Below are 57,671 nucleotides of genomic sequence, written 5' to 3'. Positions count from 1 at the left end.
ATGGCATGGTTGCCGTCGAGGGGGGGAAAAGTGCCGCCGATGGCCCGTTCTGGAACGAATTTCCCGATCGCATATCGGATATATTCATCTTTGCCGGGGCGGGTTTGGCAGTTGGCAGCCCGGCAATCGGCTGGGCGGCGGCAAGCCTTGCAGTGCTTGCTGCCTATACCCGCGAACTGGGTGCCAACATTGGCCTGCCACCGGACTTTTCCGGCCCGATGGCAAAACAGCACCGCATGGCGCTGATGACACTCGCCGCAATCATCGCCACGACAGAACCCCTTTGGATCGAACAGGGCACGGTTCTGACAATTGCCCTGTGGCTGATCATTGCTGGCGGGATCGTGACGGTTATCAGGCGCGCCCGCAACATCCGGAAAAGCCTGATCGAAAAGGCAAACGCATCAGACGCCTGACCGTTTTTACCCATCCCCCTGGTCGGTTCGGGTTTTCTCGGGGGCGCGGTCGGGGTCCGGCTCGACCGGCCCGGTAATCAGGCGTGCGCCCTTTTTGCAGAAAATATAGCTCCAGGCCCACTGCACCAACACCAGTGCCGGGGCGCGAATGCCAATCAGAAAATAGATATGCGCCAGCCCCCAGACCCACCAGGCGATAAAACCTTTCAGCTTGAAACCGTTAAAATCGATCACCGCGCGATGACGGCCAATCGTGGCAAGGTTTCCGGCATGTTTATAGACAAACGGCTTGGTATCCCTGCCGCCGAGATGATCCAGAATGCGCCGCCCGGCATATTTGCCCATCTGTTTGGCCGCCGGGGCGATACCGGGCACGGCAAGGCCATCCTGCCAGGGCACATGGGCAGCATCGCCAATCACAAATGTATCCGGGTGATCCGGCAGGCTCAAATCACTGGCAACTTCAACACGGCCGCCCCGGTCGGTTTTGGCATGGGTCCAATCGGCCATATGATCCACCTTCACCCCGGCGGCCCATATGGCATTGGCACTTTCGATAAAATCATCGCCAATCTGCACGCCTTCGGGGGTAATGTCGCTAACTGGCTGGTTCAACACCACCTCCACCCCCAGCCGTTCCAACGACTGACGGGTGTAAGCGGACAAATCCTCGGGAAAGGCACCTAACAGTCTGGGCGCGGCCTCGACCAGGATAATGCGGGCATCGCGCGGGTCGATGCGGCGAAAGTCGTTTGATAATGCCTGTTTTGCCAGTTCGGCAATCGCACCGGCCATTTCCACCCCGGTCGGCCCACCGCCAACCACAACGAAATTCATGAATTTGCGGCGTGTTTCATCATCTTCGGCATTCTCGGCCAGTTCAAAGGCTAGCAACAGCCTTTTGCGAATTTCGGTGGCCTCGCCAATATTCTTAAGCCCCGGTGCCACCTTTGCCCAGTCGTCATGCCCGAAATAGGATGTCGCCGCCCCGGTTGCCAAAACAAGGTAATCATATTCCACCCGATAATCACGGGCGATCACGCTTTTTGTTGCCAGATCAATGCCCGTGACCTCGCCCAGAAACACCGAAACATTCGAGGCATGGCTAAAAATACCCCGGATCGGCCAGGCAATATCCGCCGGTGACAGATCCGCCGTTGCCACCTGATATAACAGGGGCTGGAACAAATGATGGTTACTCCGGTCGATCAGGATGACTTCCACATCCTTGCCCGCCAGTTCACGGGTTGCGGCAAGGCCACCAAACCCCGCGCCCACAACAATCACGCGCGGTTTATCGCCCGTTAAGGCAATTGTCTTTTCAGCCATTTTCAAAATCCTTCATCACGGACCCGACCCCATGATGCTGCGCAATGCTTAAAGGCATTGCGACCTGGTATTTTACAAACGTTATATCGCACTGCCCTGTTCCATTCAGAAAAAACAAGAGTGAAACCGATAACATCATCGCGATCCCGCGCCGCAAACACGACATTGTTCGTTTTTATTGCTATAAGCAGCGTAAACTTGTTTCACCAATACAAGGGCCCTGCCATGAATGACGCCTTTCGCCTGCATCCCCAACTGGCCGCCGATACCGACCTTGTGACCGAAGGCCCGCTGTCGCGCATTTTGTTGATGAATGATGCCCGTTATCCCTGGCTGATTTTGGTGCCGCGTCGCAATGATCTGGTTGATTATGATGATTTGACCCCACAGGAACGCGAAACACTGGGGTTTGAATGTGCTGAAACCTCCAAAATCCTCAAACGCCTGTTTAACGCGACCAAAACCAATGTCGCGATGCTGGGCAATATGGTGCCGCAACTGCATTGCCATGTGGTGGCGCGCTTCCCCGATGATGCCGCCTGGCCCGGCCCGATCTGGGGCGTGGGACAAGCGGTTTCCTATAGCGAGGACGAAGCAAATGAACGCCTGGCGGCCCTGCGTGCAGCATTGATTTCCGCCTTTCGCCACGCATAAACACCAGCTTGACGCATATCAAGGCGGTGGATTTTGAATAATGCCAAAAAGGCCCCATCACATTGATGAGGCCAGATTTGCCATGATTTCCACCGCCCTGCATCAGAAATACGATTTGCGCCTGCCGCGCTATACCAGCTACCCGACCGCGCCGCATTTCAGCCCGGCGGTAAATGGCGTTGTTTATCGCCGCTGGCTGTCGGAACTGGACCCCAAACAGCCTTTGTCGCTGTATTTCCATGTCCCCTATTGCGAGGAAATGTGCTGGTTTTGCGGCTGCAACACCAAAATCACCAAGCATTACAGCCCGGTTGGCAGCTATGTCGATGTGCTGCGTGCGGAAATCAAAAATGTGCTATCCGCCCTGCCCGGCACCTATCCGGTCGCGCATATCCATTTTGGCGGCGGCAGCCCGACCATTCTTAAGGCCGATGACCTGCGCCTTGTCATGAACGACATCCGGCAGGGCTTTAACATCCTGCCCGATGCCGAAATTGCCATTGAAATGGACCCGCGCACCGCAAAACCCGATTTTATGGATGCGATGCGCGATTGCGGCTTTACCCGGTCCAGCATTGGCGTACAGGATTTTAACGACACCGTGCAACGCGCGGTCAACCGCGTGCAATCGTTTGACCTGGTGGCCGATGTTGTTGCCAATCTGCGCGAACGCGGCATGAATGGCATCAATGTCGATTTGATGTATGGCCTGCCGTTTCAGACTCTGCAAGGTGTTATGGATACGGTTGATAAAACCGTTACCCTAAACCCCGACCGTTTATCGGTATTTGGCTATGCCCATGTGCCGTGGATGAAAAAACACCAAAACCTGATCCCGACCGAGGCCCTGCCCGACACCGCCCAACGCTGGGCCCAATATGAAGCCATACAGAACCGCCTGGCCGAACATGGCTATGTCGCCATCGGCCTGGACCATTTTGCCCGCACCGATGATGAAATGGCGCTTTCCATGCTGGCCGGGGATTTGCACCGCAATTTCCAGGGTTACACCACGGATCGCGCCGAAGCCCTGATTGGCATGGGCCCCTCGGCCATTTCATCGCTGCCACAGGGCTATGCACAAAACGACCCGGCCCTGGGCCGCTGGAAACGCAATGTCGAAGATGGCCTGATGGCAATTGAAAAAGGCATCGCCGTGACCGACGAGGACCGCATCCGGCGTGACATCATCAATGAATTGATGTGCCATCTTTCGGTCGATCTCGATGAAATCTGCCGCGACCATGACGTCCCCGTCAGCCGCTTTGCCAGCCAGCTGGACACCATTCGCCAAATGACGGCCGATGGCATTGTTACAGTCTGCTGCAACACCATCACCGTAACCGATATGGGCCGCCCGCTGGTCCGTGCCGTTTGCGCCGTGTTTGATTCCTTCCTTGATCATTCGCAAAAACGGCATTCACAGGCGGTTTAACAGTTAATCATATAAACTGATGTTTGGCCGCAAAGGGGCTGGCAATTTCGCCAGCCCCTTTTGCGTGATCCTGCTCGGCAGGGATATCCGCGATCTTTCCCTGCCTTACAAAACCTGGCCGCTGGCCTGTTTCATTTCCGCCATCAGCGTTTTTACCAATTCCGCCGCTGGCATCGCGCGGGATAATGGCGCGCCCTGCCCGGCCCATTGCGCGCCAAAGCCAAATTCGCCCTTTGCTTTGGCCGAACCATGCAGGGCTTTGCCCGCATCATAGGCAATGGGATAATCGGGCAATACCTGCCCTTTGGCGGCATCTTCCAGCGCGGTAAAGCGGTTTGCCAGAGCCCGGGCCGGTCGGCCCGATATTAACGTTGTTAACCGGGTATGAAAGGCCGCCTCCCCCGTCAGGGCGGCACGGTAAGCATCATCCGCCGCACTTTCCGGGCAGGAAACAAAGGCCGTGCCCAGTTGTGCCGCCATCGCCCCCAGTTTCAGGGCCGCCGCAATGCCCGCGCCATCCATGATGCCTCCGGCGGCAATCACCGGTATTTTACACTGGCGCACCAGCAACCGAACCAGGGCAAAGGTCCCCAATTGATCATCGGGCTGGGTGGGATCAAACATGCCGCGATGGCCCCCCGCCTCGATCCCCTGGGCAATAACGGCATCAATGCCGGCACGTTCGACCTCTTGTGCCTCGGCAGGGCTGGTTGCAGTGGCAAATAACGTGATTCCCGCCTGCTTTAACGCCAAAATCACGTCCTGATCTGGCAGACCAAAATGAAAACTGACCACCGCCGGGCGCTCCGCCACAAGCAGGCGCACCATGTCATCGTCTTCAAGAATGCTTTTGTAAATAACACCCAGCGACTTTGGCGGGCTTGCGCCAAAATCGGCGAAATACGGCGCCAGAAAATCAAGCCACGCTTTATCCCGCGCCGGATCTGGCGTTGGGGCAGCATGGGCAAAGACATTCACGTTAAAGGCCCGGTCGGTTTGCCCTTTTAAATCCGCCATCATTTTTGCCGCCCCGCTGGCGTCGGTGGCCCCGACACCGATGGACCCCAGCGCCCCGGCATTGCATACCGCTGCCGCCAAAGCAGGGGTTGAAATGCCCGCCATCGGTGCCTGAATGATCGGCGTGTCCATTTCCAACTGGCTTAACATCACAACTCTCCTGCCTTTTTACCGTACCAGCATGTCCGTCTGATATTTTAATTCTCAAATAATGAATTAAAACTTATTTACATTCCTATATAGGGAATATATGAGTTTCAGCAAGACGGCAATGGAGAAGTTTGAATGGATATCACGACACTGTCGGTGTTTCGCACGGTGGCAAAGGAACAGGGCATCACCCGTGCGGCGGAATTGCTGGGGCGCGTGCCATCAAATGTCACCACCCGCATTCAGCAGCTTGAAGCGGAAATTGGTGCATCGCTGTTTTTGCGCGAAAAGAAGCGGATGATCCTGACGCCCGAGGGACACACCTTTCTTGATTATGCCGAACGCATTCTCAACCTTGCCGAGGAAGCCCAACAACGCGTGAACCCCACAACACCTGTCGGCACACTGCGGATCGGCGCAATGGAAAGCACGGTGGCAAGTCGCCTGCCCGGCCCGCTTGCCGCCTATAGCAGGGCGTGGCCCCGGGTAAAACTGGAACTGACAACCTCGCCCACCCGGCAGCTTGTTTCCGCGCTGGAAGAACACCGCCTTGATGCGGCCCTGATCGCCGTGCCTTCGGACGAATGGTGGCTGGGTGATCGTGAAATTGATAAAATCCCGGTTTATCGCGAAGAACTGGTTGTGCTGCTGCCCAAAACCCACCGCGACATCGACCACGCCCAAGATATTGACATCAACGCGCTGGCCGCCTTTGCACCGGGCTGTACCTATCGTATGCTGGCCGAGGAATGGTTGACAGGCTTTGGCACCCGCAAGGCACAGCTTGCCATTCAGGAGGTCGGGTCCTATCACGCCATGTATGCCTGCAGTGCGGCGGGGGCTGCCATCAGCATCATGCCGCGCAGCGTGCTTGATCTTATGGGCCATACGGGGGATGTCAAAATTCATCCGCTGATGGCGGTGGATACCCACCTTGCCAGCCGCCCGGGATACAACACCCCCGCCTTTCGCGAATTTCGCGATATTCTGCTCGAATCAGGCAATATCCCGACATCGTAAAAACGGACCTGACGGCCCCGCAACCGCAGAGAACGCCACGCTTGCGGGGGCCATCCGGCATCATATCGGCTTAATCATCCCATTCCGGGGCAAGGCCATCCGGGCTGACAATACGGCCATCTTTTTGGGTCAGGGCGGAAATCGCCTGCATGTCGTTCGCCGAAATCTCGAAATCGAAAATGTCGAAATTCTCCAGCGCCCGCTTTTCACCAACAGTTTTGGAAAGCGCGATCACACCGTCATGCTGGATCACCCAGCGCAACACAAGCTGCGCAACCGATTTGCCATATTTGCTGGCAAGATCCTGTAAAACCGCATCCTCGAACACTTTACCATCCGCCATTGCATAATAGGCGGTAATGGACATGCCGTTTTTGCGCGCAGCCTCAAGCACCTTTGTCTGATCAATATAGGGATGCACTTCGATCTGGTTGGTCACAATCGGCGCATCGCTTAATTCAACTGCTTCGGCCATCAGGGCGGTGCTGTAATTGCTCACCCCGATATGGCGTACCTTACCGGCCTTGTGCACCTCATTCAGGGCCCCGATCTGCTCGGCCAGCGGCACGTCCAGTTTCGGCCAATGCAACAGCAACAGGTCGACATAATCGGTTTTAAGCTTCTTCAGGCTTTCATCGACCGAGGCAATAAAATCATCATGGCGAAATTTATCCACCCAGACCTTGGTGGTCAGGAAAATGTCTTCGCGCGCCACTGGTGACTGGTCAATCGCCGTGCCGACCTCGGCCTCGTTGCCATAAACCTGTGCGGTGTCAATGTGGCGAAAACCAATATCAAGGGCATGCGGTACAATGCGCAACACATCCTCGCCGGGCATCCGAAAGGTTCCGAAACCCAGAGCCGGAATTTCCGCGCCATTCGCCTTTACATTGTACATTCATCATCTCCTTGCTGGTTGATATGCGGGTTCAAGCCCGCCTCTTTCAACCCGTAAACCTATGCCGGTTCGGAAATGATGCAATGTCAAAGCCCGCGAATTTAATTCCAGACTGTTGGTCATTCAAGACCCGGTTACTCGCCAATCAGCGCCAAGCACCGCTGTGCAACCAGGCGTGCCGGTTGCAGGGAGGGATGGGCAAAAGCCTCGATCTGGTCGGGCATTTGTGCCTTCCCCGCCGCCTCGCCATAGGCAAGAAGCCGGGCATATCCCCGGTCCAGCAGGGTTTGATGCAACCGGCGATGGCGCGGGGCGGCAATGCCGTCGGGGGCATAAATATAAACACCGCCCGGCGCGGCACAGGCCTCGCAACACATGGAAACGGAATCGCCCGTCACAATTAAAATATCGGCCAGTGCCAGATACCCGAAATAGGGATTTTCCCCGGTACTGTTCCAGCCATGCAAATGAAACGGCACATCAGCCTGTTCCAGATAATCGGCAATCAGGCTTTCATTTTCCTGCCCGGTCCGGCGGCTGGTTGTCACCAGCAGGGACCCGCCGCTTTGCCCGGCGGCATGAAGGGCCATTTGTGTGACCTCGCGGGCCATCTCGGCAGTAAAGCGCGTTTTTTTCGTGCTGCCGCCAATAATCAGGGCAATGCGGGGTGCGGGCATGTCCTTGAACCGCTGCCGCCAGGCCTTGCCCTCCAGCACCAGTCGCGCCTCGCTAATGCGGTGCGGCGCACCGGGAATGGTCAGCACATTATTTGCCGGGGCAACACCATCATGGGCGGGCACGGCAATCAGATCAAAATCACCCTCGCCGCCATCGGGCCGCATGATCTGGCAAAGCCGGGTTTTGCCGCCACTTTGTTTTTTGATCCAGCGCGCCACCGGTGCGGTACGTCGCCCCGCCGCAATCACCAAATCCGGCCAGGGGGCATGCAGCCTGCCACGCGATCGCGGCGCAACCCCCATCAGCGAGGCGCGGCGCACAAAATTTGGCAAACGTGCAGCCATGCCATAGGCGATATCAATCCGCTCAAACGGGCAGGCCATTGCCTCGGCAATGCCGATGGCCTGGTTGACATTCCCCGCCCGATCATCGGCCAGCACCCAGATCCGGTTTTTGCCGGTGTCAGTCATTGTGGTGTCCGTCATCATCACCCGCATGCTTGCCAGGCCGCCGAAACAGGGCCGCTTCCCCTGTTATAAAACAGACGCAAACAATTACCAGCCCCTGCACAAAATCTTTCTGCCCGTTCCATGCCCCCGCCATCAAACAGGGATGAAAAAACGCGCCTGGCGTCGTATAAGGACAATAAAACAATAGCCTCCATCGGTGATGGCATCACCTCAGCAAACCGGGAAACGTCTGACAGCATGTTAACAACGTCACGATCCGTCCGCCGTACTGCACGATTTGTGCTGGTGGGCATGCTGTTACTATTGCCGGTTACGGTTTTCATCAGCATGCAGGGCTGGCGCGAAAGCCGCCTCGTCACGTTAGAAGAGGAAGGCCGCAATAAACTGGAACTTTACCGGTCCAATCTGCAAGGGGCGATCAAGGAACATGAATATCTTCCGATCACCCTGGCATCAGACCGCCGCATCATCGCCCTTGCGGAAATGGATCACCCGACCGCAGCCGATACCAGCGAGGTCAATCGTTATCTTGAAAAGCTGGCGGCGGACAGCGGCGCATCCGACATTTATTTCATGAATAATAACGGCGATACGATTGCCGCAAGCAACTGGAACAGCAAGGCCTCGTTTATCGGGCGCAATTTTGGTTTTCGGCCCTATTTCAAGCAGGCCATGGCTGGCAATACCGGGCATTATTTTGCTTTTGGCATCACATCAAACGTGCCGGGTTATTATATTTCCCACCCGGTCCTGATCAATGGCCGGGACATTGCCGGAGTGATGGTGGTCAAAACCCACCTTGAAACCCTGGTCAAACGCTGGGCGCGCGGCGGGGAAAGTGTGCTGGTCGAGGATGAAAACGGCATTGTCATTATTTCGTCCCACCCCGAATGGCGGTTTCGCGATTTGCGCGGCCTGCCTGATGGTCAGCGTAGCGATGTGATGAAATCGCTGAAATATGGTGATTACCCCTTAACCCCGATGCCGGTGACAAAAGGCGACTGGCCGCAGGACGGCGTCATGTCCACCATCGAACTTGCCGCCATCGCGCCCGAGAATCCAGCCAATATTGAGACCATCCCCGAAGATGATCGCCCGGCGGATGACGGCACGACAGCCCCGCCCGCACAACGCGGCACGGAAAATATCCGCCCTTCGGTTGCCGGTTTCCCCGAGCCATCAGCCGAAACCCGACAAAAAACCGACCCGGTTTCCCCCTCCATCACGCGTTATTTGACCATCGGCAGCACATTGCCCCGCCAGGGCTGGCGCATTTTCCTGCTTACGGACAAAACCGTTCTCGATCAGTCGATTTTGGCGGTCGCCTTTATTGCCGGGGCCATTCACATCATCATCATGGGGTCCATCTTCACCATGTTGCAGCGTCGCCGGGCCATGCTCGAACAGCTTGAAATTCGCGACTGGTCGCAACGGGAACTGGAACACCAGGTCAAGCTGCGCACCGCCGATTTGATGGATACCAATGTGCGCCTGGCCGAAGAAATTGCCGAACGCCAGCGCACCGAAGATGCCCTGCGCACCGCCCAGGCCGAATTGATCCAGGCGGGGAAACTGGCCGCATTGGGGCAAATGTCCGCCGGGATTGCGCATGAAATTAACCAGCCCCTGACCGCCATTCGCAGCTATGCCGACAATGCCCGCCAGTTTTTTGCCCGCGGCCAGACCGAACCGGTGGAACGCAATCTGGGCCGTATTGCCGAACTGACCGAACGCATGGGCCGCATTACCAACCACCTTAAAACCTTTGCCCGACGCCCCGAATATGACAGCGGCCCGGTTGAGCTGGCCCATGCCATGCAAAAGGCCATCGATCTGGTGCGCGAAACCGGGCGCATCGGCAATGCCGTTATTCATTTTGTCCGCCCCGATGCCACATTGCGTGTCATTGCCGAAGAAACCCAGCTTGAACAGGTTTTTGTCAATCTGCTGACCAATGCCGCCGATGCCAGCCGTGATCAGGATGATGCCCGCATTGACCTTGGCGTCACCAGCCAGAATGACCGTGTTCTGGTAACAGTGCGCGATAACGGCTCCGGCATTTCCGACCAAACCATGCACCAGTTGTTTGACCCGTTTTTTACCACCAAACCGTTTGGTGACGGGTTGGGGCTGGGGCTTTCGATCTGTTATGGCATTTTACGCAGTTTTGGCGGCACCATTCGCGCCGAAAACCAGCCGGGGCCAGACGGTGGGGCGTGTTTTACGGTCGAACTGCGCAACGCCGATAAAACCGCCAGCAGTCCTTTGGGGCGCAATGGCTCGACGCAGCAGGCAGCCGGTGCTAAAACACCTGACGATACAAACGGTTTTCAAAAGGCTGATGCCCAACTTTCCCGCGACAGGACAGACGGCCCGCCCGATGAATAACCAGATGCGATCATCCGATCCCCTTTCCGTGCCGCGACCAGAGGATAAGCAGTGACCCACCCCTGCGAACATGTGCTGTTTGTCGATGATGATGCCGATGTGCGGGAAGCCGCACAGCAAACGCTGGAACTGGCGGACATCCCGGTTGAATGTTTTGACAAACCGGAAAAGGCACTGGAACGTATTGCCAATGGCTGGCCGGGTATTCTGGTCACAGACATTCGCATGCCGAAAATGACCGGTATGGAGCTTTTGCACCGCACCGTCGAAATGGATGCGGAAATGCCGGTGATCCTTGTGACCGGGCATGGCGATGTGGCAACCGCCGTCAAGGCCATGCGCAGCGGGGCCTTTGACTTTATCGAAAAGCCGTTTGCGCCGGATTATTTCGTCGATATTGTGCGCCGCGCCTGTGCGCATCGTCGCCTGCAAAGCGAAAACCGCGCCCTTAAGGCCGAACTGGCCCGTCACCTGCCCGCCAGCAATGGCCTGATTGGCCGCACCCCGGCGATGGAACGGCTGCGCAGCCTGATTGGCAATATCGCGCCGACCAATGCCCATGTGCTGATTAACGGGGAAACCGGCGCTGGCAAGGAAGTTGTTGCCCGCACCCTGCACGATATGTCGGGCCGGACCGGGCCGTTTGTTGCCATCAATTGCGGTGCTGTACCCGAAAACCTGATTGAATCCGAGCTTTTCGGCCATGAAGCCGGGGCCTTTACCGGGGCGGACCGCAAACGCATTGGCAAATTTGAATTTGCCGACAAAGGCACCGTTTTCCTTGATGAAATCGAAAGCATGCCGCTTTCGCTGCAAATCCGGCTTTTGCGCGTGTTGCAGGAACGCGCGCTGGAACGTCTTGGCTCCAACACGGTGCAGCCGATTGATTTGCGTGTTGTTGCCGCCACCAAAGTGGACCTGCGCGAGGCGGCCACGCGCGGGGAATTTCGCGAAGACCTTTATTACAGGCTTAATGTTGTGCAACTGCACATCCCGCCGCTGCGCGAACGCAAGGACGACATCCCGCTTTTGTTTCAGCATTTCCTCAAACAGGCCGAAGACCGCTTTGGCCGCAGTTTCGCGCCGCTAAACGCAGACGAACTGGCAAAATTCACCAGTTATGACTGGCCGGGCAATGTGCGCGAATTGCGCAACGCCGCCGAAAGGCGTGTTCTGGGCCTCGAGAGCCTGGCAGGGGACACGGCCGGCACCACCGACCCCACATTGCCCCTGCCCCGCCAGGTTGAAGCATTCGAGAAAAACCTGATCTGCGAGGCCCTGCGCAAACATGGGGGCAATGTGACCGCCACGGTGGCAACACTGGCAGTGCCGCGCAAAACCTTTTACGACAAACTGGCGAAATACGAAATTTCCCCGGCCGATTTCCGCAATCGCACCGACGCCGATTGACCCGGCTTTCGCCCCGCCCCACAACGCACACAAAACTTTAACGCGAATAATGCGTGCGATTTTTCGTGGCATTTCACTGCAAATTGCCACATGCTGTTTCAGAACCAGATCAGACACGCGAAATTATGTGCGAAAATCCACACATATGCACTTTTTCGTGTGCGGGAATCATAACAAAAATAACGACTTACGCTGCATTGCACCATTGCCCAAAAGCAGGCCAAATAGCTGATATGCTTTGAGGTTATAGCGTGCGCAACAAACTGGCCCGATAATTGCTTTATCAGGGCAGCGCCTGTTACGGCGGGACAGAATGACGCCTTATCAATGGCGCACAATTGGGAAAACGCATTAAGCTTTTAGGGAGAATATGTATGCGTCCGGTTACCAAAAAAATCTTGATCGCAAGCACCGCACTGCTGGCTGGCCTGGGCATGGCCTACAGCGCATCGGCGCAAGAAATCATCAAGTTTTCGCACGTTGTTGCCCCCAACACCCCGAAGGGTAAAGCTGCCGATTATTTCAAAAAACGGGCAGAAGAAATCCTGGGCGACAAGGTGAAAGTCGAAATTTACCCCAACTCCCAGCTTTTTAACGACGACAAGGTTCTGCCGGCCATTTTGCGTGGTGACGTGCAGTTCGGTGCACCGTCGCTGGCCAAATTCGGCAAATGGACCAAAAAACTCGGCATTTATGACCTTCCGTTCCTGTTCAAGGACATGAACGCCGTAACCTGCTTCCAGGACAGCGACGATGGCAAAAGCCTGTTTAACGCCATGTCCGACAAGGGCCTGACCGGCGTTGGCTACTGGCATAATGGTCTCAAGCAGCTTTCGGCCAACAAGCCGCTGCGCGAACCGTCCGATGCCAAGGGTTTGAAATTCCGTATTCAAAGCTCGGACGTTCTGGCCGCCCAGTTTGAGGCTGTTGGTGCGGTTCCGCAGAAAATGGCATTCTCCGAAACCTATTCGGCCCTTCAGACCGGCGTTGTTGATGGTCAGGAAAACACCTGGTCGAACATCTATTCGCAGAAATTCTACGAAGTGCAGGATTACATCACCGAATCCAACCACGGCCTGCTGGATTACATGGTCGTCACCTCGACCAAATGGTGGGATGGTCTGGACCCGGAAATCCGTGATGGTCTGGCCCAGGCCATGAGCGAAGCCACCAAATATGGCAACGATCTGGCTGCCGAACTGACCGCACAGCAGCGCCAGGAAGTGATCGATTCCGGTGAAACCAACCTGATCGAACTGACCGACGCGCAGTTCAAGGACTGGCAGACGGCGATGAAGCCGGTCTGGAACCAGTTCTCGGGCGAAATCGGTCAGGACCTGATCGATGCCGCGGCTGCCTGCAACAAGTAATTCCCTGTAAATCTCTCTGGACAAGGGACCGTTTACGATGATCTCGACGGTCGTTAACCGGCTGGAGGAGGGCTTCATAGCCCTCCTGCTTGCCGCTATGACTACGCTTACCTTCGCCAATGTCATTGCCCGGTATGTCTTTAATTCCGGCATCACATGGGCCTTGGAAACAACCCAGTTTCTGTTTGCCTGGCTGATCCTGTTTGGCATGTCCTACGGGGTTAAAATTGGCAGTCATATTGGTGTTGATGCGCTGGTAAAACTGTTTCCGGCAACCTTGCAGCGCGTTATCGGCCTGGTCATTGTCGCGGCAGGCCTGCTTTACTGCTTCTGGATCACCAAAGGCGGCTGGGAGCTGGTGGCCTTTAACCACATGCTGGAAATGGAAGCCGAGGATTCGCCTGTCATGCTGTGGGTGGTCTATCTGATCATGCCGGTTGGCGGCGCCCTTCTGGCGTTTCGCCTGGCCCAGGTGGGATGGCGGATCATTGCCGGCAAACAAACCGGCTTTACCCTGGCGGACGAAGCCCGCGAAGCCATCGACCAGCTTGGCAACAAGGCTGATGTCCATGACGATACGACGGGCGGTTCACACCGTTCGGCATCCTAGGCAGCAAAGAGGAATCGCCTCCCATGACCATCGCATTCCTGTTTGTTCTGCTTTTCGTGATGATGGCGCTTGGCGCACCCATCGCGCTGTCGCTGGGTGTGTCCTCGCTGGCCACCATCCTGCTTTTTGGCAGTGACAGCCTGGCGACCCTGGCAGAAAAACTTTTCAGCGGGATGGAGCATTACACCCTTCTCGCCATTCCCTATTTCATTCTCGCCTCCACCTTTCTTTCGACCGGCGGTGTTGCCCGCCGCCTGATCAATTTTGCCATCAATTCCGTGGGCTGGTTCCCCGGTGGTCTGGCGATGGCCTCGGTTCTGGCCTGTATGCTGTTTGCCGCTGTTTCCGGCTCCTCCCCGGCAACGGTTGTCGCCATTGGTTCCATCGTCATTGCCGGTATGGTGCGCTCGGGCTATCCGCAAAACTTTGCCGCCGGTGTGATTTGTAACGCCGGGACACTGGGCATTCTGATCCCGCCCTCCATCGTGATGGTGGTGTATGCGGCGGCAACGCAGGTTTCGGTTGGCCGCATGTTCCTGGGTGGCGTTATTCCGGGCCTGATGGTTGGCATCATGCTGATGCTGGCAATTTATGTGGTGGCAAAAGTCAAAAAACTGCCCAAACAGGACCGACCCAGCCTTGGCAAATGGGGCGGCAGCCTGCTGTCGGCATCAGGCGGCCTGTTTCTGGTCATTCTGATCATGGGCGGCATTTATGGCGGGGCCTTCACCCCGACCGAAGCCGCCGCCGTGGCGTCGTTTTATGCCATGCTGGTCGCCGTGCTGTTTTATCGCGACATGGGCCCGATCAAGGATCAACCCTGGATCCCGAAAGGCGGCAATACCGGCTTTGGGGCCATTGCCACGCGCAATATCGGCCTGATGGGCAAGGCCATTGTTCTGCTGCCCTTTGACAAGGACATTCGCCACGTCCTGCTGGAAGCGGGCAAAGTGACCATCATGCTGATGTTCATCATTGCCAATGCCATGCTGTTTGCCCATGTGCTGACCACCGAACGCATTCCGCACACCATTGCCGAAACCATCATCGGCTGGGGGCTTCCGGCCTGGGGTTTCCTGATTGTGGTTAATATCGTCCTGCTGATTGCCGGGAACTTCATGGAACCGTCCGCCATCCTGATGATCATGGCGCCGATCCTGTTCCCGATCGCCATGAAGCTGGGCATTGATCCGATCCATCTTGGCATCATCATGGTGGTTAATATGGAAATCGGCATGATCACACCACCCGTGGGGCTCAACCTGTTTGTCACATCGGGCATAACGGGGATGCCGTTGCTCAAGGTGGTCAAGGCGGCCTTCCCGTGGCTGATGATCCTGCTGGTCTTCCTGATCATCATCACCTATATCCCCGCCATTTCCACATGGCTTCCGACCCTGCTGATGGGTCCGGAAAAGGTGATGAATTACTAGGGTTTCCATCAACCAAACATATGCAGGGGGCATTCTGGCAACGGAATGCCCCTTTTTATTTGTAAAATTGCATGGCAGCCATTCAGGGCTGTATCATCATGCCTGTTTGAATTACGCCGGTTTTTATGGATAATAAAAACCATTGAATCGTTTCATGTTATATCAGGCAGGCAAAGCGTTCGTATCGGGAAAAGCCGACGGACGTAAATCATTTTGTGCGGAAAACCACGCGCAAAAATCCGTCCGCCCGAGCACGATTTTAGCCACAATACGTTATTTACAGTGACGCCAACCCGGGATCGGACTGCCCCATGAACAGCAAGACAGCTGCGCTCAATACCAAACGGCTTGCCATTTTGCTGGCCGCGCTCACGGCGATCGCGCCTTTCGCGATTGATACCTATCTGCCTGCCATTCCGGCGATGGCAAAGGATTTTGGCGCGCCCATTCATGATGTCGAAGTTTCCATCAGCTGCTTTCTGATCGGCTTTGCCCTGGGGCAGCTTACCGGCGGGCCGATGTCGGACCGTATTGGTCGCCGCCCCGTCGCGCTGACCGGCCTTGCCATTTACGTGTTTGCCAGCGCCATTATCCTGACGGTGCAAAGCCCGCTTGCGCTTAATATCATGCGCTTTGTCCAGGCCATTGGCGGCGGTTTTGCCCTGGTGATTGTCGGGGCATCGGTACGCGATTTGTTTGATGGCAAGGAAGCCGCGCGGATGTTCGCCCTGATTGCGGTGATCATGATGATTGCGCCGCTGGTCGCCCCCACGGTGGGCGCGGGCCTGCTGGCCTTTTCAAGCTGGCGGTCAATTTTTGTCCTGCTGGTGATTTATGGCAGCATCATGCTGGTGATTATCTGGATGAAACTGCCCGAAACCACCCGGCTGCGCCCGCGTTATGCGGGTCCGGCGCGGCGTGTCTGGTGGACCTATCTGGAAGTTTTGCGTACCCGCAATGCCGTGGGTTTCATGATGGCCCATACCGGGGCCAGTGCGGTGATGTTCAGCTTCCTGACCGACTCGCCTTTTATGTATATCGACTATTTCGGCGTTGATGCCGCGCATTTCCCCTATCTGTTCGGGGCCAATGTGCTGACCATCGTGTTTTGCAACCGCATCAACAACCCGCTGCTTAAACGCATGGAATGCCATCAAATCCTGGCGATTGGCGTTGTGGTGCAACTTGTTGCGGCAGCAGCCCTGTTTGTCGCCTGCAACTTCTTTACCCCGTCGCTTTATGTGGTCGTGCCGCTGGTGATGATCTCGGTCGGGGCGATTGGCCTGACCGCGCCGAATGCCACCGCATCCTTCATGCAGTATTTTCCGCATATTGGCGGCACCGCCACCGCCCTTATGGGCACCATGCAGTTTTCCTGCGGCGCGCTGGCCGGGGTTTTTCTGGGCTGGTTGCACAATTTTGAAAGCGGGTTATGGCCGGTCACAACCTGTATGCTGGGCTTTGGCATTTTCGCCAACCTGATGACGCATCTGGTTGCCAAACCCAAACAGGTCACGGAAAACACGGCAATGGCCGCCTGAAAACAGGCCATTGCCCCCTTAATCCCAGGCAGCACGACACGCGCCCTGCCATCCCCAACAGGGAAAGATACAGCACATGGCATTACTGGACTTTGACGGCAGCGGTCGCATCATGGCGCAGTATAATGGCTGGCAAAATCAGGTGCTGTTTGATTTATGCCACCAGATCACTGATGAAGCCCGCCATATGGACCGGAGCCTGTTTTGGGGCTCCATTCATGCCACGCTCAATCATATTCTTTATATTGATCAGCGCATCTTATCCCTGCTTCAGGGTCATGAGCCCGGTCCATGCACGCCAAACACCATCCTGACGGATGATTTCAGGACCCTGTGCCACCTGCGCAAGGAAACCGACACCGCCATCATCCAATTTGCCCATGAGGACAGCCCAAAGCACTGGCAGGAAAAAACCCGCCGTCTGCATGGCCTGGATGGGACAAAACACGACATTCCCCTACAGATCTTTTTCCTGCACATGTTTAACCACCAAACCCATCATCGTTCGCAAGTCACCAGCGAACTTTACCGACTGGGTCTGGATTACGGGGTGACGGGCATGCCCTTCACACCCGAAATGCCCCTTTCGCCTAGAAAAAACAGGAACAATAACATGCCACTAATGGATTTTAACGCCTGCGGGCGCGAAATGGCCCGCTATAACCGCTGGCAAAACCGCGTCCTGTTTGATTTGTGTGACCAGATCGGCGATGAGGCCCGCCGGGGGGATCGCGGCATGTTTTTTGGCTCCATCCATGCCACACTTAATCATATTCTGTATATTGATCAGCGCATTACCACCCTGCTGAAGGGCGGCAATCCGGGGGCTTTTACGCCAACCATCACCCTTGCCGATGATTTTGCCGAGCTGCGTAAAATGCGCGAAGACATGGATGCCTATCTGGAAACCCTGACCGATCCTGAAAATAGCGGCTGGCAGGACAATATCCGCACCCTTGCCGATGTGAACGGCGTTGTGCGGGATGTGCCCTTGCAGGTGCTTTATATGCAGATATTCAATCACCAGACCCATCACCGTTCACAAATCACCAGCGAATTGCACAAAATGGGCGTGGATTACGGCATTACCGACGTTCCGTTAACACCGGGCATGCCATTCTGAGCTGATTTACGCCGCGATATTCCTAGCGTCCCTGGAAGACCGGTTTGCGTTTTTCCAGGAACGCGGAATAGCCTTCCTCGAAATCGTCGCTGTCAAAGGCGAGATAGCCATCGTCAAATTCGCGCGGCGAAATGGTGCCGCCCTCAATCAGGCGATTGATCATTTTTTTGTGCATCCGCTGACTGATCGGTGCCCCCCGGGCAATCCGGCCCGCAACATTTTCGATTTCGCCATCAAAATTTTCCAGCGGCACGACCTGGCTGACAAAACCGATTTGAAGGGCGCGGGCCGCATCAAACATCTGCCCTTCAAACAGGATTTCCATCAGGGTGGCCCGCCCCAGCACATCGAGCAGAATTTGCAATTCCGGGTATCCCAGGGTTGCGCCCAGCTTCATCGGCGGCATCATGAAACGGGCATCATCGGCGGCAATGCGAAAATCACACGCGGCCGCCAGCACCATTGATGCCCCCACACAAACCCCTTCAATCGCCGCAATCACCGGATGCTGGCAGGACTGGATATTTTGCAGGGCCTCGGCATGGAGCAGGCCATATTCCCGCGCCTTGTTAAAACCGCGCCGTTCGCGCACAAATTCATGAATATCGGCCCCGGCGCCAAACCCGGCCCCTTCGCCGCCACGAATAACCACACAGCGCAAATCATCCATTGCCCCCAAATCGGCAATCATGCGCGAAAGTTCCGCCCACATCGGCTTGGTCAGCGCGTTTTTACGCTCCGGCTGACAAATGGTGACAGTGGCAATCCCCCCATCAATATCCGTGACCAGTCCGGCATCATTTGTCATGGGGGCACCCTCTTTCACAATGGGATCAAAACACTTATCGATACCGCGAATTGCCTGTTTTGCCAATCGGCGACTCATCGGTTGATCGAACAGACTGCTATTATAACCTGTATTTGTATCATCCCGCCACACGGGCCATGACGGGCTCCCGGAAACAACTATTCTTCAATCCTGACCAATTAGACAGCGGCTTTTCTTTGCGCTTTTGCGCAGAAACGGCTAAGACGGGCCGTTATCCGAGCCCAGAGGAACTTCAGCCATGTCAGATCAGTCAAAAACAGCATCGCATTGTTCATATGCCGCCAAAACTGTCGCCCGTATCCTGCTGGATATCAATGCGGTCAATTTTCGCCCGGAAGAACCCTATATCCTGACATCCGGCTGGGCCAGCCCCACCTATATTGACTGCCGCAAGCTGATTTCGTTTCCGCGTGCGCGCCGCAAAGTTATTGACCTTGCCGCGCGCCAGATTTCGGATCACGCCGGGTATGAACGCTTTGACGCGGTTGCCGGGGGCGAAACCGCAGGCATCCCCTATTCTGCCTGGCTGGCAGAGGCGCTCGACCTGCCGATGCAGTATGTTCGTAAAAAACCCAAGGGTTTTGGCCGCAAGGCCCGCATTGAAGGCGATATTCATGAAAACCAGCGTGTTTTGCTGGTTGAAGACCTGGCAACGGACGGCGCATCGAAGGTCAATTTCGTCAATGCCATCCGCGAAGCCGGGGCCGAATGCAAACATGCCTTTGTCGTGTTTTTCTATGGCGTGTTCCCCAATGCGCTGGAGGAACTGAAAAAGGATGACATCGAACTGCATTATCTGTGCACCTGGCACGATGTGCTCGCCGTTGCCGAAGAAGGCGCATATTTCAGCAAGGACGCCATTGACGGCGTGCGCGATTTCCTGGCCGATCCGATCGGCTGGTCCAAGGCACATGGCGGCAAGCACGACTAAGCTGCGAATTGCATGAACCCAGTTTCAAGGTCGCCCAAACCGGGCGGCCTTTTTTCGTGGCAACATCCAGGCATTGCACCGCACTTCAAATTCAATCACATTGAAGAACAATGAAAATTCAGCGGGCCCGCCCGCTTAACGGAGGCATGAATGCGCAAGTTTTTCGGGATATTGCTGCTGGCATGGGCCACGATCATTACCTCAACCAGCCTTGCCAAGGCCGAAGAAACCCTTAAAATCGGCATTAGTGGCTATCCCGAAACACTGCATCCCGCCTTTTCATCCTCGGCCGTGCAATCCTATATCCTGGGCTTCGTGCGCCGCCAGATCATGGTTTATAATCATGACTGGAAAATCGCCTGCATGATGTGCGATACCGTGCCATCCTTTGAAAATGGCCTGGCAAAGCGCGTGCCCTTAAAGGACGGCAAGGAAGGCGTACAACTTAGCCTGTCGCTGCCGGAAAATGCCAAATGGGGCGATGGCGAACCGCTGACCACACAGGATGTCGCCTTTAGCATCGAGGTGGGTAAAAACGAAAAGGTCGCGGTTGCCAACAAGGAAGTTTTTAACCGCATCGTTGATTTCAACATCATTGATGACCATCACTTCACCGTCACGATGGACCGCATCGATTACAGCTATAATGCCTTTCTGGGTGTCGAAATTCTGCCTGCCCATCTTGAAAAACCGGTTTATGACCAGGACCCGGCGACCTATCAGAAACGCAGCCTTTATGTCACCGCCCCCGATACGCCGGGCCTGTGGTTTGGCCCCTATCTGGTCAAAAAGGTGATTACCGCGAGCGCGGTGATGCTGGAGGCCAACCCCTATTGGTGGGGCGAAAAGCCGCAAATCACAGCCATTCAATTGCGCAATTTTGAAAATACCGCCGCGCTGGAGGCATCCCTGCGATCGGGCGAGATTGATTACACGCCCGGCGAAATCGGCCTGTCGATTGACAAGGTTATCGCCTTTCAAAAGCGGTTTGGTGACAAATACGACATCATCTATAAAAAGGGCCTGTTCTATTCTCATCTTGACGTAAACAGCGCCTTTGCCCCGCTGGGCGACCGTCGGGTGCGCCAGGCCCTGCTTTATGCCATTGACCGCGATGAAATCAGCCAAAAGCTGTTTGCCGGCAAAAACACCCCGGCGCTGGATTTCATTCATCCCGATGATCCGGTCTTTACCGATGATGTCGCGCATTATCCGTTTGATCCGGCAAAGGCCGATGCCCTGCTCAACGAAGCCGGATGGACCCGCACCGGCACTGCCATGCGCAAAAATGCCAAGGGCGAAACCCTGCATTTCACCCTGTATGGTGCGACAGAAAGCAGCACCGGGCAGTTGATCCAGCAGGTATTACAGAACCGCTGGAAACAGGCGGGCATTGATGTGGATATCCTGAACCAGCCTGCCCGGGTTTTGTTTGGCGAAACCCTGCCGGAACGCAAATTTGACGGGCTGGCGATGTTTGGCTGGCTGTCCGCCCCCGAACATCTGCCGCTGACCATTTTAAAATCCGACCAGATCCCGACCGCCGAAAACCATTTCGAGGGACAAAATTATACCGGCTATGACAACCCGAAGGTTGATGCCCTGATTGACCAGATCGAACTGGAACTGGATTTCAACAAGCGCGTACCGCTATGGCATGAATTGCAAAAAATCTATGCCACCGACCTGCCCGCCCTGCCGCTTTATCATGGGGAACAGGGGTTCATTTTCCCCAAATGGCTCAAGGGCATTCGCCCGACGGGGCATATGTATCCCAGCTCGCTATGGGCCGAACAATGGTACCGGACGGATCAGTAAACCATCATGCGGCGTTTTATCTTTACCCGGCTGTGGCAAACCGCCCTTGTGATGCTGCTGGTTTCCTTCGGGGCCTATGTACTGATCGGGCTTATGCCCGGCGATCCGATTGACCTGATGATCACAGCCAACCCGGCCATTACATCGGCCGATGTGGCACGCCTTAAGGCGCTTTACGGGCTGGATCAACCGCTGGTGCTGCGCTGGTTTCACTGGTTATGGTCCGCCCTGAACGGTGATTTTGGCTATTCGCGCCTGTTTACCCAGCCCGTCACCGCCCTGATTGGCCCGGCATTGATCAACAGCCTGGAATTGATGTTGGCAAGCTGGGCGCTGTCGCTGGCGATTGCCCTGCCTGCCGGGATTTATGCCGCCTTGAAACCCCATTCCTTTCGCGATTATGGCATTAACCTCGCGGCCTTTGCCGGTGTTTCCATTCCGCCCTTTTGGCTGGGTCTGGTCGCCATTCTGGTGTTTGCCGTTTCCCTGCACTGGCTTCCGGCAGGCGGCACCGGGCAACTGGACGATGCACAAGGCTGGCAAAGCCTGCGTTACCTTGTTTTGCCTGTCGCGACCCTGACGATTGCCAGTGTCGGGTCGCATATCCGCTTTGTCCGCGGTTCCATGATCGAGGTGATGCGCCAGGATTTTATTCGCACCGCCCGGGCAAAGGGCCTGTCGGAACGGGGTGTTGTGGTGCGCCATGCCCTGCGGAATGGCATGATGCCGGTTGTCACCCTGCTGGGGCTGGAATTTGGCAGTCTTTTTTCTGGCGCGCTGATCACCGAAACCCTGTTTTCCTGGCCCGGCATGGGACGGCTGATTTACAATGCCGTGATCGGGTCGGATTATAATCTGGCGATGGCGGGCCTGATGCTGGCAACGCTGGTCACGCTAATTGGCAATCTTTTGGCCGATATTGGCTATAAGCTGCTGGACCCAAGGGTGAAACTGTCATGACCCGACAAAACACCCGCACCGGCAAACCCATCCCTGCCTCGCGCTCTGCCAGCCCGTGGCGGCTGGCGGCCCGCCGTTTTTCCCGGCACAAACTGGCCTGGATCAGCCTGCTTGTTTTGCTGCTATTTGCCGTGGCATCGGCCTGTGCCCCGCTGGTTGCCCATTGGCTGGGTACCGATGCCCAGGCGGTAGACCTGTTTTCACGTTATGGCCCGCCCAGTTGGGACCATCCGCTCGGTACGGACGAGCTGGGCCGTGATGTGTTATTGCGCTTGCTGTATGGCGGACAGGTATCATTGATGGTCGGCGTCAGTTCGGCCCTGTGTGCCGCCGTGATTGGCACCTTTATTGGCGTGATCGCTGGGTTTCGTGGCGGCTGGCTGGATGGCTTTTTGATGCGCTTTACCGATGGCGTTATTTCCCTGCCGCTTTTGCCGCTGCTGATTGTGCTTGCCGCCATTGACCCTGGCAAGCTGGGTATTCCGCGTGATGTGATCAATGGCGAAAGTTTCAGCCTGTATCGCATTATTCTGATTATCGCCCTGTTTGGCTGGACGACCGTGGCCCGCCTGGTGCGCGCGGCCACCCTTGCGCTGCGCGAACGGGAATTTGTCCTGTCCGCCCGCGCGTTGGGGGCCGGGCCGGGGCGCATTATCTTGCGGCATATCCTGCCCAATGTTGTCACGCCCATCATCATTGCCACCACGCTGGCGGTGGGTAATGTCATTTTAATGGAAAGCGTGCTGAGTTTTCTGGGCCTGGGGATTCAGCCCCCGGTGCCAAGCTGGGGCAATATGTTAACTCATGCCCAGGAATTCATCTGGGATGCGCCTTTGCTGGCATTGTGGCCGGGTTTGCTGATTTTTATCACGGTAATCGCCGTGAACTTTTTGGGCGATGGCCTTCAGGATGCGCTCGATCCGCGCGCCAATACCGACCATGCCCCCGCGACTGGACAGGACGATCCACAAACGGCACAATAAATTCGCAGTCTACACTTCGTAATAGAAACAGCATCATGGCGGCAATGTCCCGGCTTGGGGCGATGCAACCGATGGGCAAAGGAACCCTGCATGACATATCGTGTCAGTTTGCGATACGCCGTTCCGCTGGCAGGTTTGCTGGCCGTTTCTGCCTGTGCGCCAATGAGCCAGACAACAGAATCAGCCCCGCCCGCATCCGGGATTGTGACGCCCTGGAGCTGGAATGGTCCAACGCCAGCGACAGCAGGCACAACGCCCTCCAATAGCGCGGACATAAAGGAGTCGCCCTCCCTGTCATCCGCGCAACACATGCGCACGACACCCGGCATGGAACAAAAAAACAATATTCCCGCGCCGCAACAGAATGCCGGCCTTAGCCCGGCGCAACAAACCGAACTGGACGAAGCGCGCATCGCCCTGGGCATTCTGGACCGCATGGCGAACCGCTGCCTGACCGAGGCCGACGCCGCCGCCTGCACGACATTTCAGGTCAACTGGCCCAATCTGTCGCGCCAGCTGCGCCAAAGCCTGAGCGTCATTTCCGGCACCGATTTTAGCGATCCGGTCGTGCCGCAAACGACAAACGATTTTTCGCAACCCTCCTCGCCCGTCGAAAATGTGCCGCGCCGGACACCTTCGTCCGAACCGTCGATGGAAAAGGAAATTCCGTTAACCCCCGGCAACTGACCACCCCCGGGATCCCCCTGTGCGAAAACATTGAATTTGCGAGAACATCATCTTAAAGTTGCGTCACCACCGCTATAAAACGATGCTAAAGGCAGGTTTTTGCAAACTGTTTTGAGATAGAACAAAGTGAACGTCAAATCGCTGGTTTATCCTGCCTTCATCATTATCGCCCGGCTGTTCCTGATATGCCGGGCCGCAGAAGAAGGAGCTTCTGGCAGATGTTTCGCGATATGCTTGTCCATATTGACAATACCAAACCCTGCGCCGAACGGCTTTCGGTAGCGTTAAATGTTGCAAAGGCACACAAGGCCCATCTGACCGGCCTGTATGTTCTGCCCCGTGCAGAAATCCCGCGTTTCATGGAAGTCCAGATTTCCGCCGACATCATGGAAGCCCAGCGCCGCACCATCCGCGAAGGTGCCGCCCAGGCCAAGGCCGCCTTTACCGAAGCCTGCGAACAGGCCGGTGTGCCGTTCAACTGGCAGGAAGTAAACTGCCTGGCCACCGAAATAGCCGATACCGTTGCCATGTATGCCCGCCATCATGACCTGACGGTTCTGGGCCAGTATGACCCGGAAAGCTCCGATCCGTCTTCGACCTCGGAACTGCCCGACAAGGTGATACTGACCGCTGGTGCCCCCATTCTGGTCGTGCCGCGTTATGGCAAATATGAAACCATTGGCACCCGCATCATGGTGGCCTGGAAACCCTATCGCGAGGCCGTGCGCGCGGTAAATGACGGCATGGCTTTCCTGGAAAACGCCAAATCCGCCCTGGTGTTGTGTGCCGACCCCAACAAGGCTGCGCGCGATTCCCTGCCCGTTCCCGGCGTGGATATTGCCGACCGCCTGGCACGCCACGGTGTGAATGTACGCAAGGAAACCATGAATGCCGAAGGCATTAGTGTCGGCGACCTGTTGTTGTCGCGTGCTGCCGATGAAAGCATCGATCTGATGCTGTGCGGGGCCTATGGCCGCCCGCGCCTGCGCGAATTGATGCTGGGCGGTGTTACCCAGCACCTGCTTAAACACATGACCGTGCCGGTGCTGTTCTCGCACTAATCTTTTTCATCTGCTTTCGCAAAACGGCCAGTCTTATGATTGGCCGTTTTGTTTTTAAATAACGCTGTCTGTCCCGCCATCCCGCACCTAACGTGCACAAGACGGTATGCGCCTGCCTGCAAGAAATGATTCCCCCCGTTCCTTCAAGTCGATAAAGTCTGCCCAACAGATCAATTTATCCGCTTTTCGAGGTTTGCCATGACCCTATCCGATTCCGGCACGATAAATGCCAGCCTGGGCAACTCGGCCTCCAGCCGCGACATTGCCAGTGTTTTGCATCCCTATACCAATTTCACCGCCCACGAAAAAACCGGCCCGCTGGTGATAACCGGGGGCAACGGTATTTATGTCAGCGATGAGAGTGGCAAAAACTATATCGAGGGCATGTCCGGATTATGGTGCGCCTCACTGGGATTTAGTGAAAAACGCCTGATCGCGGCAGCAACAAAGCAGCTGGAGACTCTGCCCTTTTATCACAACTTTTCCTCGCGCAGCACCAACCCGACGATTGATCTGGCAACGAAGCTTTTGGAAATGGCACCGGTGCCGATGTCAAAAGTCTTTTTTGCCAATTCGGGGTCGGAGGCCACCGACAGCGCGATTAAAATGGTGTGGTATTATCACAATGCCATTGGTCGCCCGGAAAAGAAGAAAATCATTTCGCGCAAACGCGGCTATCACGGTGTTACGGTTGCCTCGGCCTCGCTGACCGGCCTTCCGGGCAATCACAAGCTGTTTGACTTGCCAATTGACCGCATTTTGCATACCGAAACGCCGCATTTCTGGCGTGAAGCCCAACCCTATGAAAGCGAGGAAGACTTCGCCACCCGCATGGCCGAAGCCCTGGAAGACCTGATCCAGGCCGAAGGCCCGGAAACCATAGGGGCCTTTATTGCCGAGCCGATCATGGGGGCGGGTGGCGTGGTTGTGCCGCCGCGCACCTATTTCGATAAAATTCAGGAAGTGCTGGCACGCTATGACATTCTGTTCATTGCGGATGAAGTCATATGCGGCTTTGGCCGCACCGGCCGCCTGTTTGCCAGCGAAACCTTCCGCCTTAAACCCGATATGATCACGGTGGCAAAGCAGCTTTCATCGGCCTATCAGCCGATTTCGGCCCTATTCATCAACGAAAAGATTTATGCCGCCCTGAAAAAAGGCGCCGATGAAGTGGGTGTGTTTGGCCACGGCTTTACCTATTCGGGCCATCCGGTGGCGGCTGCCGTTGCCCTTGAAACCCTGAAAATTTACGAGGAAGACAGCATTGTTGACCATGTGCGCGAGGTGATGGGCCATTTCCAGAAACGCCTGCGCGACCTTAACAAGTTCGACAAAATTGGCGAAACCCGGGGATATGGCCTGATTGGCGCCTTTGAACTGGTGGCTGACAAATGCGCCAAAACCCCCTTTGCCCCCACCGGCTGGGCGGGCAAGGCGGTGGCCGAACTCTGCCTGACGGAAGGGGTCATTTTGCGCGCAATGGGCGACAGCATTGCCCTGTGCCCGCCGCTGATCATTACCGACAAACAGATCGACGACATGTTCGACAAAATTGAAATCGCCCTGACCAAATGGCACCAGTCGATCTGATTTTGGCAGGTCGTGCCCAAAGGCAACGCTGTGGCATATCAGACCCGTTGGTGCGGCGACGGGTCTGATGGCACCTGCCGGGCATGACAGCACTGTTTTATACGCATGGCGCTCATAGTTGCCGGTTACATGGGGCGACTCTGATGAAATATTTTGCCCTTGAACCGTCGCAAGCCATTTTAAACACGTTAAAAATTGCGCTACCAGCAACCTGATTTCCATCACACATTCGTGTTTTATCCGTCACAAGAAACCATGTTTTGCGCCATTTCGCGATCCGGCTTCGCCGGTTTTGGCGAAATTGCGGCAGTTAGTCTTGCCAAACACGTTTAATACCGCCAAATTGTGGATCAGGGGCGAGATCGACAGACAACAGGATGGAACGCCTTTCTGCCAGCATGTTTCGTGGTGAGACTGGAATCGCTTAAAAAATTTGATGCGGGTCAATGCGCCGCTGTCGGAAAAGACCGATAAGCGCATCACACCCCCGGACAGGATGCGCCCGGAAATGCTGGTCCCGCCAGTTTCAAAGCCAGCGGGAAAGAAAAGAACTTCGCGAAATGTTCCGCATAAAACCGCGAAGTGACAGGCGAAAGATGTAAAGATGAATTATAACAACTTCTTCAAAGACGCGCTTGGTGGCCTCAAGGCTGAAGGCCGTTACCGTGTGTTCGCCAATCTCGAGCGTATTGTCGGCGAATTCCCGCGCGCCTGGCTGCATACCGGCAATGGTGAAGAACCGCGCAAAATTACCGTCTGGTGCTCCAATGACTATCTGGGCATGGGCCAGCATCCCAAGGTACTTGATGCCATGCAGGCCGAAATTACCGGCCAGGGTGGCGGTGCCGGGGGAACACGCAATATTTCCGGGTCCAACCATGTCCATGTCGCGCTGGAGGAAGAACTTGCCAGCCTGCATGGCAAGGAATCGGCCCTGCTGATGACATCGGGCTATGTCGCGAACTGGACCACCCTGTCCACGCTGGGGTCCAAGCTGCCCGATTGCGTGATCATTTCCGATGCGTTCAACCATAATTCCATGATCGAGGGCATGCGCCATTCCAAGGCCGAACGCCGCATCTGGAAACATAACGATCTGGAAAATCTTGAACAGATTCTGGCTGACCTTGGCCCCAACCGCGCCAAGATTGTCGCCTTTGAATCGGTTTATTCAATGGATGGCGATATCGCCCCGATCGGCAAAATCCTTGATCTGTGCGAAAAATACAATGCCCTGTCCTATCTGGATGAAGTTCATGCCGTGGGCATGTATGGCCCGCATGGCGGCGGTGTTGCCGAACGCGATGGCGTGATGGACCGGGTTGATATTATTCAGGGCACGCTCGCCAAGGCCTTTGGCGTTGTCGGGGGCTATATTGCCGGTAAATCCGAAATCGTCGATTTCGTCCGCAGCTTTGGCAATGGCTTCATCTTTACCAGTTCGCACCCGCCCAGCATTGCCGCCGGTGCCCTCGCCAGCATTCGCCACCTCAAAGAAAGCAATGTTGAACGCGAAGCCCAAAAGGAACGTGCCGAAACCCTGCGCCAGCGCATGCGCGATGCCGGCCTGCCCGTGATGGACGCGCCCAGCCACATCGTCCCGTTAATGGTTGGTGATGCCGCCATGTGCAAGGAAGCCAGCGACCGCCTGCTGTATGATCACGACATTTACGTGCAGCCGATCAATTATCCGACCGTGCCGCGCGGTACCGAACGCCTGCGCTTTACCCCCGGCCCGCTGCATAATGACGAACTGATCGACCATCTGATCAATTCCCTGCTGACGGTTTGGGGCCAGCTTGGCATTCAAAGGGCGGCCTGAGCCCGATTCATCTGCCTGTGGGTGAGACATCCTGTTGCAAAAAGGCCGTTCCTGCGGGGCGGCCTTTTTGATTCCGAGCTGCCGCACGTTCCTTTCGCCGATCACGGACGATCACGACAGTAAAAGATCATTGATGCCCTGTTTGCATTTGCCAGGCTTGGTTCTATATTCAGCAAGCGGGAAGAGATTGCAGACTCATCAAAATTCTTGCAATTAAGAACCGTTCGCGATAACGTCGGCCCCGTAACGGATCGGGAACCGCCATGTATACGGATAGAACCTTGCTGCCCAAAGAATGCCTTCGCCTGTGCGCACTTGGAACTTTGGCCCTTTCGGATACGCCGATCAGCTATGCCGATCTGGCCAATCAGGTTCGCCATTTTACCGCCCACATCATGGGGCCGTCGCTGGATATGATGGGCTCATCCCTACAGCTTTTAAAACTGGAAGGGCTGGTGCGCGAAACCTGCAGTGCCGGTGGCAAAGGGGAAGGCGAACTTTCGCTGACCGATGCCGGGCGCGACAAATTCAACGAATTGATGCAGGGCACATTGCGCGATACCTCGGGCGAGCTTTCGCGCCTTGTCATGGCCCTGAAAATGCGGTTCCTGCATTTGCTTGATGCCGAAACGCGCCGGGACCAGGTGGAAATCCTGCAGGATGTCTGCGAGCTTGATCTGGACCGTATGCTGGCGCTACGCGACCAGCATGAAAATGATGAAGGGGCCTTCATCGGCTGGATCGACATGGAAATTGCCCGCCTGAAACAAAAACAGGCCTGGCTGGCGACCCTTGTTCGCGCCTGATCTGCACATCCGCCCCGAACAAGCCGGTGATAGCCACCCTATCGCGGAGCTGACCCGCCGGGCTTTTGCCCGTGCCAAACATAGTGACGGCACCGAACAGGATATTATTGACCGTCTGCGCAAGCGGGGAAAACTGACCTGTTCGCTGGTCGCCTGCCTGGGCACGGAAATTATCGGCCACATCGCCTTTTCCCCCGTTTGCATCATCGGCGCGCATAATCAGCACCCGCAATGGTACGGGCTTGGTCCGGTTTCCGTCATCCCGGCGCAGCAACGCCGGGGGATTGGCAAGACCCTGATTACCCAGGGGTTAGCCACCCTTGAAAAAACCGGCACAGCCGGGGGCTGTGTGGTGCTGGGGGATCCGGGCTATTATCAACAATTCGGTTTCATGCCCTCACCAAACCTGACATACCCGCATGCACCGGCACAATACTTCATGGTCCGGTCATTTGACAGCAACATACCCGCCGGTATTGTCCGGTATGATGCGGCATTTGACACTTGACCGGCTATTGTTTTACGCCTTTCCTGCCAGGGCTTCCTTTTACCGCACCGTCCCTGTTTCCTCGCCAGATAACATTTTCATTCATTCCCGTAACTTGCTTGAATATATCTGCCAACAAATGCCCGGACCTGTTTGACCGGGCCTGACAGAGGCGCTAATGTTATGTTTTTACAAAATATTGCCTTGTTTCCGTGCATAGTTGGCAATCAAACCGTAAATGTGCCTGTTTTTGAAAGAGTGTGAAGTTGCCCCAGTCTAACGCTACAATAGAAGAAGACATGCCGCGCGAACCCAAGCAGACTTTTGGCACCGACGGCATTGATCCGATGGACAGGCCCAGCCGCATTACCCGCTTTTTTATGGGCATCGTTTCCTGGGCCGAACGGCTGAATTACAAATATGCCAAACTTGGCAATCCGCCGGTTTACGATAATGCGACATTTCCCTGGGCCGCCGAGATCGAAAAGGAATGGCCCGCCATCCGCAAGGAACTGGACCAGGTTTTACAGCGCCAGGCTGACCTGCCGTCCTTTCAGGATATTTCCACCGACGTCAAAACCATTTCGACGGACAATCACTGGAAAACCTTTTTCCTGCTGGGTTTTGGCGTCAAATCGGAAAAAGCCATTCAAAGCTGCCCGGAAACCTGGCGCATCGTCAATAAAATCCCCAATCTCAAGACGGCGATGTTTTCGATCTTTGAACCGGGCAAGCACCTGCCGCCCCATCGCGGCCCCTATAACGGGGTTTTGCGCATGCATTTGGGCCTGATCGTGCCGGAACCGGCCGATAAACTTGCCATTCGTGTCGATAAACAGGTTTGCCACTGGGAAGAAGGCAAGGTTCTGATTTTTGACGACGCCTATGAACACGAGGCCTGGAACCATACCGACAAAACCCGGGTGGTCCTGTTTGTCGATTTTGAAAAACCGCTGAAATTCCCGGCTGTCCTGGTTCACAAGATCCTGATGAACCTTGCCATCTTTACCCCGTTTCTGCGTGAAGGCCTGGACAATCACAAGGAATGGGAAAAGAAATTTTACGCCGAGGCCGAAAAACTGCGCAATCAACCCCGGCACTGATCACCGCTTGATCGCGCCCGAGGCAGACAAAAACCCCGACCTGTTGACGGTTCGGGGTTTTGTTTTACAGGTGATATTCTGTCGGATGACCTAATAAAGGTGCTGGCCGCCGGTCACGAAAATTTCCGTGCCGGTCACATAACCCGACTCGTCCCCGACCAGATAATGCACCGCCGCCGCCACATCCTCTGGCGTGCCCATACGGTTCATCGGGATACGGGGCACCAGAGCCTCGTATTCCGGCGAAATCATCGCCGTTTTGATTTCACCGGGTGCTACGGCATTGACCCGCACCCCCAGTTCGGCAAATTCCACCGCCATTTCGCGCGTTAACCCGGACAAAGCCGCCTTTGACGTGGAATAGGCCGACCCGGCAAACGGATGCACATAATGCCCGGCAATCGAGGTGATGTTGCAAATTGCACCCTTGCCGCGATGCAGGGCGGCAGCAAAACCACGCGACAATGTTAACGGTGTGAAGAAATTGATTTCAAAAACATCGCGCCAGCCTGACAAATCGCCATTCAGGCAGCCCAATCGTTCCTTATAGGGGGTTTTGGGCGATACCCCGGCATTGTTGACCAGGGCATGAAGCGGGTCATCACCCAGCATTTCATTGGCCTGGGCGATAAACATTTCAACATCTTCGGGTTTGGACAGATCGGCCCGGATATGAATACCCTGTGCCGGGTCACGCGGACAACTTGGCGGCGGGGCCTCGCGGGAACAGCAAATCACCCGCCAGCCCCGTTTGGCGAAATAGCCCACCGTCACATGCCCGATGCCGCGGCTGGCCCCGGTCAAAACAACGGTTTTGGGTGCGGCGGTGTTGCTCATGAATGCTATCCCTGCTGATGGCGCACAACACGCCGTTTATATCCCGAACCCGACCGTTCACGCGCACCCCTCGTCCGGCCCGGCGCGGCAGGTTCCTGAACATCCTGACGAAACAATAACTTTGCCTGCCAAAATGCACATTGATGTATTCCGTCGATATAGGCCAAATTTGCCCAAACCGCCACCATCTGCACGCAAAATCGGGAAATATATCGCCTGCCACCTGCCCGGCGGCAGGTAAACCGCAAGCGTGACTGGGCCGGGCCGGTTCGGGGCAGCATACCGCCCCACCTGCCCCGCTTCAGCAGGCGCAAAGTCCGCACTACCAAGCGTATCAGGTATACTTGGCATACCTAGCGCGGAAAAGGGAACACAAACCGGTGTTTTGGCAACTGTTATACGGTCATCGCCCGGGCGTCAGCACGCGGGAATGACAGCCGGCAAAATAACCATAACAGTCTTTTACCTGTAAACCGGGATGCCGAAGGTTACTCCGCCTCGGTATCGTTTGCGCCGCAAGACGGGACACTATCAACTGCCTGAGAATACCGATGAAAAACAGCGCCCAGATCGGGAAGCTGTGCCGTTTCAGCAATTTCAGAAGCAAGTTCTTCAGACATTGCGGCGAAATCTATTACATCGCGCAAAGACAACATTTGGGATCACCCTTTGCCAGACATTTCTCCAGGACGATAACCGCCCACAGACCCTAAGACATTTTTTTGTAATAATTACCCAAAGCCTGATCCTTTTTTTTCGCACGCGCAACAAAAAAAAGGCGCAGAAAACCGCGCCTTTTTGCCATACAGCATTCCAAATCAGGAATTTTGGTTGAGTTTCAACAAGATGAATGACGTTAACGTCAGTGCATTATCCACAACGGCAAGTCACATTTTGCCAGCATATCCTGGGTGACACCGCCCAAAATCATTTCCTTGAAGCGCGAATGGCTATAAGCGCCAAGAACGATACTGTCCGCGTTGCAGTTTTTTGCCGCATCCATCAGGGCCGCCGCGACGTTTGACTGATCCGGGCGCAAATCAACTTTGGCCTTCACCCCGTGCCAGACAAACTGCTCCGCCAGCGCCTGTGCGGTGGCGCGGCCATGCGGCACTTCGCCGACACTGACAATGGTAATTTCACTGGCCTGGCGCAAAAGCGGCATCGAGGATGTGACGGCCCGGGCAGACTCGACCCCGCCATTCCAGGCAATCATCACCTTTGAGCCCACATCACCCGGCACGGTTTCAGGCGCCACCAGCAGCGGGCGGCCCGTTTCCATCAAACAGGCATCAAATGTGAGCGATGCGGCAGCTTCACGCGGGTCCCGGCCAATCACCACCAGGTCAAACAGCCGCCCGCGCCGGGCAACCGTTTCATCCTCGCGCCCGTCATCGCGGCGCCAGGCACAGGTCGGTTGCAGGGTGGATCGCGGGGCGTCGGCCTCGTCAATCCCGGCGGCCTCGCGCGCGGCGCGATAGGCGGCTTCGGCATTGGCAAGGCGCTTTTTGGTTTCCTTTTCGGCAGCCCCCATCATTTCTTCAATGATCAGGCCCGACATGCCCTCGCCCACAATCGGGATCACATCCTGTGGTTCGGGGGCAACAAATATTACTTCCAGATGCGCATCAAAGCGCCGGGCGGCACTAAAGGCCAGTGCAAGAACCCGCCGGTCCATTTCCGATCCAGCAACCGGAGCCAAAATTGTGCGTACAGCCATATCTTCATACCCCATAGTCGGTTGAGCCTGATCGCGCTGCCATCCTGAGGGGCGGGATGATCTCAACAGAATCGCAGCAATCAAAGAAAAACGCAGTTTTACGCGAATTCAAAGCGTTGTCTTTGTCTGAAATCAAGAAACTGTCGTTTCTCGCACGAACATCCCGCTGTCGATAACAGCAAATTTTCCGTTCAATATTGTCTTTCACCCTGATCGTATCAATGTCTTAAGCATGGGCGAAATGACGTGGACAAAACAAGATAAAACCTAAAACGATTCCAGCAAATTCGATTTTGATTTTGACGTTTCGTTCCAAAATGTAACATTACCAGCAACGAGCAACGAAAACAGTTAGCGGTCAGGTTGATTGACATTCACCCATCAGTCTTTCCCATCTGACCCCGCAAGCCGACGGACAAAGACCACAAACGATGAATTATAACGAACTTTACGATAATGCTCTCGAGGCTTCTGAATTCCTGAAATCCCTGGGCAACCAGTGGCGCTTGATGGTGTTGTGTTCTCTTGGGGAAACGGAAAAATCAGTGGGAACACTGGAAAGCGAATTGCAGCTCAAACAGTCCGCGCTGTCGCAACACTTGGCCCGGCTTCGCCGCGATGGCCTTGTCAAAACACGCCGCGATGCGCAGACAATCTATTATTCGATCAAGGATCCCAATGTCACCAGAGTCATCCTGACCCTGCAGGAAATCTTTTGTCCGCCCGACAAGACATGAACAGACAGCAACGTTTTTTGACAGCATATCACAGCCAACAAAAAACGTCGCTGCAAGTGTCCCTTACGGAAACAGTTTTTCCACCAGCCAGCCATCGCCTGTGGCATTGCGGGTATAAAGCTGGCGATCATGAAGGCGGAACGTGCCTTCCGACCAAAATTCGATCCGGTCGGGAACAAGGCGGTATCCGCCCCAATGCTCTGGCCGTTTGACCTTGCCAAAGCCGAATTTGGCCGTAAATTCCGCCACCCTTTTTTCCAGATCAAACCGCCCCGACATGGGGCGTGACTGCACCGATGCCCAGGCGCCGATCTGGCTGCCGCGCGCGCGCGTTTGAAAATATTCATCCGACTCGGCGGCACTTACCTTGCCGGTCGGGCCTTCAATGCGCACACAACGTTCCAGTTTTTTCCAGTGAAAACACAGCGCGGCATAGGGATTTTCGCCAAGCTGCGTTCCCTTGCGGCTTTCGTAATTGGTATAAAAAACAAATCCTTCCGGATCAAAATCCTTAAGCAGCACAACGCGTGCAGAGGGTCGCCCCTGCGCATCCGCCGTTGCCAGTGTCATGGCATCGGGATAGGCGTCTTCCTTGTTTTTTGCCTCACGGAACCATACATCAAAAAGATCGAACGGATCATTGTGGGGCACCTGCCCAATTTTTGTCGTAATTTTTTCGTCCATTACCCTAAACCGTCCTTTTATAACGTGTTTTGGCTCAACTGGTTGGCATCTTGCGACAGACTGCCGCGCGCGGCAAGACCGGTCCGCCAGACATACATATCGGTTGGGACAGTAAAGACAAGGTAGGCATGAATATAATGAAAGCACGCATTTTTATCATTCCCGTGATGCTGGGCACATTCGTGCTGGCCGGTTGTGCGGAAAACCAGGGAACGAAGCAAACTGCCGGTGGCCTTTTGGGCGCTGTGGGCGGTGCCGTTGCCGGTGCGCAATTTGGCAAAGGCAAAGGCCAGCTTGTTGGCGTGGCCCTGGGTACGCTTGCAGGTGCCCTGGTCGGCAGCGAAATCGGCAAGTCGCTGGATAATGCCGACCGCGCGATGATGCGCAACACCACCCAGCACACGCTGGAAACCGCACCGGTTGGCCAGACCAGCACCTGGACCAACCCTGATAGCGGCCATTCAGGCACCATCACGCCGACCCGGACCTATCAGAAACCCGATACCGACCAGTATTGCCGCGAATATCAGCAGACCGTGGTGATCGGTGGCGAGGAACAATCGGCCTATGGTACGGCCTGCCGTCAACCCGATGGCACCTGGAAAGTGGTCAACTAACCACGGACACATCCCTGTCAGGACGGCGCAGCGCACAAGCCCTGCGCCGTTTTTGCGATCTTGGACCAAACCATGAAAAACACTTCTGATTATGGTCAAGACCCGCTAATAATAACATATATGCCGGTTCCGTAACCGGCGATGATGTTCCACCTTTTCCAACCAGGCTGGCAATGCAGGACCCATACAAGATCCTTGGCGTATCCAAAACGGCCTCGCAGGACGAGATCAAAAAAGCCTATCGCAAGCTTGCGCGCGAATTGCATCCGGACCTTCATCCGAACGATGCCAAAATCGAAGACCGCTTTAAAAAGGTTTCGGCGGCCTATCACCTGCTGGGCGATGCGGAACGCCGCAAAAAATTTGACAATGGCGAAATCGATGCCGAAGGCCGGGAAACCGGGCCATTTGGCCGTGCAGGTGCTGGTGCGGGCGGCTATAGCACATCGGCGGGCGGGGGCAATCCGTTTGGCTTTGGCGGCGGCAGTGCCGAGGATATTTTCGACGAAATTTTTGGCAACCGTGCCGGGGCGCGCGGTGGTTTTGGCGGGCGGCGCGACACCCGCGTTAAAGGCCCCAATATCAGCTATGAACTCAGCCTTGATCTGAAAGAGGCCCTGCTGGGCACCACCAAGCGCATCAATCTTGCCAGTGGCAAACAGCTTGAGGTGCGCATCCCGCCCGGCAGCGAGGACGGCCAAACCCTGCGCCTGAAAAACCAGGGCATGGCGGGCATGAATGGCGGTGAAGCCGGCGATGCGTTAATCAAGCTGCATGTCCATGCCGACCAGCAATTTCGCCGTGAAGGCAATGATTTGCATTGCGATATGGCCATATCCCTGAGCGAGGCGATATTGGGCGGATCCATCCAGGTGCCCACCATTGACGGCAAGGTGTCGATGAAATTGCCCGCCAATGCCAATAGCGGCACCACATTGCGCCTGCGCGGCAAGGGCGCGCCCTATAACCGGGGCGACAAGCGCGGCGATCAATATGTTCATCTGACAGTCAAGCTGCCGGAAAAACGTGACCAGGAGCTGATCGATTTCATCGAAAAATGGTCACGCAACCATCCGCAATCAGTCCGGTAAACTCCCCTAAACGGACCCTTATCGGGGCGTTACAGCCTGTTTTGTAGCGCCCCTTCACGTACCGCCCCCAAACAGGATACCCCATGACCACCAGCTTCATTTGGACCGGGCCGGAAGACGCGGCCCTGAAAATTGTGTTTGCACATGGTGCCGGTGCGCCAATGGACAGCCCCTTTATGACCGACATGGCACAAATGCTGGGGCAAAAGGGATACCGCATCGGGCGGTTTGACTTCCCCTATATGGTCAAACGCCGCCAGGATGGCAAAAAACGCCCGCCAGACCGCGCCCCGGCATTGATGGAGGCCTTTCACTCCGCCATTGCCGATGCAGGCCCGGCCGAAAACATCGTCATTGCGGGCAAATCAATGGGTGGGCGCATCGCCAGCATGATTGCGGATGCGGCAAAAGTCCGGGCCCTGGTGTGCCTGGGATACCCGTTTCACCCCACCGGCAAACCCGAAAAACCCCGCACAGAACATTTGACAACCCTGCAAACCCCGACCCTGATTTGCCACGGCACCCGCGACCCGTTTGGCACGCCCGACGAAATTGCGGGCTATCATCTGTCATCGGCGATCTCGCTGCACTGGGTTGAAGATGGCAATCATGATTTTACCCCGCGCAAGGCATCGGGCCGCACGGTTGATCAAAATCTGAGTGACTGCGCAACCGCCATTGACCGGTTCCTGCAAACCCTGCCCGCCTGAAACCCGCCAAGCCCAAATCATCCCGCCCCAAACTGGAATTAGTCCAATAATATTAGCATTGCATAAAATACAAGGGCATACGCGAATTTCTCACACCAGTTGCGCGGAATGGTCCTTTACACCTGTTATATGCTCCTCGCCCGTTCCACCTGCCACAAAGGAAACCCCATGTATCGTCAACGTATTCGCCATCCCAAATTCCAGGAACGTGTTGTCAGCGCCGAAGAAGCGGCCAGTCTGATAAAGGATGGCATGGTTGTCGGCATGAGCGGCTTTACCCGTGCCGGTGAAGCCAAGGCCGTGCCAATGGCTCTGGCCGAGCGGGCCAAAAAAGACCCGCTTAAAATTACACTGATGACGGGGGCGTCGCTGGGCAATGACCTGGACCGGACCCTGGCCGAGGCCCATGTGCTGTCGCGCCGCATCCCGTTTCAGGCCGATCCGGGCCTGCGCAAGGCCATTAATTCCGGCGAGGTGATGTTTATTGACCAGCACCTTTCCGAAACGGTGGAACAATTGCGCACCGACCAGATCCCCGGCATCGACATTGCCGTGGTCGAGGCCGTCGCCATCACCGAGCAGGGCGGCATCATTCCAACCACATCGGTGGGCAATTCGGCCAGCTTTGCCATCCTTGCCAAAAAGGTGATTGTCGAGATTAACCTGACGCAATCCGAAACACTGGAAGGGCTGCACGATATTTATATCCCCTCGCGCCGCCCGACACGCCAGCCGGTACCGGTTGTCTCGCCTGAAAGCCGGGTGGGTTTTCCCTTCATTCCGGTCGATCCTGACAAAATCGTTGCCATTGTTGTCACCCGCAAGGCCGATAGCTCCTCGACCGTTTTGCCGCCCGATGAAGATACCCGTGCCATTGCCGGGCATTTGGCCGACTTTTTGAAATACGAGGTCAAAAGCGGCCGCCTGACCAACGAATTACAACCGCTTCAGGCGGGCATTGGCACCATTGCCAATGCAGTCATGCACGGCTTTATCGATACGCCGTTTCATGGCCTGAAAATGTATTCCGAAGTCCTGCAGGATTCGACATTCGACCTGTTTGATGCCGGAAAGCTGGATTTTGCCTCCGGCTCCTCCGTCACCCTGTCGCAGTCGCGCTATGAACAGGTGATTGCCGATCTGGCCCGTTATAAACACCAGCTTATTTTACGGCCCCAGGAAATCAGCAATCATCCCGAAGTCATTCGCCGTCTGGGGCTTATCTGCATCAATACCGCGCTGGAATTCGACCTTTATGGCAATGTCAATTCCACCCATGTCGGCGGCACACAAATGATGAATGGCATAGGTGGCTCGGGCGATTTTGCCCGCAATGGTCACATGTCGATTTTTGTCACCAAATCGATTGCCAAGGCCGGCAAAATTTCCAGCGTTGTGCCCATGGTCAGCCATGTGGACCATACCGAACATGATGTGGATATTCTGATCACCGAAACCGGCCTGGCCGATTTGCGCGGCCTGGCCCCGCGCGAACGGGCGCAAACCATCCTGGCCAATTGTGTGCATCCGTCCTACCGCGATGAACTGGGTGACTATTTCAATCGTGCTGTTGTTCGTGGCGGCCATACCCCACACCTGATCGAAGAGGCCTTTTCCTGGCACAATAATTTGCGCCTGCATGGCACCATGAAACCCTGATCATGCCTTTTTCCCCTCAGCATACTGTTTTGGCTGTATTTTCGCGCAGGAATGTTAGGATAGGAAACAAGAACCACAGGGCCGCCCGGCTGAACCGCGATACAGCCGGGGTCTTCCACCCGGACGGCCATTTTGATCAGGCGGGCATGAATGAACGGTTTCTGGCAATCCGAACGCATAATGGCATGGCTTGAAAAGGCCGTGGCATGGGTTCAGGCAAACCTGCTGCTTGTGCCCATCCTGTTGCAAGTCGCCGCCATCGCCCTTGCCGCCGTTCCGGCGATTTTGCTGACCAAGCCAGTTGCCCGTCTGCTGTCGCGGTTGCAAAACTGGCAAGCCGCGATGAGCCACATTCCCGGCCTGAGACGATTTTGCAAAACCCTGCCCGGCCTGTCTTTTCCCCTGGTTTTTGTCGTTATCCTTTGGGTTTTGGATGGCATCGCCACCCAAATGGATTATCCGCACAATGTGCTGCGCCTGGTCACAAGCCTGCTGATCGCCTGGATTTTCATTCGCCTTGCCAGCGCCTTTTTGAATGATCCGGTCTGGGGGCGGACCATTGCCGTCATTGCCTGGGGCATTGCCGCGCTGAATATTGTCGGCCTGCTTAACCCCGCGATTGACATGCTCAACAGCATCGCGTTTGAGCTGGGCAATGTCCGCATTTCGCTTTACGGGCTGATCAAGGCTGTGCTGTCGCTGGCGATTTTGTTGTGGGTGGCGTCATTTGCCTCGCATCTGTTTGAACAGCGCATCAACCGGGTGCATCGCTTAACCCCGTCGGTTCAGGTATTGCTGGTCAAGCTGCTGAAAATCGTGTTGCTGTCGGTTGCGGTATTTTTTGCCCTGTCCACCATTGGCATTGATCTGACCGCCCTTGCAGTATTTGGCGGTGCGGTCGGTGTGGGCATCGGCCTTGGTTTGCAACGCATTGTCGCCAACCTGATCAGCGGTCTGATCCTGCTTCTGGACCGGTCGATCAAACCCGGCGATGTGATTGCCATTGGCGATACCTTTGGCTGGATCCAGTCACTGGGCGCGCGTTATACCGCCGTTCGCACCCGCGATGGCACCGAGTTTCTGATCCCCAACGAGGACCTGATCACCAACCAGGTTGAAAACTGGAGCCATTCCGATGTTCAGCTGCGCCTGAAAATCCCCGTTGGCATTTCCTATCATAACGACCCGCGCCAGGCGATTGCGCTGTGCAATGAAGCCGCGGGCAAATGCAAACGGGTGCTCGATACCCCCGGCCCCAACACATTGCTGCGCGGTTTTGGCGATAATTCGGTTGATCTGGAAATACGTTTCTGGATCAACGACCCGCAAAACGGGCGCGGCAACATCATCAGCGAAGTGTTGCTCAATGTCTGGGACGCCTTCAGGGAAAACGACATCGAAATCCCCTTCCCGCAGCGCGACCTGCATTTGCATCCCGGCAGCCGTCCACTACGCTTTGAAGTCCATCATCCGGGTTCCGACATTGCAGAAAACGCCCCAACCACCACCGACAAGCCAAATCCCTGACGCAAAATAAATTAGAATTTTCTTGTTAAAGGTGGCAGGGTTGGATGTATAATTTTCATCTTATTGCCCTGCTTTTTCACGCAAAAAAGGCGACCCCATGTACAAAAAAATCCTGCTGGCCTATGACGGAAGCCAAGAAGGCCGCGCTGCCCTGAAACAGGGCGCGGAACTGGCCGCCATGTGCAAGGCCGACGTCTGCCTGATGGCGGTTCTCGCGCCCGATATTGGCGTTATTTATGCCGAGGCCGCCGTTCCCTCCGACCTGCCAGACCGGATGCTGGCCGACATTAAAGCCAGCCTGGAAGAAGGCAAAGCCAAGCTGAAGGATCGGGGCCTGGAGGCTGAAACGCGCCTGGAAAATGGCATTCCCGCCAATGAAATTGGCCGTGTCGCCCAGGATATAAACGCGGATCTGATTGTGGTGGGACATCGCGAACAAAGCGCACTTTCACGCTGGTGGGGCGGTTCCACCGGGGCGTCGCTGCTGGCGCATGCGCCCTGCAGCATCCTGATCGCCATTGCCAAAGACGCCTGAGCCGCCGCGCAAGGCCCGTTGCCTTTAGTCCACCTGGCTGTTCATATCATCGGCATTAATGTCGCCCGCCCTGCTTTTGGCATCGTCTTTGCCCTGCTCAAGCGGGGCGGGCACCCCGTCTTCGGGGCGCTGACGCTGAAATAGCGCGCTTACGGCCACATCAAGAATATCTTTGCGGCAGTCCTGAAGCTCTATCAGCCGGTCACGCACTTCAAGGGGCCAACCACTTTTGACATCCACCAGCAACAACCTGTCCTGATCCAGAAACAGGCCCAGCTTGTTCATCAAATCGCCCAGTTTCAGGCGTGACAAATCACCTGACAAAAGCCACCGGTGCTTTTCACTGCGATCGATCAGATTTTCCCGACGCAAAGCCGCCAGCGCCCAGTTCAAATCGCGCCCGCCCATCTTCAGTTCATGTAACAAATGGCGGTAGGTCGGCGGTTTGTCGGCTTTCTGAAAGCGGTTCTGCAAATATTCCAGCAGTTTTAATACCGCAATCAAACGTTCGGTATGGCCGGGCAACCCGCCGCGCGGGTCCGGCACCAGGCCCGCTGCCCGTGCCGCCCGCCATTCGGAACGGGCGGCCGCCACCTGCGCGCCCAGCAAAATCACCATCCAGGTCAGATACATCCAGATCAGGAAAATCGGCACCACCGCCACCGCGCCATACAGCGTCTGGTATGTCGGAAAGGTGCTGACATAAAGACCGAATCCTTTTTTCAGAAGCTCGAACAGGGCCGCGGCCACAACGCCCCCGATAACACCATCCGTCACCACGACGGCACGGTTGGGCATCCCCAAAAACAGCAGCGAAAAGGCAATGGTCGACAAAAAGAACGGCGCGAGAAAGCCAAGCTGGCCGATTTGCGCATCCAGCGCATCGCCGCCAACAAAGTGGCGCATGGCAAAAATATAGGACGCCAGCGATAAACTTAACCCCAGCAATAACGGCCCGACCGTGATCAGCGCCCAAAATACTACCAGCCGGGAGAGCAATTTGCGCGGCGTTGTGACGCGGAAAACATCGTTCATCACGGTTTCGATGGATCCCAGCAGCATCACCGCCGTAAAACCCAGCACAATCGTGCCGATCGCCGTCATCCGGCCAGTATTTTTCAAAAATCCGGTCAGGTAGTCCGCCACTTCGGAACCCGTCTGGGGCAGAAAATTACTGAAAATCAGGTTGGAAATCTGGTCTTTCCAGGCATCAAAAACCGGAAAAGCCGACAAAACCGTGAGCGCGATTGCCAGAAATGGCACCATCGCCAAAAGCGTCGTATAGGAAAGCGCACTGGCGCGTTGTGGCGATTTGTCATGCAGGAACCGCAAAAAGGCATAACGCCAGAATCCGGTACGGTCATCGAGCAATTTTCGCAAATTCACCATTAAACGCTTAATCCTGTGCAATTTCCGACTATAGTGACAGAATCAAAACAGAGTAACGCGCCGCGCAAAGATAAAACAGGCCAGATTGATTTTAGCCCCGCTTTGTGTAGGATGCGGTGAATATTGAATGTCTCCAGTATTGGGCGCAACCCTGACCGGGATGCGCACCAGATACGGAAAGAGATCGCCTGAACGAGAGGAAATATGAGCCTGTCCGCCGATAATCTTTCAGGCCTGATGGCCGGTAAACGGGGCCTGATCATGGGCGTCGCCAATGATAAATCCATTGCATGGGGCATTGCCCGTGCTGTTGCCGCCGCCGGAGGTGAAGTGGCATTCACCTATCAGGGGGATGCCCTTGGCAAGCGCGTGCGCCCGCTGGCGGAAAGCATTGGCAGCGATATCGTGCTGCCCTGCGATGTCAGTGACCCTGCCAGCATCGATGCAGCCTTTGCGGCCCTGAAGGAAAAATGGGACACCATTGACTTCATCGTCCATGCCATTGGCTATTCCGACAAAAACGAGTTGCGCGGCCGGTATCTTGACACCTCGCCGGAAAACTTCGCCATGTCGATGAATATCTCGGTCTATTCTTTTACTGCCGTGGCCCAGCGCGCCGAAAAGATGATGACCAGTGGCGGCTCCATGCTGACCCTGTCCTATTACGGGGCGGAAAAGGTGATGCCGCATTACAACGTCATGGGGGTTGCCAAGGCAGCCCTTGAAGCCAGCGTCAAATACATGGCCAATGACCTTGGCCCGGATAATATCCGTGTTAACGCGATTTCGGCTGGCCCGATCAAAACGCTTGCCGCATCGGGCATTGGCGATTTCCGCTATATCCTGAAATGGAACGAATACAACTCGCCAATGCGCCGCAACGTCACGATTGATGATGTTGGTCGTTCCGGGCTTTACTTCCTGTCCGACCTGTCTTCGGGTGTGACGGGCGAAACCCATCATGTCGATTGCGGTTATCACACCGTTGGCATGAAACAGGTTGATGCCCCGGACATCACAGTCAGCAAGTCCTGACCCCGCCAAAATCTGATAAACCGGGTCGCCCGCAGGCGGCCCGTTTTGTCTGTTTAGAATGTTAACCCTATAAAATCTGGAATTTTCTGATGGCTGGCAACAGTTTTGGGTCCCTGTTTCGTTTCACCACCTTTGGCGAAAGCCACGGCCCGGCCATTGGCTGTGTGGTGGATGGGGTTCCCCCGCGTCTGGATCTGTGTGAAGCCGACATTCAGAAATATCTGGAAAAACGCAAACCCGGCCAGTCGCGCTTTACCACCCAGCGCCGCGAACCTGACGAGGTTAAAATCCTTTCGGGTGTGTTTGAAGGCAAAACCACCGGCACCCCGATTGGTCTGCTGATTGAAAATGTCGATCAGCGTTCCAAGGATTACGGCGAGATTAAAAACCAGTTCCGCCCCGGCCATGCCGATTACACCTACTGGGAAAAATACGGCATTCGCGATTATCGCGGTGGCGGGCGTTCATCGGCCCGTGAAACCGCCATGCGGGTGGCTGCCGGTGCCGTTGCCCGCAAAATTCTGGGCGATGACATCAAAATTCGCGGTGCGCTGGTTAAAATGGGCACCAAGGAAATCAATCGCGCCAACTGGAACTGGGACGAGGTTGATAACAACCCCTTCTTCACCCCCGATCCCAAAGCCGTACCGGTTTTTGAAGAATATCTTGATGGCTTGCGCAAGGATGGATCGTCCGTTGGTGCCGTGATCGAGGTGGTGTGCTCTGGCGTGCCGGTTGGCCTGGGGGACCCGATTTACGACAAACTCGATGCCGACCTTGCCAAGGCGATGATGACGATTAATGCCGTCAAGGGCGTTGAAATTGGCAATGGCTTTGAAGCCGCCGAGCTGACCGGCATTGAAAATGCCGATGAAATGCGCATGAGCGAGGATGGCAAGCCGGTTTTCCTGTCCAACAATGCCGGGGGCATTCTGGGCGGTATTTCATCGGGCGAGGATGTGATCATTCGCTTTGCCGTCAAACCGACCAGCTCCATCCTGACCCCGCGCCATAGTGTGGATGTCAGCGACAAGGATGTTGATGTTGTCACCAAGGGCCGCCACGACCCCTGTGTGGGCATTCGCGCCGTCCCGGTGGGCGAGGCCATGGCCGCCATCGTGCTGGCCGATCACCTGCTGCGCCACCGTGCGCAGTGCGAAGGCTGGAACAAAGCCTGATCGTGCGTATTTCGCACATTAAACCGGACGTTCAGAACGGCAGATCCTTTCGTGGTCTGCCGTTTTTCTTTGTCAGCCGGGCGATTTGCACCTGCTGCAATACGCGCATCCGCATCACGCGCCTGTTGGAACAGGCACAATTTGGCGATGATTATTCAATCGGGAAAATGGCTGATTTCCGCGATTTTTTGCTTGACCATCGTAAAGTCATTGAATATGTTAACATTATTAACATAAAAAGACTGAACCGAGCAAATGTCCAAATATCACCACGGCGATGTGCGCAATGTTTTGCTGCGCGAGGCCGAAACCATTTTGCGTGCCGAGGGCCCCGGCGGCCTGTCGTTGCGCCGCCTTGCCCGCCTGACCGGCGTTTCCGAAGCCGCCCCTTATCGCCATTTTGACGGTAAGGATGGCATTTTGGCGGCAGTGGCGATTGCGGCCTTAAAACGGTTTGGCGACCGGCTGGAAGAAACCGCACAGCGCAACCTGCCCCATGAAGAACGTATCATGGCGCTTAGTGCATCCTATGTTGAGTTTGCCATTGAAAACCCGCAGCATTTCCGCCTGATCTTTGGCCGCGAGCGCCCGCCGCTGGATCAATATCCCGAACTGCGCGATGCCGCCGATGCGGTATTTGATATTTTGCAACGATCTGTCACCAATCTGGACCAGCGCGGCACTATGACGCTGGCCGACGCCGCCAATGCCTATAACCGTGCGCTGGCCGCCTGGAGCCGCGCCCACGGCATTGCCACCCTGGTGATAGATGGCATGATCTCGCCCCCCGCCGACCAGCCCCTGCAGGATTTTGTCTTTGGCCTGCTGGCCGAAGACCTTGGAGGTTCGGCAAACCGAAACGCCAAAACAGTCTGATCCTGATCCCTGCTTGCAAAGGGGCTGCGAACAGGTCATTTCTGGCTTGCAGGCTTGTTTCAATCGTTGCGACTCGGGGGCTCCCGCATGGATTACGCCTTTATCAAGTTCATTCATCTTCTGGGGGTGGTATTATTTCTGGGCAATATCGTTGTCAGTGCGGTGTGGAAAAACCAGGCTGATAAAACCCGCAATCCGGCGATCATCGCCTTTGCCTGCCGCCTGGTTAAAATCACCGATCTGGCCTTTACCGCCGGCGGCGTCGTCCTGATCGCAATAGGCGGCATTGGCCTGTATCACATTGCGCGCATTGACCTTGCCGCGCGCTTTAACCTGCAAAGCGGCATTTTCCTGTTTATCATGGCAGCCGTGATCTGGCTGTTGGGATTAATCCCGCTGCAACGGCGCATGGCAAAGCTGGCGCAAACCGCGTGCGACCATCATCAGGCCGACCTGCCCGAAACCTATTATCGTGCCGCCCGGCTGTGGAACTTTCTTGGCATGCTGGCGGTCATTTTTCCGTTCATTACGCTGTGGCTGATGCTTAATCCGTGATCAGGACGTTAACGCACATCATCCAGCCCGACGGCGGCGACGCACCGTGATATAGGCAACCGCCACCATCACCAAGGCGGCCCCCAGCGCATGCCACGGGTTTAAAACCTCGCCCAGCACCAGTGCCCCCAAAATGGCCGACATAAAGGGCTGCCACAGCAAAATGATCGACCCGGTGGCTTCATCAACCCGCTTGAAACAGACCGATACCATCCCCTGCCCGCCAATATGCGTTAAAAAGGCCAGACCACACAGGGCCAGCCAGCCGCCAAGAACAGCGGGCATGCCAATGCCACCATCAAAAACCAGCATATAAAGGGCCAGAATAATCGCGGTGACAATCGTGCTCCAGAGCATGATCTGCAGGGCGGAATGATCCTGGCGCAGCTTGGCAATCACCACAAAATAGGCCCCGTAAAACCCGGCAGCGACAATTGCCGTGGCATCACCCAGCATGGAGCCGCTGCCATGCGAACTGGCCAAAAACAGACAAAATGCGCCGAGCATGGCAATGGGCAGGCCCTGCCAGAACCGGCGACTTGGACGGCGCGCCCAACCCAGCAGGCCAAAACAGCCAACAAAAAGCGGGGCCAGGTTATTGAGCAAAATTGCATTGGCAACCGTTGTCATGCCAATGGCAAGATGGGCAAACATCAAATCGGCGGCAAACAGCACACCGGCCAGCACCAGCAACCCGGTTTTGCGTGCGGGGCGGGCTGCGCTGTCAGAGACGATCCCGTCCATATTTGATGGGCGCTTTTTCGCGCTTACGATGGCTAGCCCCTGACTGGCAACCCAAAAAACCGGGGCGGCCAGCATGGCCCGCCAAAAAGCCGATGCCTCGGCCGAAATGCCGGACAAGCGGACAAAAATCGGCCCCAGCCCCATCAGGCTTGCCGCCAGCAACAATCCCAATACCGGCCAGACCATACCACCATATGCAGAAACGCCTGCCCCGCCTGTCCCGCCAGAAGCATGGCTGCTGGTCTCGTTTGCCGGATCGTTCGGATGTAACGTTTCGCGTTTCAAACATGCGGTATTGTGCATTGCCGTCGCCTTTATAACAAAATCATTGTTTTACGCGTGAACAGCCGCCAGATTATAGGTGTTGACTGTCTGCTCCGGCACAATGCCCGTGAAGCTGTCAAAAGGGAAATTGCTTCGACTTATAACGGAAATAACAAAACCTTATGGCGCTCTTAAACGTTGATATTGACTGGCTCAGAACCTTTTTGACCGTGCTGGAAACCCAGAGTTTTACCCGCACGGCCGAGATTTTATTACGCACCCAGCCCGCCATCAGCCAGCAGATCAAACGCCTGGAAGAAACCGTTGGCACGCCCCTGATTTCGCGCCATCGCAATCACATCACGCCAACTGCAACCGGCCTTGTCGTCAAATCCTATGCCGAGGATATTATCGGGCTGAATGACCGCATGGTCGCCGACCTCCTGGAAGCCGCGCCCCCCGTTCTGCGCATCGGCCTGCCCGATGATTATGCCACCATCTTTTTACCCGAAATTCTGCGCTCGGCGGCCCAGCGCCTGCCCCATACCGAAATAAGCTGCCATGCCGGCTACAGCGTGGACCTTGGCAAACGCGTGGCCCAGGGCGAACTCGACCTTGCCATCATGACCGCCGAAAACGAGGGCGACAGCCTGCATGTCATATCCGAACCCCTGGTATGGGTTGGCCTGTCGGACTTTGACATCCACCAGCGCCCGCTGCCCGTCGCGGTCTATCACGATGCCTGTTCGGTCCGGCAAAGCGGCCTTGCCGCCCTGGACCAAAATGATATTCCCCATCGCGTCAGCCACAGCAGCAACGCCAATTCCATGCTGGTAATCGCTGTGCGCGGCGGCCATGCCATTGGTGTCATGCCCGCCTGCACCGCCCGGCATGAGGGCCTTAATATCATCAACAGCACAGACCTGCCCGGCCTCCCGCCCATCGACATCGCACTTAAAATCCGCGACCAGGCAACGCCAGCGTTACGCGAACTGGCGCTTGGCGCCATATCAGCACTTGGTCATGCAAATTTTAATCATTAGAATGAGTTGAGAAGTTCACGTCACCAGATTCTCTGTGCCTGAAAAACCGGCAAATTCGAGAAAAAACGATACCTTTGGTGAAAAACCTACCCTTAGGTGAACCAACATCTTTCTTTTCCCCCGTAACGAATACCACTATAGTAGAAACATGTAATAAACGGATAGGGACCCGTTTTTACATAATCATCCTGGAATTAACGTGCCTTCCGCCTGCAAACATCGCTTTTGCCTGCCAGATCCGAACCATGTGCTTGTGGTTTCAAATTTGGCGGTTTGGCGACGTGCATTCTTTGTAACACTGTAGATATTCTACATTACAGTTATGTTAATTTGATCAGAAAAGCACGTCAAACAGCAGGTTTATGAGACCGGGGAACTTCAGGGAATCATTCAAACACAGGGCGATCATTTGGCACCGCGATGATCATGACTTAAAGGGGGAAGCATGCTCAATTCATCACGCAGAAAAACGACACTTATTTTACTGGCCACTGTGGCGACGGATATTTTGTGTTTGCACGGACCGGCCCTGGCCGCAGATTTGTTCTTAAGCACCGGCAGTCATACTGTTTCAGGCACGGAAACCTATGAACAACTCCGGCTTGGTGTTGCTCCAACCTCTGGCGACACTGTTCTGAATATCGGCACGGGGGCCATTCTGAACAGCGGCACACGTGAAGGGCCGACGGCAAAAGAAACATTTGTCGGCATCGATACGGGATCGAACTCGATTATAAACGTGACAGGCCCCAATGCCGTCTGGAATGACAATGGCACGGCCCTTCTCATCGGCTATCTGGGCGAGGGAAAGGTGAATATCTCCAGTGGCGGCACGGTTTCAGTCTATCAGGTCAGAACCTCTACCGATGCAGGAACAGGATCGATTTCCATCACCGATAGCGGCTCGAAACTGACGTCAGAATCTCACGTCAACTTCAAGAAAGGCACGTTCGAGGTCAAGAATGGCGCGGAACTTGAAACAGTTTCTGGCGGTATTTACCTGAACAGCGCCACCTTTACCGCCTCGGGCAGTGGCACAAACATCAAAATCGGCACGGCACATAGCGGTACCCCGGCAGACTGGGAAAGTGCGGACGGCTTTTTCAGCGTTGAATCCGGTACAGCCACAATCTCGGATGGTGCCACGCTGGAATCAGATGCCGGTTATGTCAATGGCGACGGTGTCGGCGATGAAAACAAGGCATCCATGACCGTGACCGGTGAAAACACCACCTGGAACGCCCATTTGTCCCTTTATGTTGGCGGCAGCGGCAATGGTCCCAGCAACAATACCGGTGAACTGACCGTTTCAGGCGGCGCGCATGTTTGGGCGTCGGTTGTCGGGGTTGGCAATGATACCGGCTCCACCGGCAGCATTCTTGTTACCGGGAGCGGGACAAAACTGTCGTCCATATCAGACACTTTTTCCGGTAAGGGTTATATCGGCGTTGACGGGACCGGCACCATTACGGTGCAAAACGGTGCCACATTCGCGATGGCCGATGTTTTGCGCATGGGCTTTACCGCAGATGCAAACGGCACCCTGAATATTGGTGCCGATGCCAACAGTGCAGCCGTTGCCGCAGGCACGGTTACAACCACCAACGGCGTCGAATTCTATGGCGGCACCAGCACCATCATCTTCAATCACACCGAAACGGATTACGAATTTGCAAATGCAATGGTGTCGAAAGAAGATGGCAAAGGCACAGTCAGAACAATCGCCGGCACTACGCGACTGACAGGAGACAACACCAGTTTTACCGGCACAATGACCCTTTCCGGCGGCACATTATCGGTGGCCTCCCAGGCCAACCTTGGCAGCGCAAACCTTGTTCTGGATGGTGGCACGCTTGCAAGTACCGGCACCTTCACAAAGGCGCAAAATGTCACCCTGAATGCGAACAAGACAAGCACGATCAATACGGCAAACAATACCGTGCTAACGCTTGCCGGGGCTGTTTCGGGCACGGGGTCTCTGAACAAAACGGGCAGTGGTCAGTTGCTCCTGACCGGGAATAACAGCTATGCCGGTGACACCACGGTTAGCCAGGGCACATTTGGCGGCACCGGTACGCTCGGTGCCCTTTCGGTCTTGTCTGGTGCGAACCATACACCGGGCAACAATGGCGTCGGCACCCAAACGGTCAATGGCAATTACGCACTCAACAGCGGTTCAACCCTCAAGATCGAGATCAATGACACCGGCAGCATGGACAAGGTGGTGGTTCAGAATAACGGAACCGTCACAATCAGTGGCGCCAGCCTTTCCATTGCCGGTTTGCAAGGCAATTTCGCGCAAAACGAATATGTCCAGGTCATTATCGACAATCAAAGCATATCCGCCATTAACGGTACCTTTGCCTCCGTCACCGACGATCTGGCCTTTTACGATGCCAGTGTGAATTATGCGGGTGGTACTGGCAACGATGTGACGCTGACCCTCAAGCGCAATACATCAGGTTATGTCGATGTTGCCAAAACCCCCAACCAGAAATCCGTTGCGACGGTTCTGAACAGCCTTCAGGGGGCAGATACGCTGCTTAACAATCTTCTTTCATTGTCCGAAGAGGCGGTGCAGGAAGCCTATACCCAGTTGACCGGCAACATTTACCCCATCACGCAGCAATCCAGCGTTAACCTGAACCAGCAGGTCAGCCAGCAGGTTGGCACCCGCCTGACCGCCCTGCGCACATCAACCCGTTCCGGTGCGCAGGCCGGCCTCGCCTTTTCAGCCGCCGAAATGGCCGGTTTTGCCCAGCCCCAAGGCATGATTGATGTGACACAGCCATTAAGCGCGTCGCTGGGCTGGTCCGATACCCCGACAACATCATCATCAGACAAAGCCCCCAATGGTCTATGGTCGCAAACAGTGGGTGGCCGGGGCATTATTGATGCCGATGCGGAATCCGTCAAAACCAGCTATGACTGGCTGGGGATTATTGGCGGTTATGACAGAGCCATAACACAGGAAATGACCCTGGGCGTGTTCTTTGGCTATATCAATGGCAATAGCGAGCAAAGTGCGATCCGCTCCCGCATCGATACCGACACCTTTACCGCCGGTATATATGGGGAATACCGCAAAGATGACTGGCGGGCCAGTGGCCAGCTTGCCTGGAGTCGCATTGCATCGGACAGCCGCCGCGACCTGAAAATCGGCGGTTTTGACCAATCGGCCAAAGCCAGCTACACCGATCAGAGCCTGTCAGCCGATGCCGAACTGGCCCGAGCCTTTCAGGTCGAGCAGAACATGTGGTTCGAGCCTTATGTCTCCGCCTCGGTGTTGCAACAATATCTGGGCGAATTTACCGAAACCGGTGCGCCGGGGGCCAATCTGGGCCGGGATGACGATACCGACCTTGTCGGGACATCCAGCCTCGGCGTGCGGTTTTCCAGCGAATATGACATTGGCAATCGCAAAAAACTGCTGCCGCAACTGGGGCTGGCCCTGAAACATCATATCGGCACCACCGAAAACAGCAGCACCCTGCACTTCACCAGCGGCGGCAGTGATTTTGTTGTTAATGGCACGCCAAAGGACCGAAACATGCTGGCGGCCAAAATCGGCACGGCGCTCAAATTTGGCGACTCTTTCCAGGCTTTTGCCAGCTACAACCCGTCTTTCGGAGCCAGGCAGACCGAACACAGCTTTATCCTGGGCGGCCGTTTTGAATGGTAAGGCAATAAGCCGATAAACAAACCCGTCCCCCACAAACCCCAAGCAGGTCTTCACGCACGATCAGCATGAAGGCCTGTTTTTTTGCCTGCCCCCGGAACACCACAATATTCAACCTTTGGCACGGGCATGCCCCGGTAAATGCACCTTGCCATCAGGATGCAAAGACCCGCGATATCGCACAATCAACCCAATTCCCAACGGCGCAGTTAACTTTACATCGAAATGAAAAGTGCGATTTTGCACATATTCACGGCTGTCGCTTTTGGGCAGCAAAAAACGTGGCAATGGAACCCCCATGAACCATCCGCGACGCACCGGCAATTCGATGCCCGCATCAGACGCATCCACATCCATTTCATAGTTAAACAGCCCAAAACCCTCGCGAAAACGATAGGGGACGGCAGCCGCACGACAACGCGACTGAAAAATTTTGCCGCCAAAATTGCGCTGCCAGATCTCGCCTGTTTCGGTACGGGTTTTCGTAACACTCACCGCACATTTCGGGCTGGCTGGTGGAAAACCGAAAAACCACGCAATCGCACGCGCCATCAGGGAACGCCCCCGGGTTACTTCGGCCTGTCCCGAAAAACTTTCCATATCATAAACCGAATGCAAAGCCCGAATTTCAGGCGGCAACAGCGACCACCGGTCTCGCAACACGGATTGGAAAAGAGGGCGCGCAGGGTTTTCGTCCACCTGAAAGGACACCGACAGGTCCGTCATCGCCTGCTCGGCCTCTACGCGGCTGGTTTCGGCAAGACAGGGACGCGCACCCGCCCCCACCTGACCCAAAGCAAGTTTGCGGATCACCACCCGCGCGGCAATGGTCGGGATATAGGGGCCATCACCGGCTTCTGCAATCAAACGCCAGCACCGCCGGACCGTTTCGCCCCCCTTTGTGCCGACAACCGCAACCTGCATTCCCCCACGGTCTGTGCCAAAGGGCAGGAGCATATCGGCCATCTTGCGGATAATACCGACACGAAAAGGCGTTACATCAAACATCCAGCGACGGCGCAGTTTCCCCAGCCAATACATCGCCGCATTAAAAATGCCCAATTCCATCCCGGCGCGAAACATCACCGACCTTGCCTTGAAAAAGTCGGGGAAAAGGCGAATATCGGGTACCTCGATAAACCGTGCCGTACGTTTCAAATTCCCAGCAAGGCACAGATTTCGGGGGTCGCTCCAACACGCCTGATCGCGCCAGACCCCACCGCGCCAAACACGCGAGACCGTGCCCAACTGCCCCACAATGCCCGATATTACCGATGTACCTCGCGGCGCACGATTACCCGGCAAAATCGCCGTATCCACCAATAAAATATCGTCCAGGCCCTGGCAAAGGTCACGGGCAATAACGGAGGACAGTCCCGGCACACTAGATACCCCTGACAGCAGGCAGCGGTTGTATCTTCTTGCCACCCCGTCAAGCACCTTGACACCTGCGGTAAAGGCCGCATCATCGGAAAAATCAAGATAATCCGCACCATGATCAAGACACAGCCGCGCGATTTTATAAGGATCGTCACGATACGCCTGAAAGGGTCCGGCTGCATCCACCACCACATCCGGCGCGACGGAAAATATGCGTTCCGGGCAAGTATGCAGATCTAGTTCCAAGGCACTACACCCAAGATTATCGGCACATGACCGGGCCTTTGTCATATGACGCCCGGCAACGACCACATCATGCCCATCGCGCAGCAAAAGTTCGGCCAGGCGGGAGCCGAAAACACCATAGCCACCAAGAATGACAATTTTCATTCCATCAACCTTGCCCGAAGTTCCGCATCGGGGATGCCACACATATCCTTCCGGCCAAACAAACGATAGCGATTGCGGGCAACAATACGATAAAGCCAGTCCTGAACCGGGCGCGGCAACAGGCGCAAAGGCTGCAAGCACAGACCAGGGCCGCCAACGCGCCTTCCCGCCCGAATAATGGCATCAAGGGAGCCATAGGCACGGCCATCGACAATCAAAAGCCAGCTATCGGGATCATCGGCAGACAGGCCGTAATGGGATAACAGCGCCCGGCCAAGGGGGCTTTGACTGCGGCAAATGCGAAATTCACCCGCCTTGTCAAAACGCGCAATCATCCGTGCCCCGACGGAGCACAGTGCACATTCGCCATCCATAACCGTGATCGGCCCGGTATCATCAAACGGCGGAACGGACGGGTCCGACCGATACCCGTATGGAGCCTGTGACCTGATACCCTGCATGATAACACATCCTTGCACATCGTCGTCCGGGACGCTGGCAGGCTGCCTGATCAGAAGCCGTCAGGCAATTGCGCCGTCCTTGCGCCCGCCAATCAGAAATTCGACATTGCCTTCGGGGCCGGTAATCGGGCTGGTCGCAATGCCCAGAACGCACCAGCCGGGCAGATTTGCCAGCCAGTCGGAAATCGTATCACATACTTCCTGGTGCAGTTCGGGTTCGCGGACAACACCCTTTTTACCCACCCGTTCCTTGCCGACCTCGAATTGCGGTTTGATCAGCGCGACCAGATACCCGCCGGGCTTTACCCGCTCCATACTGGCAGGCAAAACCGTGCGCAGACCAATGAAGCTGGCATCACACACCACAATATCAATGGGATCGGCGATCATTTCTGCGCTTACATGGCGGGCATTGGTTTTTTCCATTACCACCACACGCTCATCATTGCGCAGTTTCCAGTCAAGCTGGCCCTGCCCGACATCAATGGCATAGACCTTCGCCGCCCCCTTTTGCAGTAACACATCGGTAAAACCGCCCGTGGAACAGCCGACATCAATGGCGGTAAAACCGGTGACATCAATGTCAAATTCCGCCAAACCCTTTTCCAGCTTCAGCCCGCCGCGCGACACCCACGGGTGCGGCTGCCCGCGCAGGGTAAGCGATATGTCATCGCGCACCGGCATGCCGGGTTTATCCAGGCGCTGTTCACGGGTAAACACATCCCCGGCCATGATATGGGCCCGGGCTTTTTCAAGGCTTTCGACCATGCCCCGGTCGACAAGCATCTGATCCAAACGTTGTTTTTTTGCCATGCCGGTTTGTACCCCACCTGATGGCAAAAATCACGCCCGGTTTTCGGGGATCGTGCGTTAACTTGCCAAAGGCTCCAGAAAGGCACGCGGCACCATCGCCAGCAAATCATTCAGGGCTTCGCCCTGTACCGCAAGGTGGGCGCGCATCAGATCGGCGGCCAGATCGGCCTTGCCACCGGCAATGGCATCCAAAATTTCGGCATGTTCATTGTTGGATTTTTCCACCCGGCCTGGCCTGTGGAGCTGCAAACGGCGATAGGGCGAAAGCCGGTTGCGGACCGTTTTGGTCTGTTTTTCCAGATAGGAATTGCGACAGCCGGCATAAATCGCCTCGTGAAAGCGCACATTGGCGGCATAATAGGCATCGGCATCGACCTGCCCGCGCAAGGCATCACATTCGGCCGACAGGTCATAAAGCCGGTCAATATCGGCCTTTGCCATGCGCCGTGCGGCCAGGCGGGCACACATCGCCTCAAGCTCGGCCATGACCTCGAACATTTCAATCAGTTCGGCAATGGTAATGGAGGCCACCACAGTTCCGCGACGTGGCAGGGTGGCAACCAGCCCGCTGCGCGCCAAAGACTGCAATGCTTCACGGACCGGGGTGCGCGACACATTGAACCTTTCGCTTAACCCGCGTTCATCGAGCCGGTCGCCAGGTTGAAGCACGCCGGTGACAATATCACGTTCCAGCGCCTGAACCAGTTCTTCCGCCAGTTTGCCATTTCGCGCCATGCAGCACCCTCCGTAAAAGCCCAAGCGTGGTATACCAGAACATATATTCCGGTGTGTTTCAAAGAAATTCGGTCGTAAAAAACCCGCAAGCCGCGCTGCATTGCGAAATGTGAAACCGGGGAAAACCGCCATTTACAATGTTCAGGCCCCTTTCTTCCATGTGGCATTGCAAAAGGTCAATCTGGTATACAAAAACCGATGGACAGCATGCCAGGAATCTGCAACGCTTTCTCATATGGCGAACAAAGCCACAATAAAAAGCGCGTAACGCGCATATGCGACTATTCAAGAACGCAGCTTCATCCGGGAGGAATTGATGAAGATTTTTAGCTCGTCTCTCAAAGCATCCGTCGCCGCCCTGGCGATGGCGGCAACCGCCTTTGGCATGTCCGGCATTGCATCGGCCACCACCCTGAAACTTTCCCATCAATGGTCCACCAGCGATGTGCGCAACAAGGTGGCCGAAATTATCGCCAAAGAAGTCAAGGCGGCCGATGTGGATCTGGATATCCAGATTTTTCCGTCCGGGTCGCTGTTCAAGGCCAAGGAACAGTGGACACCGATGGAACGTGGTCAGCTTGATATGATCATTTATCCGCTGGCCTATGCCGGGGGCCGCCACCCCGAATTCAACCTGACCCTGATGCCCGCCCTGATCAAAAACCATGATCACGCCAATCGCATGAACAAATCCGAATTCATGGCACGTCTGGAAAAGATTCTGAATGACAGCGGCGTCGTGACCGTGGCGCATGGCTGGCTGGCCGGTGGTTTTGCCTCGACCAAGGGCTGCATCCGCACCCCGGACGACGTAAAAGGCCTGCAAATTCGGGCGGCGGGCAAGTCGTTTGAACAGATGCTTCAGGGGGCCGGTGCGTCGATTGCCGCCATGCCCAGCTCGGAAATTTATCCGGCCCTGCAAACCGGCGTTCTGGATGCCGCCAATACCAGTTCGTCCAGTTTCGTGTCCTATCGCCTTTATGAACAGGTGAAATGCTACACCCCGGCGGGGAACAATGCCCTGTGGTTCATGTATCAGCCGGTATTGATGTCCAAGAAAAGCTATGATGCGCTCAATGACGCGCAAAAGGATGCCCTGGCTGCTGCGGCGAAAAAGGCCGAAGCCTATTACGATGCCGAAGGCCGCAAGGAAGATGCGACCAGCGTTGATGTTTTCAAGGAGAATGGCGTTGAAATTGCCGATCTGACCGATGAGGACTTCCAGAAATGGCAGGATCTGGCGAAGAAAACCTCGTATGCCGAGTTTGTCAAGGAAACCCCCGGCGGACAGGAACTGCTTGACCTGGCCCTGTCGGTAAAATGATGCGGTTCCGGCACCGTGCCCGATCACGGTGCCGGTCTTCCGATAAAATCTTGCATAAGGAGGCCACGCGTGTCCAACGCCGCCCCCCATTCCCCGTCGCTTCCGATTGATATGCCCGAACCTTACGGGAGTACCCGGATTGTGCAGACAAAATCATCAAGTTCCCCGTTTCCACCCCCGCCCGATGTTGAACCGCTGCCAGAAAACACATCCACACATCAGGGCCGTGGCACCCCACCCAAAGGCGGGGCGATTGGTGCGTTCATTCATGGTGTGCATCTGCTGTCAAAACTGTGCGGTGCGGCCTCGGCGGCCATGTTTACCATTGCCATGCTGATCATTTGCCAATTGGTGTATATGCGCTATGTGCTCAATGCCTCCACCGTCTGGCAAACCGAAGCGGTGATTTTCCTCATGATTGGCGCAACCCTGGTCGGCCTGCCTTATGTGCAAATGATCCGCGGGCATGTGAATGTTGACCTGCTGCCGATGTATCTGAAACGCGGCAACCGCAAAATCCTTGCCGTGATCATTCTTTTGTTCGGTCTGGCGATCAGCGGTTTGTTTGGCTTTTACGGCATCGAACTGGTGATCGATGCCTATACCGGCGGCTGGCGGTCCGAAACGGTCTGGGGGGTTGCGCTGTGGAAACCCTATAGCGCCCTGCCC

Annotated in this window: 52 protein-coding genes (2 of these 52 running past the window's edge); 37 read left to right on the top strand and 15 right to left on the bottom strand. The window is 55.7% G+C overall.

The genetic code is table 11. From position 1 onward, the window contains the following. Positions 1-416 carry the 3' portion of a CDP-alcohol phosphatidyltransferase family protein gene (locus TH25_RS11510; protein ID WP_114088559.1) on the top strand. It extends 247 nt beyond the left edge of the window, so the window shows 416 of its 663 coding nt (coding positions 248-663); its start codon lies beyond the left edge, outside the window; its stop codon occupies positions 414-416. A gap of 6 nt (positions 417-422) precedes the next feature. Here TH25_RS11510 and TH25_RS11505 read toward each other — a convergent pair whose 3' ends face one another. Then, positions 423-1,745: an NAD(P)/FAD-dependent oxidoreductase gene (locus TH25_RS11505; protein ID WP_114088558.1), complete on the bottom strand. Its 1,323-nt coding sequence runs from the start codon at positions 1,743-1,745 to the stop codon at positions 423-425. A 225-nt stretch (positions 1,746-1,970) separates the two neighbouring features. Between TH25_RS11505 and TH25_RS11500 the strand changes: the two genes are divergently transcribed. Beyond that, complete coding sequence (locus tag TH25_RS11500) at positions 1,971-2,399, top strand: HIT domain-containing protein (protein ID WP_114088557.1); 429 nt, start codon at positions 1,971-1,973, stop codon at positions 2,397-2,399. Positions 2,400-2,439: 40 nt separating this feature from the next. Further along, positions 2,440-3,834, top strand: coding sequence for an oxygen-independent coproporphyrinogen III oxidase (gene hemN, locus TH25_RS11495; RefSeq protein ID WP_258549122.1), 1,395 nt, complete (start codon positions 2,440-2,442; stop codon positions 3,832-3,834). Positions 3,835-3,939: 105 nt separating this feature from the next. On the opposite strand, the gene TH25_RS11490 is transcribed toward hemN, so the two are convergent. After that, positions 3,940-5,001 (bottom strand): NAD(P)H-dependent flavin oxidoreductase, encoded by a 1,062-nt coding sequence (locus tag TH25_RS11490; RefSeq protein ID WP_114088556.1) that lies wholly within the window; start codon positions 4,999-5,001, stop codon positions 3,940-3,942. A 135-nt stretch (positions 5,002-5,136) separates the two neighbouring features. Here TH25_RS11490 and TH25_RS11485 point away from each other — a divergent pair, with 135 nt between their 5' ends. After that, positions 5,137-6,021, top strand: coding sequence for a LysR family transcriptional regulator (locus TH25_RS11485; protein WP_114088555.1), 885 nt, complete (start codon positions 5,137-5,139; stop codon positions 6,019-6,021). Between the two features lie 70 nt (positions 6,022-6,091). On the opposite strand, the gene TH25_RS11480 is transcribed toward TH25_RS11485, so the two are convergent. Beyond that, positions 6,092-6,919, bottom strand: coding sequence for an aldo/keto reductase (locus TH25_RS11480; protein WP_114088554.1), 828 nt, complete (start codon positions 6,917-6,919; stop codon positions 6,092-6,094). 134 nt (positions 6,920-7,053) lie between these two features. Next, complete coding sequence (locus TH25_RS11475) at positions 7,054-8,067, bottom strand: mitochondrial fission ELM1 family protein (RefSeq protein ID WP_114088611.1); 1,014 nt, start codon at positions 8,065-8,067, stop codon at positions 7,054-7,056. A 237-nt stretch (positions 8,068-8,304) separates the two neighbouring features. Between TH25_RS11475 and TH25_RS11465 the strand changes: the two genes are divergently transcribed. The 7 genes from TH25_RS11465 (at position 8,305) to TH25_RS25420 (ending at position 17,942) form a co-directional block, all read left to right on the top strand. After that, positions 8,305-10,455, top strand: a complete 2,151-nt coding sequence (locus tag TH25_RS11465) for a sensor histidine kinase (protein ID WP_114088552.1) — start codon at positions 8,305-8,307, stop codon at positions 10,453-10,455. Between the two features lie 51 nt (positions 10,456-10,506). Next, positions 10,507-11,865 (top strand): sigma-54-dependent transcriptional regulator, encoded by a 1,359-nt coding sequence (locus TH25_RS11460; protein ID WP_114088551.1) that lies wholly within the window; start codon positions 10,507-10,509, stop codon positions 11,863-11,865. A 374-nt stretch (positions 11,866-12,239) separates the two neighbouring features. Beyond that, a complete protein-coding gene (locus TH25_RS11455) occupies positions 12,240-13,235 on the top strand; it encodes a TRAP transporter substrate-binding protein (protein WP_114088550.1) in 996 nt (331 codons plus the stop codon). A gap of 37 nt (positions 13,236-13,272) precedes the next feature. Continuing rightward, positions 13,273-13,845, top strand: a complete 573-nt coding sequence (locus TH25_RS11450; protein ID WP_114088549.1) for a TRAP transporter small permease — start codon at positions 13,273-13,275, stop codon at positions 13,843-13,845. Positions 13,846-13,868: 23 nt separating this feature from the next. Continuing rightward, positions 13,869-15,278 carry a TRAP transporter large permease gene (locus tag TH25_RS11445; protein WP_114088548.1) on the top strand — a complete coding sequence of 470 codons (1,410 nt, stop codon included), beginning with the start codon at positions 13,869-13,871 and terminating at the stop codon, positions 15,276-15,278. A 311-nt stretch (positions 15,279-15,589) separates the two neighbouring features. Then, on the top strand, positions 15,590-16,819 hold the full coding sequence (locus tag TH25_RS11440) for a multidrug effflux MFS transporter (protein ID WP_114088547.1): 1,230 nt from the start codon (positions 15,590-15,592) through the stop codon (positions 16,817-16,819). Positions 16,820-16,895: 76 nt separating this feature from the next. Next, entirely contained in the window at positions 16,896-17,942 is a 1,047-nt protein-coding gene (locus TH25_RS25420) for a DinB family protein (RefSeq protein ID WP_258549121.1), read from the top strand. 22 nt (positions 17,943-17,964) lie between these two features. On the opposite strand, the gene TH25_RS11425 is transcribed toward TH25_RS25420, so the two are convergent. Further along, entirely contained in the window at positions 17,965-18,750 is a 786-nt protein-coding gene (locus TH25_RS11425; RefSeq protein WP_114088609.1) for an enoyl-CoA hydratase/isomerase family protein, read from the bottom strand. A 259-nt stretch (positions 18,751-19,009) separates the two neighbouring features. Here TH25_RS11425 and TH25_RS11420 point away from each other — a divergent pair, with 259 nt between their 5' ends. From TH25_RS11420 to olsC, 11 genes are all read left to right on the top strand, one after another. Then, positions 19,010-19,702 (top strand): orotate phosphoribosyltransferase, encoded by a 693-nt coding sequence (locus TH25_RS11420; RefSeq protein ID WP_114088546.1) that lies wholly within the window; start codon positions 19,010-19,012, stop codon positions 19,700-19,702. Between the two features lie 150 nt (positions 19,703-19,852). Beyond that, a complete protein-coding gene (locus TH25_RS11415; RefSeq protein ID WP_114088545.1) occupies positions 19,853-21,520 on the top strand; it encodes a peptide ABC transporter substrate-binding protein in 1,668 nt (555 codons plus the stop codon). Between the two features lie 6 nt (positions 21,521-21,526). Then, positions 21,527-22,480, top strand: coding sequence for an ABC transporter permease (locus TH25_RS11410; RefSeq protein WP_114088544.1), 954 nt, complete (start codon positions 21,527-21,529; stop codon positions 22,478-22,480). After that, positions 22,477-23,463: an ABC transporter permease gene (locus TH25_RS11405; RefSeq protein WP_114088543.1), complete on the top strand. Its 987-nt coding sequence runs from the start codon at positions 22,477-22,479 to the stop codon at positions 23,461-23,463. The genes TH25_RS11410 and TH25_RS11405 overlap by 4 nt, the downstream gene beginning before the upstream one ends. Before the next feature lie 90 nt (positions 23,464-23,553). Continuing rightward, a complete protein-coding gene (locus TH25_RS24740) occupies positions 23,554-24,150 on the top strand; it encodes a hypothetical protein (RefSeq protein WP_147253010.1) in 597 nt (198 codons plus the stop codon). Between the two features lie 218 nt (positions 24,151-24,368). Then, positions 24,369-25,211 (top strand): universal stress protein, encoded by an 843-nt coding sequence (locus TH25_RS11390; RefSeq protein ID WP_114088540.1) that lies wholly within the window; start codon positions 24,369-24,371, stop codon positions 25,209-25,211. A gap of 198 nt (positions 25,212-25,409) precedes the next feature. Continuing rightward, the gene (locus TH25_RS11385; RefSeq protein WP_114088539.1) at positions 25,410-26,801 is read left to right on the top strand and encodes an aspartate aminotransferase family protein; all 1,392 of its coding nucleotides are present in this window, start codon (positions 25,410-25,412) and stop codon (positions 26,799-26,801) included. A 604-nt stretch (positions 26,802-27,405) separates the two neighbouring features. Beyond that, positions 27,406-28,623 (top strand): 5-aminolevulinate synthase, encoded by a 1,218-nt coding sequence (gene hemA, locus TH25_RS11375; protein ID WP_114088537.1) that lies wholly within the window; start codon positions 27,406-27,408, stop codon positions 28,621-28,623. A gap of 263 nt (positions 28,624-28,886) precedes the next feature. Further along, the gene (locus TH25_RS11370; RefSeq protein WP_114088536.1) at positions 28,887-29,429 is read left to right on the top strand and encodes a hypothetical protein; all 543 of its coding nucleotides are present in this window, start codon (positions 28,887-28,889) and stop codon (positions 29,427-29,429) included. Beyond that, positions 29,416-29,937, top strand: coding sequence for a GNAT family N-acetyltransferase (locus TH25_RS11365; protein ID WP_258549120.1), 522 nt, complete (start codon positions 29,416-29,418; stop codon positions 29,935-29,937). The genes TH25_RS11370 and TH25_RS11365 overlap by 14 nt, the downstream gene beginning before the upstream one ends. A 278-nt stretch (positions 29,938-30,215) precedes the next feature. Continuing rightward, a complete protein-coding gene (gene olsC / locus TH25_RS11360; RefSeq protein ID WP_114088535.1) occupies positions 30,216-31,019 on the top strand; it encodes an ornithine lipid ester-linked acyl 2-hydroxylase OlsC in 804 nt (267 codons plus the stop codon). 90 nt (positions 31,020-31,109) lie between these two features. Here olsC and TH25_RS11355 read toward each other — a convergent pair whose 3' ends face one another. The 3 genes from TH25_RS11355 to TH25_RS11345 form a co-directional block, all read right to left on the bottom strand. Continuing rightward, positions 31,110-31,856 (bottom strand): SDR family NAD(P)-dependent oxidoreductase, encoded by a 747-nt coding sequence (locus tag TH25_RS11355; protein WP_114088534.1) that lies wholly within the window; start codon positions 31,854-31,856, stop codon positions 31,110-31,112. A gap of 488 nt (positions 31,857-32,344) precedes the next feature. After that, on the bottom strand, positions 32,345-32,512 hold the full coding sequence (locus TH25_RS24905; protein WP_181847568.1) for a hypothetical protein: 168 nt from the start codon (positions 32,510-32,512) through the stop codon (positions 32,345-32,347). A 206-nt stretch (positions 32,513-32,718) separates the two neighbouring features. Continuing rightward, positions 32,719-33,576, bottom strand: a complete 858-nt coding sequence (locus TH25_RS11345; RefSeq protein ID WP_114088607.1) for a universal stress protein — start codon at positions 33,574-33,576, stop codon at positions 32,719-32,721. Between the two features lie 431 nt (positions 33,577-34,007). Here TH25_RS11345 and TH25_RS11340 point away from each other — a divergent pair, with 431 nt between their 5' ends. After that, positions 34,008-34,313: an ArsR/SmtB family transcription factor gene (locus TH25_RS11340; protein WP_114088532.1), complete on the top strand. Its 306-nt coding sequence runs from the start codon at positions 34,008-34,010 to the stop codon at positions 34,311-34,313. A 63-nt stretch (positions 34,314-34,376) separates the two neighbouring features. Here TH25_RS11340 and pdxH read toward each other — a convergent pair whose 3' ends face one another. After that, positions 34,377-34,997, bottom strand: a complete 621-nt coding sequence (pdxH, locus tag TH25_RS11335) for a pyridoxamine 5'-phosphate oxidase (protein WP_114088531.1) — start codon at positions 34,995-34,997, stop codon at positions 34,377-34,379. A 137-nt stretch (positions 34,998-35,134) separates the two neighbouring features. Between pdxH and TH25_RS11330 the strand changes: the two genes are divergently transcribed. The 6 genes from TH25_RS11330 (at position 35,135) to TH25_RS11305 (ending at position 41,136) form a co-directional block, all read left to right on the top strand. After that, positions 35,135-35,614, top strand: a complete 480-nt coding sequence (locus tag TH25_RS11330; RefSeq protein ID WP_114088530.1) for an RT0821/Lpp0805 family surface protein — start codon at positions 35,135-35,137, stop codon at positions 35,612-35,614. A gap of 173 nt (positions 35,615-35,787) precedes the next feature. Next, positions 35,788-36,705, top strand: a complete 918-nt coding sequence (locus tag TH25_RS11325; protein WP_114088529.1) for a DnaJ C-terminal domain-containing protein — start codon at positions 35,788-35,790, stop codon at positions 36,703-36,705. Between the two features lie 83 nt (positions 36,706-36,788). Beyond that, the gene (locus TH25_RS11320; protein ID WP_114088528.1) at positions 36,789-37,415 is read left to right on the top strand and encodes an alpha/beta family hydrolase; all 627 of its coding nucleotides are present in this window, start codon (positions 36,789-36,791) and stop codon (positions 37,413-37,415) included. Positions 37,416-37,583: 168 nt separating this feature from the next. Then, positions 37,584-39,074, top strand: a complete 1,491-nt coding sequence (locus tag TH25_RS11315; RefSeq protein ID WP_114088527.1) for an acetyl-CoA hydrolase/transferase family protein — start codon at positions 37,584-37,586, stop codon at positions 39,072-39,074. Positions 39,075-39,224: 150 nt separating this feature from the next. After that, positions 39,225-40,601 (top strand): mechanosensitive ion channel family protein, encoded by a 1,377-nt coding sequence (locus TH25_RS11310; protein ID WP_114088526.1) that lies wholly within the window; start codon positions 39,225-39,227, stop codon positions 40,599-40,601. A gap of 97 nt (positions 40,602-40,698) precedes the next feature. Further along, positions 40,699-41,136: a universal stress protein gene (locus tag TH25_RS11305; protein ID WP_114088525.1), complete on the top strand. Its 438-nt coding sequence runs from the start codon at positions 40,699-40,701 to the stop codon at positions 41,134-41,136. A 24-nt stretch (positions 41,137-41,160) separates the two neighbouring features. Here the strand turns inward: TH25_RS11305 and TH25_RS11300 are convergent, their stop codons facing one another. Next, a complete protein-coding gene (locus TH25_RS11300; protein ID WP_114088524.1) occupies positions 41,161-42,525 on the bottom strand; it encodes a YihY family inner membrane protein in 1,365 nt (454 codons plus the stop codon). 204 nt (positions 42,526-42,729) lie between these two features. Between TH25_RS11300 and fabI the strand changes: the two genes are divergently transcribed. The 4 genes from fabI to TH25_RS11280 all read left to right on the top strand — a co-directional run bounded on the left by fabI (position 42,730) and on the right by TH25_RS11280 (position 46,169). Continuing rightward, positions 42,730-43,560 (top strand): enoyl-ACP reductase FabI, encoded by an 831-nt coding sequence (fabI, locus tag TH25_RS11295; protein ID WP_114088523.1) that lies wholly within the window; start codon positions 42,730-42,732, stop codon positions 43,558-43,560. 89 nt (positions 43,561-43,649) lie between these two features. Further along, positions 43,650-44,738: a chorismate synthase gene (gene aroC / locus TH25_RS11290; RefSeq protein ID WP_114088522.1), complete on the top strand. Its 1,089-nt coding sequence runs from the start codon at positions 43,650-43,652 to the stop codon at positions 44,736-44,738. A gap of 255 nt (positions 44,739-44,993) precedes the next feature. Further along, entirely contained in the window at positions 44,994-45,614 is a 621-nt protein-coding gene (locus tag TH25_RS11285; RefSeq protein WP_114088521.1) for a TetR/AcrR family transcriptional regulator, read from the top strand. Between the two features lie 87 nt (positions 45,615-45,701). Continuing rightward, positions 45,702-46,169 carry a DUF2269 family protein gene (locus TH25_RS11280; RefSeq protein ID WP_114088520.1) on the top strand — a complete coding sequence of 156 codons (468 nt, stop codon included), beginning with the start codon at positions 45,702-45,704 and terminating at the stop codon, positions 46,167-46,169. 18 nt (positions 46,170-46,187) lie between these two features. On the opposite strand, the gene TH25_RS11275 is transcribed toward TH25_RS11280, so the two are convergent. Further along, complete coding sequence (locus TH25_RS11275; protein ID WP_114088519.1) at positions 46,188-47,216, bottom strand: DMT family transporter; 1,029 nt, start codon at positions 47,214-47,216, stop codon at positions 46,188-46,190. Positions 47,217-47,359: 143 nt separating this feature from the next. Between TH25_RS11275 and TH25_RS11270 the strand changes: the two genes are divergently transcribed. Next, on the top strand, positions 47,360-48,220 hold the full coding sequence (locus TH25_RS11270; RefSeq protein WP_114088518.1) for a LysR family transcriptional regulator: 861 nt from the start codon (positions 47,360-47,362) through the stop codon (positions 48,218-48,220). Between the two features lie 445 nt (positions 48,221-48,665). After that, positions 48,666-51,902, top strand: a complete 3,237-nt coding sequence (locus TH25_RS11265; RefSeq protein ID WP_114088517.1) for an autotransporter family protein — start codon at positions 48,666-48,668, stop codon at positions 51,900-51,902. A gap of 108 nt (positions 51,903-52,010) precedes the next feature. Here TH25_RS11265 and TH25_RS11260 read toward each other — a convergent pair whose 3' ends face one another. The 4 genes from TH25_RS11260 to TH25_RS11245 are packed head-to-tail and all read right to left on the bottom strand — an operon-like array spanning position 52,011 to position 55,678. Further along, positions 52,011-53,669: a saccharopine dehydrogenase family protein gene (locus tag TH25_RS11260; RefSeq protein WP_114088516.1), complete on the bottom strand. Its 1,659-nt coding sequence runs from the start codon at positions 53,667-53,669 to the stop codon at positions 52,011-52,013. Further along, positions 53,666-54,130: a thiol-disulfide oxidoreductase DCC family protein gene (locus tag TH25_RS11255; RefSeq protein ID WP_114088515.1), complete on the bottom strand. Its 465-nt coding sequence runs from the start codon at positions 54,128-54,130 to the stop codon at positions 53,666-53,668. Before TH25_RS11255 ends, TH25_RS11260 begins: the two co-directional genes overlap by 4 nt. 60 nt (positions 54,131-54,190) lie before the next feature. Beyond that, entirely contained in the window at positions 54,191-54,943 is a 753-nt protein-coding gene (locus TH25_RS11250; protein WP_114088514.1) for a TlyA family RNA methyltransferase, read from the bottom strand. 57 nt (positions 54,944-55,000) lie between these two features. Next, positions 55,001-55,678: a GntR family transcriptional regulator gene (locus TH25_RS11245; protein WP_114088513.1), complete on the bottom strand. Its 678-nt coding sequence runs from the start codon at positions 55,676-55,678 to the stop codon at positions 55,001-55,003. Between the two features lie 316 nt (positions 55,679-55,994). On the opposite strand from TH25_RS11245, the gene dctP reads away from it, so the two are divergent. After that, positions 55,995-57,002 (top strand): TRAP transporter substrate-binding protein DctP, encoded by a 1,008-nt coding sequence (gene dctP, locus TH25_RS11240; RefSeq protein WP_114088512.1) that lies wholly within the window; start codon positions 55,995-55,997, stop codon positions 57,000-57,002. 69 nt (positions 57,003-57,071) lie between these two features. After that, on the top strand, positions 57,072-57,671 hold the 5' portion of the coding sequence (locus tag TH25_RS11235; RefSeq protein ID WP_114088511.1) for a TRAP transporter small permease. Its footprint extends 99 nt past the window's final position; 600 of the gene's 699 nt are visible here — the first part of the coding sequence; its start codon is at positions 57,072-57,074; its stop codon lies off the right edge, out of view.

Source organism: Thalassospira profundimaris (assembly GCF_003326755.1).
Taxonomy (GTDB): domain Bacteria; phylum Pseudomonadota; class Alphaproteobacteria; order Rhodospirillales; family Thalassospiraceae; genus Thalassospira; species Thalassospira profundimaris_B.
Note: the sequence above shows the minus strand (reverse complement) of the source record. Positions and strands in the feature narration are given on the sequence as shown.

Excerpts from the sequence above, each read along its gene's own strand:
- olsC (WP_114088535.1), top strand. The coding sequence starts at position 30,216 with ATGCCGCGCGAACCCAAGCAGACTTTTGGCACCGACGGCATTGATCCG.
- fabI (WP_114088523.1), top strand. The coding sequence starts at position 42,730 with ATGAGCCTGTCCGCCGATAATCTTTCAGGCCTGATGGCCGGTAAACGG.
- TH25_RS25420 (WP_258549121.1), top strand. The coding sequence starts at position 16,896 with ATGGCATTACTGGACTTTGACGGCAGCGGTCGCATCATGGCGCAGTAT.
- TH25_RS11505 (WP_114088558.1), bottom strand. The coding sequence starts at position 1,745 with ATGGCTGAAAAGACAATTGCCTTAACGGGCGATAAACCGCGCGTGATT.
- TH25_RS11440 (WP_114088547.1), top strand. The coding sequence starts at position 15,590 with ATGAACAGCAAGACAGCTGCGCTCAATACCAAACGGCTTGCCATTTTG.
- TH25_RS11250 (WP_114088514.1), bottom strand. The coding sequence starts at position 54,943 with ATGGCAAAAAAACAACGTTTGGATCAGATGCTTGTCGACCGGGGCATG.
- TH25_RS11450 (WP_114088549.1), top strand. The coding sequence starts at position 13,273 with ATGATCTCGACGGTCGTTAACCGGCTGGAGGAGGGCTTCATAGCCCTC.
- TH25_RS11305 (WP_114088525.1), top strand. The coding sequence starts at position 40,699 with ATGTACAAAAAAATCCTGCTGGCCTATGACGGAAGCCAAGAAGGCCGC.
- TH25_RS11410 (WP_114088544.1), top strand. The coding sequence starts at position 21,527 with ATGCGGCGTTTTATCTTTACCCGGCTGTGGCAAACCGCCCTTGTGATG.
- TH25_RS11425 (WP_114088609.1), bottom strand. The coding sequence starts at position 18,750 with ATGACAAATGATGCCGGACTGGTCACGGATATTGATGGGGGGATTGCC.
- TH25_RS11405 (WP_114088543.1), top strand. The coding sequence starts at position 22,477 with ATGACCCGACAAAACACCCGCACCGGCAAACCCATCCCTGCCTCGCGC.
- TH25_RS11330 (WP_114088530.1), top strand. The coding sequence starts at position 35,135 with ATGAAAGCACGCATTTTTATCATTCCCGTGATGCTGGGCACATTCGTG.
- TH25_RS11270 (WP_114088518.1), top strand. The coding sequence starts at position 47,360 with ATGGCGCTCTTAAACGTTGATATTGACTGGCTCAGAACCTTTTTGACC.
- TH25_RS11260 (WP_114088516.1), bottom strand. The coding sequence starts at position 53,669 with ATGAAAATTGTCATTCTTGGTGGCTATGGTGTTTTCGGCTCCCGCCTG.
- TH25_RS11485 (WP_114088555.1), top strand. The coding sequence starts at position 5,137 with ATGGATATCACGACACTGTCGGTGTTTCGCACGGTGGCAAAGGAACAG.
- TH25_RS11285 (WP_114088521.1), top strand. The coding sequence starts at position 44,994 with ATGTCCAAATATCACCACGGCGATGTGCGCAATGTTTTGCTGCGCGAG.
- TH25_RS11325 (WP_114088529.1), top strand. The coding sequence starts at position 35,788 with ATGCAGGACCCATACAAGATCCTTGGCGTATCCAAAACGGCCTCGCAG.
- TH25_RS11475 (WP_114088611.1), bottom strand. The coding sequence starts at position 8,067 with ATGACTGACACCGGCAAAAACCGGATCTGGGTGCTGGCCGATGATCGG.
- TH25_RS11340 (WP_114088532.1), top strand. The coding sequence starts at position 34,008 with ATGAATTATAACGAACTTTACGATAATGCTCTCGAGGCTTCTGAATTC.
- TH25_RS24905 (WP_181847568.1), bottom strand. The coding sequence starts at position 32,512 with ATGTTGTCTTTGCGCGATGTAATAGATTTCGCCGCAATGTCTGAAGAA.
- TH25_RS11280 (WP_114088520.1), top strand. The coding sequence starts at position 45,702 with ATGGATTACGCCTTTATCAAGTTCATTCATCTTCTGGGGGTGGTATTA.
- pdxH (WP_114088531.1), bottom strand. The coding sequence starts at position 34,997 with ATGGACGAAAAAATTACGACAAAAATTGGGCAGGTGCCCCACAATGAT.
- TH25_RS11500 (WP_114088557.1), top strand. The coding sequence starts at position 1,971 with ATGAATGACGCCTTTCGCCTGCATCCCCAACTGGCCGCCGATACCGAC.
- TH25_RS11310 (WP_114088526.1), top strand. The coding sequence starts at position 39,225 with ATGAACGGTTTCTGGCAATCCGAACGCATAATGGCATGGCTTGAAAAG.
- TH25_RS11420 (WP_114088546.1), top strand. The coding sequence starts at position 19,010 with ATGTCAGATCAGTCAAAAACAGCATCGCATTGTTCATATGCCGCCAAA.
- TH25_RS11355 (WP_114088534.1), bottom strand. The coding sequence starts at position 31,856 with ATGAGCAACACCGCCGCACCCAAAACCGTTGTTTTGACCGGGGCCAGC.
- TH25_RS24740 (WP_147253010.1), top strand. The coding sequence starts at position 23,554 with ATGACATATCGTGTCAGTTTGCGATACGCCGTTCCGCTGGCAGGTTTG.
- hemA (WP_114088537.1), top strand. The coding sequence starts at position 27,406 with ATGAATTATAACAACTTCTTCAAAGACGCGCTTGGTGGCCTCAAGGCT.
- TH25_RS11300 (WP_114088524.1), bottom strand. The coding sequence starts at position 42,525 with ATGGTGAATTTGCGAAAATTGCTCGATGACCGTACCGGATTCTGGCGT.
- TH25_RS11415 (WP_114088545.1), top strand. The coding sequence starts at position 19,853 with ATGCGCAAGTTTTTCGGGATATTGCTGCTGGCATGGGCCACGATCATT.
- TH25_RS11275 (WP_114088519.1), bottom strand. The coding sequence starts at position 47,216 with ATGCACAATACCGCATGTTTGAAACGCGAAACGTTACATCCGAACGAT.
- hemN (WP_258549122.1), top strand. The coding sequence starts at position 2,440 with ATGCCAAAAAGGCCCCATCACATTGATGAGGCCAGATTTGCCATGATT.
- TH25_RS11385 (WP_114088539.1), top strand. The coding sequence starts at position 25,410 with ATGACCCTATCCGATTCCGGCACGATAAATGCCAGCCTGGGCAACTCG.
- TH25_RS11265 (WP_114088517.1), top strand. The coding sequence starts at position 48,666 with ATGCTCAATTCATCACGCAGAAAAACGACACTTATTTTACTGGCCACT.
- TH25_RS11315 (WP_114088527.1), top strand. The coding sequence starts at position 37,584 with ATGTATCGTCAACGTATTCGCCATCCCAAATTCCAGGAACGTGTTGTC.
- TH25_RS11455 (WP_114088550.1), top strand. The coding sequence starts at position 12,240 with ATGCGTCCGGTTACCAAAAAAATCTTGATCGCAAGCACCGCACTGCTG.
- TH25_RS11245 (WP_114088513.1), bottom strand. The coding sequence starts at position 55,678 with ATGGCGCGAAATGGCAAACTGGCGGAAGAACTGGTTCAGGCGCTGGAA.
- TH25_RS11255 (WP_114088515.1), bottom strand. The coding sequence starts at position 54,130 with ATGCAGGGTATCAGGTCACAGGCTCCATACGGGTATCGGTCGGACCCG.
- TH25_RS11490 (WP_114088556.1), bottom strand. The coding sequence starts at position 5,001 with ATGTTAAGCCAGTTGGAAATGGACACGCCGATCATTCAGGCACCGATG.
- aroC (WP_114088522.1), top strand. The coding sequence starts at position 43,650 with ATGGCTGGCAACAGTTTTGGGTCCCTGTTTCGTTTCACCACCTTTGGC.
- dctP (WP_114088512.1), top strand. The coding sequence starts at position 55,995 with ATGAAGATTTTTAGCTCGTCTCTCAAAGCATCCGTCGCCGCCCTGGCG.
- TH25_RS11445 (WP_114088548.1), top strand. The coding sequence starts at position 13,869 with ATGACCATCGCATTCCTGTTTGTTCTGCTTTTCGTGATGATGGCGCTT.
- TH25_RS11480 (WP_114088554.1), bottom strand. The coding sequence starts at position 6,919 with ATGTACAATGTAAAGGCGAATGGCGCGGAAATTCCGGCTCTGGGTTTC.
- TH25_RS11390 (WP_114088540.1), top strand. The coding sequence starts at position 24,369 with ATGTTTCGCGATATGCTTGTCCATATTGACAATACCAAACCCTGCGCC.
- TH25_RS11345 (WP_114088607.1), bottom strand. The coding sequence starts at position 33,576 with ATGGCTGTACGCACAATTTTGGCTCCGGTTGCTGGATCGGAAATGGAC.
- TH25_RS11320 (WP_114088528.1), top strand. The coding sequence starts at position 36,789 with ATGACCACCAGCTTCATTTGGACCGGGCCGGAAGACGCGGCCCTGAAA.
- TH25_RS11370 (WP_114088536.1), top strand. The coding sequence starts at position 28,887 with ATGTATACGGATAGAACCTTGCTGCCCAAAGAATGCCTTCGCCTGTGC.
- TH25_RS11465 (WP_114088552.1), top strand. The coding sequence starts at position 8,305 with ATGTTAACAACGTCACGATCCGTCCGCCGTACTGCACGATTTGTGCTG.